The 56,855-nt window shown below is 70.0% G+C and carries 54 protein-coding genes and 1 tRNA gene (1 of these 55 running past the window's edge); 32 read left to right on the forward strand and 23 right to left on the reverse strand.

Annotated features, from left to right (window positions below):
• Positions 1-197: 197 nt before the first annotated feature.
• Entirely contained in the window at positions 198-1,997 is a 1,800-nt protein-coding gene (locus HLH28_RS15190) for a chloride channel protein (RefSeq protein WP_182960829.1), read from the reverse strand.
• Positions 1,998-2,237: 240 nt separating this feature from the next.
• On the opposite strand from HLH28_RS15190, the gene HLH28_RS15195 reads away from it, so the two are divergent.
• Both HLH28_RS15195 and HLH28_RS15200 read left to right on the forward strand, forming a co-directional pair.
• Positions 2,238-3,236: an NAD(P)H-quinone oxidoreductase gene (locus tag HLH28_RS15195; RefSeq protein WP_182960831.1), complete on the forward strand. Its 999-nt coding sequence runs from the start codon at positions 2,238-2,240 to the stop codon at positions 3,234-3,236.
• 18 nt (positions 3,237-3,254) lie between these two features.
• The gene (locus HLH28_RS15200; RefSeq protein ID WP_182960725.1) at positions 3,255-4,046 is read left to right on the forward strand and encodes an alpha/beta fold hydrolase; all 792 of its coding nucleotides are present in this window, start codon (positions 3,255-3,257) and stop codon (positions 4,044-4,046) included.
• Positions 4,047-4,133: 87 nt separating this feature from the next.
• Here the strand turns inward: HLH28_RS15200 and HLH28_RS15205 are convergent, their stop codons facing one another.
• Entirely contained in the window at positions 4,134-4,805 is a 672-nt protein-coding gene (locus HLH28_RS15205) for a DNA-3-methyladenine glycosylase family protein (protein WP_182960727.1), read from the reverse strand.
• 133 nt (positions 4,806-4,938) lie between these two features.
• Between HLH28_RS15205 and HLH28_RS15210 the strand changes: the two genes are divergently transcribed.
• The 3 genes from HLH28_RS15210 to HLH28_RS15220 all read left to right on the forward strand — a co-directional run bounded on the left by HLH28_RS15210 (position 4,939) and on the right by HLH28_RS15220 (position 8,139).
• A complete protein-coding gene (locus tag HLH28_RS15210) occupies positions 4,939-6,096 on the forward strand; it encodes an energy transducer TonB (protein ID WP_182960729.1) in 1,158 nt (385 codons plus the stop codon).
• Positions 6,097-6,127: 31 nt separating this feature from the next.
• Complete coding sequence (locus HLH28_RS15215) at positions 6,128-7,588, forward strand: AMP nucleosidase (protein ID WP_182960731.1); 1,461 nt, start codon at positions 6,128-6,130, stop codon at positions 7,586-7,588.
• A gap of 203 nt (positions 7,589-7,791) precedes the next feature.
• Entirely contained in the window at positions 7,792-8,139 is a 348-nt protein-coding gene (locus HLH28_RS15220) for an acyl-CoA thioesterase (protein ID WP_182960833.1), read from the forward strand.
• Positions 8,140-8,196: 57 nt separating this feature from the next.
• On the opposite strand, the gene HLH28_RS15225 is transcribed toward HLH28_RS15220, so the two are convergent.
• The 6 genes from HLH28_RS15225 to ileS all read right to left on the reverse strand — a co-directional run bounded on the left by HLH28_RS15225 (position 8,197) and on the right by ileS (position 17,776).
• Positions 8,197-9,708, reverse strand: coding sequence for an NADH-quinone oxidoreductase subunit M (locus tag HLH28_RS15225; protein ID WP_182960733.1), 1,512 nt, complete (start codon positions 9,706-9,708; stop codon positions 8,197-8,199).
• 194 nt (positions 9,709-9,902) lie between these two features.
• A complete protein-coding gene (locus HLH28_RS15230; protein WP_182960735.1) occupies positions 9,903-11,546 on the reverse strand; it encodes a porin in 1,644 nt (547 codons plus the stop codon).
• A gap of 213 nt (positions 11,547-11,759) precedes the next feature.
• Positions 11,760-13,676: a DNA mismatch repair endonuclease MutL gene (gene mutL / locus HLH28_RS15235; protein WP_182960737.1), complete on the reverse strand. Its 1,917-nt coding sequence runs from the start codon at positions 13,674-13,676 to the stop codon at positions 11,760-11,762.
• 134 nt (positions 13,677-13,810) lie between these two features.
• A complete protein-coding gene (locus HLH28_RS15240) occupies positions 13,811-14,332 on the reverse strand; it encodes a DUF3035 domain-containing protein (RefSeq protein ID WP_182960739.1) in 522 nt (173 codons plus the stop codon).
• A gap of 10 nt (positions 14,333-14,342) precedes the next feature.
• On the reverse strand, positions 14,343-14,879 hold the full coding sequence (gene lspA / locus HLH28_RS15245) for a signal peptidase II (protein WP_182960740.1): 537 nt from the start codon (positions 14,877-14,879) through the stop codon (positions 14,343-14,345).
• On the reverse strand, positions 14,876-17,776 hold the full coding sequence (ileS, locus tag HLH28_RS15250) for an isoleucine--tRNA ligase (protein ID WP_182960741.1): 2,901 nt from the start codon (positions 17,774-17,776) through the stop codon (positions 14,876-14,878). Before ileS ends, lspA begins: the two co-directional genes overlap by 4 nt.
• A gap of 224 nt (positions 17,777-18,000) precedes the next feature.
• On the opposite strand from ileS, the gene HLH28_RS15255 reads away from it, so the two are divergent.
• Positions 18,001-19,152, forward strand: coding sequence for an MFS transporter (locus HLH28_RS15255; RefSeq protein ID WP_182960742.1), 1,152 nt, complete (start codon positions 18,001-18,003; stop codon positions 19,150-19,152).
• 38 nt (positions 19,153-19,190) lie between these two features.
• On the opposite strand, the gene HLH28_RS15260 is transcribed toward HLH28_RS15255, so the two are convergent.
• The 7 genes from HLH28_RS15260 to HLH28_RS15290 form a co-directional block, all read right to left on the reverse strand.
• Positions 19,191-20,138 (reverse strand): bifunctional riboflavin kinase/FAD synthetase, encoded by a 948-nt coding sequence (locus HLH28_RS15260; protein ID WP_182960743.1) that lies wholly within the window; start codon positions 20,136-20,138, stop codon positions 19,191-19,193.
• Between the two features lie 7 nt (positions 20,139-20,145).
• A complete protein-coding gene (mtnC, locus tag HLH28_RS15265; protein WP_182960744.1) occupies positions 20,146-20,859 on the reverse strand; it encodes an acireductone synthase in 714 nt (237 codons plus the stop codon).
• A 13-nt stretch (positions 20,860-20,872) separates the two neighbouring features.
• Entirely contained in the window at positions 20,873-21,412 is a 540-nt protein-coding gene (locus HLH28_RS15270) for a 1,2-dihydroxy-3-keto-5-methylthiopentene dioxygenase (protein ID WP_182960746.1), read from the reverse strand.
• On the reverse strand, positions 21,409-22,035 hold the full coding sequence (locus HLH28_RS15275) for a methylthioribulose 1-phosphate dehydratase (RefSeq protein ID WP_182960748.1): 627 nt from the start codon (positions 22,033-22,035) through the stop codon (positions 21,409-21,411). The genes HLH28_RS15270 and HLH28_RS15275 overlap by 4 nt, the downstream gene beginning before the upstream one ends.
• 24 nt (positions 22,036-22,059) lie before the next feature.
• A complete protein-coding gene (locus HLH28_RS15280; RefSeq protein ID WP_182960750.1) occupies positions 22,060-22,329 on the reverse strand; it encodes a twin-arginine translocase TatA/TatE family subunit in 270 nt (89 codons plus the stop codon).
• 152 nt (positions 22,330-22,481) lie between these two features.
• Entirely contained in the window at positions 22,482-22,979 is a 498-nt protein-coding gene (locus tag HLH28_RS15285) for a CHAP domain-containing protein (RefSeq protein ID WP_182960753.1), read from the reverse strand.
• Positions 22,976-23,632 carry a regulatory protein RecX gene (locus HLH28_RS15290; RefSeq protein WP_246396259.1) on the reverse strand — a complete coding sequence of 219 codons (657 nt, stop codon included), beginning with the start codon at positions 23,630-23,632 and terminating at the stop codon, positions 22,976-22,978. Before HLH28_RS15290 ends, HLH28_RS15285 begins: the two co-directional genes overlap by 4 nt.
• A gap of 258 nt (positions 23,633-23,890) precedes the next feature.
• On the opposite strand from HLH28_RS15290, the gene HLH28_RS15295 reads away from it, so the two are divergent.
• The 5 genes from HLH28_RS15295 (at position 23,891) to HLH28_RS15315 (ending at position 28,665) form a co-directional block, all read left to right on the forward strand.
• Positions 23,891-25,114 carry an aspartate aminotransferase family protein gene (locus HLH28_RS15295; protein ID WP_182960757.1) on the forward strand — a complete coding sequence of 408 codons (1,224 nt, stop codon included), beginning with the start codon at positions 23,891-23,893 and terminating at the stop codon, positions 25,112-25,114.
• Positions 25,111-26,112 carry an ornithine carbamoyltransferase gene (gene argF / locus HLH28_RS15300; RefSeq protein WP_182960759.1) on the forward strand — a complete coding sequence of 334 codons (1,002 nt, stop codon included), beginning with the start codon at positions 25,111-25,113 and terminating at the stop codon, positions 26,110-26,112. The genes HLH28_RS15295 and argF overlap by 4 nt, the downstream gene beginning before the upstream one ends.
• The gene (locus HLH28_RS15305; protein WP_182960761.1) at positions 26,109-26,432 is read left to right on the forward strand and encodes a hypothetical protein; all 324 of its coding nucleotides are present in this window, start codon (positions 26,109-26,111) and stop codon (positions 26,430-26,432) included. The genes argF and HLH28_RS15305 overlap by 4 nt, the downstream gene beginning before the upstream one ends.
• 211 nt (positions 26,433-26,643) lie before the next feature.
• The gene (hslO, locus tag HLH28_RS15310) at positions 26,644-27,594 is read left to right on the forward strand and encodes an Hsp33 family molecular chaperone HslO (RefSeq protein WP_182960763.1); all 951 of its coding nucleotides are present in this window, start codon (positions 26,644-26,646) and stop codon (positions 27,592-27,594) included.
• Positions 27,595-27,741: 147 nt separating this feature from the next.
• The gene (locus tag HLH28_RS15315) at positions 27,742-28,665 is read left to right on the forward strand and encodes a hypothetical protein (protein ID WP_182960765.1); all 924 of its coding nucleotides are present in this window, start codon (positions 27,742-27,744) and stop codon (positions 28,663-28,665) included.
• 63 nt (positions 28,666-28,728) lie between these two features.
• Here the strand turns inward: HLH28_RS15315 and HLH28_RS15320 are convergent, their stop codons facing one another.
• The gene (locus tag HLH28_RS15320) at positions 28,729-30,849 is read right to left on the reverse strand and encodes a protein-disulfide reductase DsbD family protein (protein ID WP_408869857.1); all 2,121 of its coding nucleotides are present in this window, start codon (positions 30,847-30,849) and stop codon (positions 28,729-28,731) included.
• 74 nt (positions 30,850-30,923) lie between these two features.
• Between HLH28_RS15320 and hrpB the strand changes: the two genes are divergently transcribed.
• The 6 genes from hrpB to HLH28_RS15350 all read left to right on the forward strand — a co-directional run bounded on the left by hrpB (position 30,924) and on the right by HLH28_RS15350 (position 38,287).
• The gene (hrpB, locus tag HLH28_RS15325) at positions 30,924-33,494 is read left to right on the forward strand and encodes an ATP-dependent helicase HrpB (RefSeq protein WP_182960767.1); all 2,571 of its coding nucleotides are present in this window, start codon (positions 30,924-30,926) and stop codon (positions 33,492-33,494) included.
• Between the two features lie 77 nt (positions 33,495-33,571).
• A complete protein-coding gene (locus HLH28_RS15330; protein ID WP_182960769.1) occupies positions 33,572-34,705 on the forward strand; it encodes a S1C family serine protease in 1,134 nt (377 codons plus the stop codon).
• A gap of 105 nt (positions 34,706-34,810) precedes the next feature.
• Positions 34,811-35,491 (forward strand): winged helix-turn-helix domain-containing protein, encoded by a 681-nt coding sequence (locus HLH28_RS15335; protein WP_182960771.1) that lies wholly within the window; start codon positions 34,811-34,813, stop codon positions 35,489-35,491.
• A gap of 146 nt (positions 35,492-35,637) precedes the next feature.
• Positions 35,638-37,197 (forward strand): sensor histidine kinase, encoded by a 1,560-nt coding sequence (locus HLH28_RS15340; RefSeq protein ID WP_182960773.1) that lies wholly within the window; start codon positions 35,638-35,640, stop codon positions 37,195-37,197.
• A gap of 20 nt (positions 37,198-37,217) precedes the next feature.
• Complete coding sequence (locus HLH28_RS15345) at positions 37,218-37,565, forward strand: hypothetical protein (protein ID WP_182960775.1); 348 nt, start codon at positions 37,218-37,220, stop codon at positions 37,563-37,565.
• On the forward strand, positions 37,562-38,287 hold the full coding sequence (locus HLH28_RS15350) for an SIMPL domain-containing protein (protein WP_182960777.1): 726 nt from the start codon (positions 37,562-37,564) through the stop codon (positions 38,285-38,287). Before HLH28_RS15345 ends, HLH28_RS15350 begins: the two co-directional genes overlap by 4 nt.
• A 90-nt stretch (positions 38,288-38,377) precedes the next feature.
• On the opposite strand, the gene HLH28_RS15355 is transcribed toward HLH28_RS15350, so the two are convergent.
• From HLH28_RS15355 to HLH28_RS15375, 5 genes are all read right to left on the reverse strand, one after another.
• On the reverse strand, positions 38,378-39,805 hold the full coding sequence (locus HLH28_RS15355) for an FAD-binding domain-containing protein (RefSeq protein WP_182960779.1): 1,428 nt from the start codon (positions 39,803-39,805) through the stop codon (positions 38,378-38,380).
• 88 nt (positions 39,806-39,893) lie between these two features.
• Positions 39,894-40,415, reverse strand: a complete 522-nt coding sequence (gene infC / locus HLH28_RS15360; protein ID WP_182960781.1) for a translation initiation factor IF-3 — start codon at positions 40,413-40,415, stop codon at positions 39,894-39,896.
• Positions 40,416-40,626: 211 nt separating this feature from the next.
• The gene (thrS, locus tag HLH28_RS15365; RefSeq protein ID WP_182960783.1) at positions 40,627-42,558 is read right to left on the reverse strand and encodes a threonine--tRNA ligase; all 1,932 of its coding nucleotides are present in this window, start codon (positions 42,556-42,558) and stop codon (positions 40,627-40,629) included.
• 63 nt (positions 42,559-42,621) lie between these two features.
• Positions 42,622-43,524, reverse strand: a complete 903-nt coding sequence (locus HLH28_RS15370) for a glycosyltransferase family 9 protein (protein WP_182960785.1) — start codon at positions 43,522-43,524, stop codon at positions 42,622-42,624.
• Between the two features lie 345 nt (positions 43,525-43,869).
• Complete coding sequence (locus HLH28_RS15375; protein WP_182960787.1) at positions 43,870-44,643, reverse strand: tetratricopeptide repeat protein; 774 nt, start codon at positions 44,641-44,643, stop codon at positions 43,870-43,872.
• Between the two features lie 88 nt (positions 44,644-44,731).
• On the opposite strand from HLH28_RS15375, the gene HLH28_RS15380 reads away from it, so the two are divergent.
• The 14 genes from HLH28_RS15380 (at position 44,732) to HLH28_RS15445 (ending at position 54,519) form a co-directional block, all read left to right on the forward strand.
• A complete protein-coding gene (locus HLH28_RS15380; protein ID WP_182960789.1) occupies positions 44,732-45,961 on the forward strand; it encodes a glycosyltransferase family 4 protein in 1,230 nt (409 codons plus the stop codon).
• Positions 45,951-46,187 carry a hypothetical protein gene (locus HLH28_RS15385; RefSeq protein ID WP_182960791.1) on the forward strand — a complete coding sequence of 79 codons (237 nt, stop codon included), beginning with the start codon at positions 45,951-45,953 and terminating at the stop codon, positions 46,185-46,187. The genes HLH28_RS15380 and HLH28_RS15385 overlap by 11 nt, the downstream gene beginning before the upstream one ends.
• A gap of 54 nt (positions 46,188-46,241) precedes the next feature.
• A complete protein-coding gene (locus HLH28_RS15390; RefSeq protein ID WP_182960793.1) occupies positions 46,242-46,451 on the forward strand; it encodes a hypothetical protein in 210 nt (69 codons plus the stop codon).
• An 85-nt stretch (positions 46,452-46,536) separates the two neighbouring features.
• Positions 46,537-47,091, forward strand: coding sequence for a dCTP deaminase (dcd, locus tag HLH28_RS15395; protein WP_182960795.1), 555 nt, complete (start codon positions 46,537-46,539; stop codon positions 47,089-47,091).
• A gap of 10 nt (positions 47,092-47,101) precedes the next feature.
• A complete protein-coding gene (gene murA / locus HLH28_RS15400) occupies positions 47,102-48,364 on the forward strand; it encodes a UDP-N-acetylglucosamine 1-carboxyvinyltransferase (RefSeq protein ID WP_182960797.1) in 1,263 nt (420 codons plus the stop codon).
• 198 nt (positions 48,365-48,562) lie between these two features.
• Positions 48,563-49,258, forward strand: coding sequence for an ATP phosphoribosyltransferase (gene hisG, locus HLH28_RS15405; RefSeq protein WP_182960799.1), 696 nt, complete (start codon positions 48,563-48,565; stop codon positions 49,256-49,258).
• On the forward strand, positions 49,255-50,568 hold the full coding sequence (gene hisD / locus HLH28_RS15410; protein WP_182960801.1) for a histidinol dehydrogenase: 1,314 nt from the start codon (positions 49,255-49,257) through the stop codon (positions 50,566-50,568). Before hisG ends, hisD begins: the two co-directional genes overlap by 4 nt.
• 142 nt (positions 50,569-50,710) lie before the next feature.
• Entirely contained in the window at positions 50,711-50,929 is a 219-nt protein-coding gene (gene infA / locus HLH28_RS15415) for a translation initiation factor IF-1 (RefSeq protein WP_003622234.1), read from the forward strand.
• A 13-nt stretch (positions 50,930-50,942) separates the two neighbouring features.
• Positions 50,943-51,587 carry a Maf family protein gene (locus tag HLH28_RS15420; RefSeq protein ID WP_408869858.1) on the forward strand — a complete coding sequence of 215 codons (645 nt, stop codon included), beginning with the start codon at positions 50,943-50,945 and terminating at the stop codon, positions 51,585-51,587.
• Positions 51,584-52,741, forward strand: a complete 1,158-nt coding sequence (locus HLH28_RS15425; protein WP_182960803.1) for a ribonuclease E/G — start codon at positions 51,584-51,586, stop codon at positions 52,739-52,741. The genes HLH28_RS15420 and HLH28_RS15425 overlap by 4 nt, the downstream gene beginning before the upstream one ends.
• On the forward strand, positions 52,738-52,962 hold the full coding sequence (locus HLH28_RS15430; RefSeq protein ID WP_182960805.1) for a DNA gyrase inhibitor YacG: 225 nt from the start codon (positions 52,738-52,740) through the stop codon (positions 52,960-52,962). Before HLH28_RS15425 ends, HLH28_RS15430 begins: the two co-directional genes overlap by 4 nt.
• Positions 52,963-53,017: 55 nt before the next feature.
• Positions 53,018-53,093, forward strand: a tRNA-Phe gene (locus tag HLH28_RS15435).
• 238 nt (positions 53,094-53,331) lie between these two features.
• Positions 53,332-53,673 carry a hypothetical protein gene (locus HLH28_RS15440; RefSeq protein WP_182960807.1) on the forward strand — a complete coding sequence of 114 codons (342 nt, stop codon included), beginning with the start codon at positions 53,332-53,334 and terminating at the stop codon, positions 53,671-53,673.
• Between the two features lie 102 nt (positions 53,674-53,775).
• Complete coding sequence (locus tag HLH28_RS15445) at positions 53,776-54,519, forward strand: TerC family protein (RefSeq protein WP_182960809.1); 744 nt, start codon at positions 53,776-53,778, stop codon at positions 54,517-54,519.
• Positions 54,520-54,530: 11 nt separating this feature from the next.
• Here the strand turns inward: HLH28_RS15445 and HLH28_RS15450 are convergent, their stop codons facing one another.
• On the reverse strand, positions 54,531-55,304 hold the full coding sequence (locus tag HLH28_RS15450) for a VOC family protein (protein ID WP_182960811.1): 774 nt from the start codon (positions 55,302-55,304) through the stop codon (positions 54,531-54,533).
• Positions 55,305-55,420: 116 nt separating this feature from the next.
• Positions 55,421-56,326, reverse strand: coding sequence for a LysR family transcriptional regulator ArgP (locus HLH28_RS15455; RefSeq protein ID WP_456305446.1), 906 nt, complete (start codon positions 56,324-56,326; stop codon positions 55,421-55,423).
• 68 nt (positions 56,327-56,394) lie between these two features.
• Between HLH28_RS15455 and HLH28_RS15460 the strand changes: the two genes are divergently transcribed.
• Positions 56,395-56,855 carry the 5' portion of a LysE/ArgO family amino acid transporter gene (locus HLH28_RS15460; protein WP_182960813.1) on the forward strand. It continues 169 nt past the right edge of the window, so 461 of the gene's 630 nt are visible here — the first part of the coding sequence; the start codon lies at positions 56,395-56,397; the stop codon falls past the right edge of the window.

Below are 56,855 nucleotides of genomic sequence, written 5' to 3' on the forward strand. Positions count from 1 at the left end.
GGCCGAGTTCGAGATGTACTACTCGGTCTGATCCGCAACCCGGATCAACCGATCAGGGCGCCGGGCCGGCAAGGGCCGGCGCCCTTTTTCATGGGGCTTTGCCCCATGCCCTACCAGGGCCCGAGGCCCTGGACCCCTGACGATCGGTTTCCAAAGGCCGGTGGCCTTTGGGGCAAGGCCCCTTGGGAAAACGTCCGTCAGACGCGCGCGTGCAGGCGGCCCTCGCCGGCCAGTTCGCGACGGGTCCGGTCCAGTTCCTCGCTGTAGCGCCGCAGGGCGTGCTGTTCGGTCAGCAGGCCGAGGACGATGCGGCTTTCCACGTCCTCGACCACCACAAGCGCGTCGCTCTCGGCCTGTTCGAAGCGGGCGATGGCCTCGCGGACATTCATCTGCGGCACCAGCATCACGTCTTCGTAATGGGCGAAGCGCGCCAAATCATCGCTTTCGCGGACCGTTTCGGCATACAGGTCGGGCACCTGCACCATGCCGGCATACCGGCCGGCCTCGTCGACCAGCACGCACCGCTGCGCCGAGCCCAGGGGATAGTGATGCCGGGCGGCCTGGACCGTCGCGGTCCGGCAGATCGTCTTGACGTCGCGCCGCATCATCCGCCCGACGGTCAAGGTCCGGATCCAGCCGATATCCACCGCCGAGCGGATCGACTCGCCCCGCAGGTGGAAGCGCCACGTCGCGAACGAATAGCCGAAGGTCCGTCGTACCGTCAGCGACGAGATGACCGACGCCACCAGCACCGCGCCGGTCAGCGGCAGGCTGCCGGTCATTTCCAGCGCCAGGAAGACCATCGTCATCGGCGCGCCGACGACCGCGACGGCCATGGCGCTCATGCCCACCAGGGCGCAGATCTCGACCGACAGCGGGGTGGCCGAGACCAGCGCCAGCCCGCCGCCGAACGCCGTCCCCGTCAGCACGCCCAGATAGAGCGATGCGAAGAACAGGCCGCCGCGGAAGCCGGCGCCGATCGACACCGACGAGGCGACCGCCTTCATCAGCAGCAGCACCAGCGCCCAGCCCGCCGGCCGCCCCTGCTCCAGCGCCACGCGCATCGCCCAGTGGCCCGACGACATCACCGAGGGCGAGACCAGGGCCATCGCCCCCACCACCACGCCCCCCACGGCGGGGCGCATCCATGCCGGCATGCCCGAACGGCGGAACAGGGCCTCGGTCAGGGTGACGCTGTACATCAGCGCCACCCCCAGCAGGGCCGCAATGATGCCCAGGGTCGCGATCGGCAGGTAATCGGCCATTCTCAGGCCCGCCGGCAGGTCGACGACGATGCCCGGCGCCGCGCTGTGCAGCAGGTGCGTCACCCCGATCGCGCAGATCGACGCCAGCGCCACGGGCGCCAGGTTCGCCAGAGAATAGGTGCCGATCACCAGTTCGAACGCATAGAACGCCCCGGCCAGCGGCGCATCGAACGCCGCCCCGATCGCGCCGGCGGCCCCGCAGCCGACCAGAAGGCGCAGGTCCTCGCGCCGGACGCGGAACATGTATCCAAGGCGCGACCCCATCGCGGCGCCGACCTGCGAGAACCCGGCCTCCAGCCCCACCGAGGCGCCGACGCTGTTGGACAGAACGGTCTGGACGGCGACGATAACGCTGTCGAGCATGGACATCCGGCCGCCATGCAGGGCGTTCGCCTCGATCGGGTCGACCGGCCGCCCGGGCACGTAGCGCGCCACGCACAGGCCCAGCGCGCCGAGCACCAGCCCCCCGAGCGTGGGCACCAGGACCGCCCGCCAGGGATCGACATGCGCCAGCCCCGAAATCCGGCCGTCACCCGCGACCAGGAACAGGACCCGATGGGCCAGCAGGGTCGTATGGGTCATGGCGCTGACCAGAATGCCCGCGGCAATGCCCACGCAGGCTGCCAGCAGCACCAGCCAGATCTCGTCCGCGCGGACCAGCGCCCGCAGTACCCGGGGCGCATGGGACACACGGACGCCGCCATTCCGCCCGGCCCATCCTTCATCCCGCACAGGCGGGCCGCGATGACGACGCAGATGGTTCAGCAGGCCGGAAGCGGAGGACGGCACGACGGGTCACTTTCGCGCGGCGTCCCCGCGGCGGGACGCCCTTGCCGACTATTTGAAGTCATGCGCCGGCCCGATCAACTCAAATTACGCCATACCATCATCCCGCCAGACGGATACGTCCCCGCCCCTTTCGCGGTCCCTTTGCCGGAGAATGACCTCTTGTCCCCATCCCTGCCCCGACATATGCGCGCCGTCACGATCCGCGAGCCCGGCGGACCGGAGGCCATGGCATTGACCGACCTGCCGCTGCCCGTACCCGGCCCGGGCGAGGTCCTGGTCCGCGTCATGGCAGCCGGCCTCAACCGGCCCGACCTGATGCAGCGCCAGGGCCTCTATCCTCCGCCGCCGGGCGCCAGCCCGATCCTGGGCCTGGAAATCGCGGGCGAAATCGTGGCGGCCGGCCCCGGCACCCCCGCCGATTCCATTCCCGCCATCGGGACGCGGGTCTGTGCACTGGCGAACGGCGGCGGGTATGCCGAATATTGCGCCGTCCCGGCCGGGCAATGCCTGCCCTGGCCGGACGGGTATGACGCGATCCACGCGGCCGCCCTGCCGGAAACCTTCTTTACCGTATGGTCGAACCTGGTCATGACCGCGCATCTGGTCGCGGGCGAGCGCGTGCTGATCCATGGCGGCAGCGGCGGAATCGGCACCGCCGCCATCCAGGTCGCCCGCGCGCTGGGGGCCGTCCCCTACGCCACCGCCGGGTCGGCGGACAAATGCGCGCTGTGCGTCGAACTGGGGGCCGAGGCCGCGATCGATTATCGTCAGGAAGACTTCGTCGACCGCATCGCCGCCCTGACGGACAAGCTGGGGGTGGACGTCATCCTGGACGTGATGGGCGGCCCGTACCTGGAACGCAACCTGCGCTGCCTGGCGCCGGACGGGCGGCTGGTCGTCATCGCCCTGCAAGGCGGCGCCCGCGCGCAGGATGTCGGGCTGGCGCGGATCATGACCCGTCGCCTGACGGTGACGGGCACGACGCTGCGCCCACGCGACGCCGCCTACAAGGCGCGGATCGCCCAGGGCCTGCGCGAGACGATCTGGCCATTGCTGGCAAAAAGGACCATCGCCCCGCTGATCCATGCCACCTTCCCCTTTGCGCAGGTGGTGGAAGCCCATAAGCTTATGGAATCGGGCGTCCATTCCGGGAAAATCGTCCTGGACATGCAGCCTGGCTGAGGTGAGGACCATGCGACTGTGCTGCTGAATGTCATCGCGCGTGGGCCGGAGGCGGCGGAAAGCGCCGACTCCGCGCGGCCTCCGATCGTCCTGCTCCATGGCCTGTTCGGGCGGGCCCGCAATCTCGGCTTCTTCCAGCGCCGCCTGGCCCGGACGCGTCGGACCCTGGCCATCGACCTGCGCAACCACGGCGACAGCCCGCACGGCCCGATGGACTACAACACCATGGCGGCCGACCTGCTGGAAACCCTGGCCCACCATGCGGCGCTGCCGGCGACGCTGGTCGGGCATTCGATGGGCGGCAAGGTCGCGATGACCCTGGCGCTGACCCGTCCGGGCATGGTGCACAGCCTGCTGGTCGCGGATATCCCCCCCGCCCGGACCGGCCACGGCCAGTTCTCGCTGGGCGAGCACATGCTGCGCATCGTCTTCCCGTCCTACCTGAACCGGGCGGAGGCCGACGCCCTGCTGAAACCCGATATCCCCAACGCGGACGTACGCGCGCTGATGCTGCAGAACATCCGGCTGGGCGAGAACCCCGGCTGGATCATCGGCCTGCGCGACATCGTCGATTCGATGACCAACATCGAAAGCTGGCCCTATATCCCCGAGGGCTATTCCTATCCGGGGCCGACCCTGTTTCTGGCCGGCGCCAATTCGCCCTACATCCGGCACGAACATTACGGCGTGATGCGCCGCCTGTTTCCCAACTACCGGCTGGAACTGATCGAAAAGGCCGGGCACTGGCTGCATGTCGAAAACCCGACCCGCTTCGCCGCCCTGCTGGAAGATTTCACCGAGACGTACTGACCCCCGGGCAGGATTTTATGAAACGAACGGGATGCAAGTGCCAGGGCCCTTGCCGGGTTCGGACGGAAGCCGGCCTTGACCTGCCGCTCATGCGCCGGTCATCGGATTCGCACGGGCGGCCGGCTTCGCCTCGTCGGACGCACGCCACAGGTACCATGCCGCCGCCGAGCGATAGGGGCTCCAGGCCCGGGCAATGTCGGCCAGGACTTTCGGCCGGGGCGCCACATCCAGGCCCTTGAGCACGCGCCAGCCGTCTCGAACGCCGAAATCGTCCACCGGCATCACGTCCGGCCGGCCCAGCGCGAAGATCAGCAGCATTTCCACCGTCCAGCGCCCGATGCCGCGCAGGCTCGTCAGGCGGGCGATCAGTTCGTCGTCCGAAAGGAACATCGCCTCCTGCCGGGACGGGACGATCCCGGCCAGGCGGGCCTGGGCCACGCCCTGCATCGCCAGGATCTTGCTGCCCGAGAACCCGCAGCCGCGCAAATCGTCCACCGACATGGCCAGCAGCGCGTCGGGGGCGGGAAACACCCCGCCGGCCAGCGCCACGAAACGGCCCAGGATCGCCACCGCGGCCCGGCCGTGAAGCTGCTGGTGCGCGATGGCGTTCACCAGCGCCTCGTAAGGTTCCTGCACCGTATCGACACGCAGGTGGCATGGTCCCGTCCGCGCGACCAGCGCCGCCAGGTCGGGATCGGCGGCCGACAGATGGGCGCGGATGGCACTGTCGATATCGGGTAACAAATCGGCGATTGACATCCCACCATGCCATCAGAGTTATGCTGGCAAGACAATCCTGTCGGTGGCAACATGACCACGGGGCCTTGCAAGGATCGGCCCCGATCGCAACGGAACACGCCGCAGGCGACCACGCGGAGACTCCCGGCCTTTCATGACGGCGACACTCAGCCCTTCCTCCCGGTATCGCCATGCCGAGGAGCCCGTCCTGATCCCGCGCGTCACGGGAACGGGGCGCGGTTCCGGCCGGCCGACGCGGCCCACCCCGCCGGACCGGCCGGAGGGGCGCGAGGGCCTGCGCCCGGTCCCCGTGGCACGGCCGCAGGGCTATCGCGGCGTGCGCCGTCCCGGCGCGCCGATGATCCGGCCCGACACGATGGAGGAACCGGGGGTCACCACCGTCCTGCTGGTGTCGGTGGCGCTGCACCTGGTCCTGCTGGCGGTGATCCTGCAGAGCGCCCGGCACCATGCCGGCGCCCAGTCCTCGCCCGAGAACCCGTCGGTCGAGATGATGTTCGCCCCGCCGGCCTCCAGCGGGCTGCAGGGCCGCAATTCGCCCGACCAGGCGGGCGGGTCCAGCGCACATCCCAGCAAGCCCACGCCCGACGTGCCCCACCCCGACCAGCCCGAGCCCAGCGACTCGGCGCCCTCGCCGACGGTGCCGACGCCCCAGACGCCGGCCGCGCCGCCGCTGCCGCGCACGCCGTCGGACCAGACCCTGCCGGACCAGCCCTCCACCGCGCAGCCCAACCCGGCGCCGCAGAGCCCGGGTCAGGCAAGCCAGGCATCGCCCCGCCCGACGCCCCATCACACGCACCCCGCGCGGCCGCGCATGCCCATGCACCAGCCGTCCCCCTTCGATTCGCCGATGGACCTGTCCTTCGCCCCGTCCCCGGGCCCGCAGCGCCAGCGGCGCGGACGGGCCGGCGGCTCCGGCAGCCCGATCGACCTGTCGGTCGGTCCGATGGTCCGCAACGGGCAGCTGAACGTGCCCTATTCGACGCAGACCCAGATCAAGGGCGTCAGCGAGGATTACGGCGAGGAAATCGACCGCTGGATCCGCAGCCACATGTACTACCCCGAGGAGGCCGCCCATGCCGGCGAGGACGGGGCATCGTCCGTCCATGTCGTGCTGGACCGCAGCGGCCGGGTGAAGTCCGTGCGCCTGACCGGGCAGTCCGGATCGTATTACCTGGACGCCGCCACGACGGGCATGTTCCACGGGGCGGAGCTTCCGCCGGTACCGCCGGACATGGTCGGCAATCATTTCGATATTGACCTTACGATCAACTACATCCTGATCCGGCGTTAAAGGATCGGACCGGGACGGGGAGAAGACGGACATGGCCGAGGACATGGCGGCGATCCGCGATCGCGTCGGCACGGATTTCACGGCCTTCACCGACGCCGGGGACGCCGTGCACCGGATCGCGGAAATCTACGACTCCGGGGTGCGCGCATTGCGCACGGCCTTCGCCGACAGGCGGGATGCCGGCTCGGGTGCCGCGCCGACCTATCCCTACCTGGCCTTTCCGGTGGATCGCTGCCCCCCGCCCGAGGAGGCCCGTCCGCCGTTCGACGTGGTGCTGGAACCCGGCTTCTACGGCACCACGCTGACCCGGCCGGAGCTGTTCCACACGTATTGGCACGAACAGATCGACATCCTGCTGCGCCATTACCGCCAGCCTGTCCTGGTCGGCCGATCGCGGCGTCCGATCCCGCTGCCCTACGTGATGGAAGAGGCCGTCACCGCGATCACCGAGGACGACCTGCGGACCTTGCAGCAGCATTTCGCGCTGCCGGACCTGCGCGCCACCGACGATTCGATCGCCAATTGTGCCTTCGTGCCGCAGCCGGGCGCGCCCCGGCCCCTGGCGCTGTTCACGGCGGAACGGACGGATTATTCGCTGGCGCGGCTGCATCACTACACCGGCACGTCACCGCGCCATGTCCAGCGCTTCATCCTGCTGACCAACTACCAGCGCTATGTGGACGCCTTCCGCGACTATGGCCGCGCGCAGGTCGATCTGGGCGGCGAGTACGATCGTTTCGTCGAGCCCGGGGACCAGGTCCACCGCCGGCACGACCCGCCGGTGCCCTCTCATGCCGGCAGCCTGCCGCAGATGCCGGCCTATCATCTGTGCCGACCGGACGGGGACGGCATCACCCTGGTCAATATCGGCGTGGGTCCGGCCAACGCCAAGACGATCACCGATCACCTGGCGGTCCTGCGCCCGCATTGCTGGCTGATGGTCGGCCATTGTGCCGGGCTGCGCCGGACGCAGCGGCTGGGCGACTACGTGCTGGCCCATGGCTATGTCCGTGACGACCATGTGCTGGATGACGATCTGCCCCCCTGGGTTCCGGTCCCCCCCATCGCCGAGGTCCAGGTCGCGTTGCAGGAGGTGACGGCCCGCGTGACCGGCTTGCGCGATTCGGAACTGAAGACCCGCCTGCGCACGGGCACCGTCATGACGACGGACAACCGGAACTGGGAATTGCGGCTGAACGAGCTGTTCACCCAGATCAACATGTCGCGATCCATCGCGGTGGACATGGAGTCAGCGACGATCGCCGCCAACGGTTTCCGCTTCCGGGTTCCCTACGGCACGCTGCTGTGCGTGTCCGACAAACCCTTGCATGGCGAACTGAAACTGCGGGGCATGGCGAATGCCTTCTACCGCGAACGGATATCGCAGCATCTGACCGTCGGGATCGAGACCATGCGCCTGCTGCGCGCACAGGGGGTGGACCGGCTGCATTCGCGCAAGCTACGCGGGTTCGACGAACCGGCTTTTCGCTGACCCGCCGGGCCGGTTTCCCTGACCTGTCGCCCTGGCATGTCCTGCTGTCCCTGCAAGGAATCTTTCGCGTGACCGCCAACCGCACCGCACTGGCCACCAGTCCCGACACCTCGGGCGCCCCCGCTCCGGACACCTCGCCGGACAGCACCGCCACGCCCGCCGCGACCCGCCCGACGATCCCGCCCACGATCCGCGTGGTGGCGATGCCCGCCGACGCCAACGCGGCGGGTGACATCTTCGGCGGCTGGCTGATGTCGCAGATGGATCTGGCGGCCGGAACGACGGCCGCGCTGCGTGCGCGCGGACGCTGCGTGACGGTGGCCATCGACAAGGTCGTCCTGCATCAGCCGGTGCTGGTCGGCGACGAGGTCAGCCTCTATACCACCATCGTCCGCACCGGCCGGACATCGATGTCGATCCATGTGGAGACCTGGCGCCGCGCCCGGCATTCGCACGAAACCATCAAGGTCACCGAAGGCGTCTTCACCTTCGTCGCGATCGACGACGACCGCCGCCCCCGCCCCCTGCCGACGGAAACCGATCCCGCCTGACGGCGCGAGGCCGGAATCCCGTCGGGATCCAGGGCTCAGGCGCCCTGGTGGCTGGCGTCAGCGCGCCGCCAGCCGCACCGGGCCGGCAGCGGCCGCCTGCGCGGCCGGCGGCGCGACGGCGTTGACGACCGCCGGATCGAAGACCCGCAGGAAGCTGGCGGGATGGACGCCCATCCACAGCGTGACGATGGCACACGGCACCAGCACCGCCAGTTCCGGCCCCGTCAGGTCGCGCAGCATGGCGACGACCCCGCGCCCGGCGCCGCCGAACATCACCCGGCGATACAGCACCAGCATGTAGACTGCGCCCAGGATCATGCTGCTGCCGGCCAGGAAGGCGATCCAGAACGAGACGTGGATGGCGCCGACCATCACCAGCAATTCGCCGACGAACGCCCCGGTGCCCGGCAGGCCGATATTGGCCATGACGAACAGCATCGCCAGCGTCGCCAGGACCGGCATCTTGTGGGCCACGCCCGAGAACGCCTCGATCGACCGGGTTTCCGCCCGCCACGACACGGCGGCGACGCAGAAGAACAGGGCCGCGATCACCACCCCGTGCGACAGCATCTGGAAGATCGCGCCATCGATCCCCTCGGGCGTCAGGGTAAACAGCCCGACCGCGATCACCCCCATGTGCGAGAACGAGGAATAGGCGATCACCCGCTTCATGTCCGTCTGCGCCAGCGCGATGATCGCGGCATAGATCACCGCGATGACGCCCAGCGTCAGGACATAGGGTGCGAACAGCCGCGCCGCGTCGGGAAACATCAGGATGCCGAAGCGCAGCAGCCCGTAGGCGCCGGCCTTGGACAGCACGCCCGACAGCATGGCCGATGCCGGGGTCGGGGCCTCGGTATAGGCATCGGGCAGCCATGCATGCAGCGGGAACAGCGGCAGCTTCACCCCGAAGGCCAGCACGAAGCCCAGCAGCAGCCAGCATTGCATGGCCCGCGGGAAATTCGCATGCATCAGCGTGGGGATGTCGGTGGTGCCGGTTGCGTTCCACATCGCCAGCAGCGCAAGCAGCATGAACAGCGACCCGCCGAAGGTGAACAGGAAGAACTGGATCGACGCCCAGATCCGCTTCGGACCGCCCCATACGCCGATCATCAGGCTGCCCGGGATCAGCGTCGCCTCGTAGAAGACGTAGAACAACACAAGGTCCAGCGCCGAGAACAGGCCGACAAGGGTCGTTTCCAGCAGCAGGACCGCGACCATGTAGTCGCGCACCCGGCTCGTCACCAGCTTCCACCCGCCGATGATCGACAGCGGCGTCAGGAAGGTCGCCAGCAGCACGAACAGGATGCTGATCCCGTCGACCCCGGCATGGTACGAGATCCCGAAGGACGGCGCCCAGTCCAGCAGCTGCACGAACTGGAAGCCCGGCTGCTGCGGATCGAATTCGATCCACATCAGCACCGACAGCGCGAAGACCAACAGGCTGGTCCACAATGCCACCCAGCGCGACGCGCCCTCGACGGCCTCGGTGGTGCCCCGCATCAGCAGGATGGCAAGCGCACCGCCGAGCGGCAGATACGTGACGAGGGGAAGCAGGATGGGATGCACGTCGGTCTCATCGTCCGTGAATGATGCGCGAAGCCTATCCCCCTTCCGGTAGGGAAACCAGACGCCGGCCGCTCACGTTACGCCGAGGTGGAACGTTTCCCCTTGCTTTTCGTTTTGCACCGCCCGAATCCCGTGCCGCGATGCACAGGGCACGCGCGTCGGACCGCAGGCCGCAAGACGGTTCAACCGGATCGTCAGAACAGCAGGATCGCGCCGCCCGAGGCGGTGTCGTCGCTGGCGCTGTTCGCCCCGTGCGCGGCGGACTTCGTATGCGCATACTCTCCGACGAGGTTGAGCCAGTCCGTCAGGCTGTAATACACCGCCCCGATTTCGGATTCGTTCCGACGGACCAGCAGCGTGCTGTTTTCCCCCGGCGCCTGGTACAGATTGCTGACGCCGTAGCTGCCGACCAGCTTCAGCTTCCCGGCGACATTGTACATGCCCTGCACGTAATAGCCTTCCGAATCCCGCTTGCGGCCGTTCGCGGCGACGCCGTCGAAGAACAGCCCCGTCGTTCCCAGGCCGCTGCCCCGGTAATAATAGGCCACGGCCTGGGCCGCCCCGTAGGTCAGCTTGGCGCCGATCTCGCCGGCTTCGACCATGGCGCCCCGCGTGGCCGTGGGCGCGATGCCGGCGCCGGTCAGCGCCTGCTGGTGCTGCGTCAGGAAGCCGGCCCAGATCCGGCCCGTCAGGTCGCCGGCCGTGAAATCGTAGGTCACCTTGCCCTGCACCATCGGCGAGGAATGCTGCGTCGATTCCGCGGACAATCCGCCGCCGGCAAAATTGAATTCGTCCAGCGGCTGCAGCACGCCGATGGTGGCCTGGACGCCGGCGACGACGGGCGAGGCATAGGAAATCTGCGGGATCCAGTCCGCATAGACATAGCCGACGCCGATGCGCCCCAGCGAGGTATTGCCGGGACTGGCGTTGCTGCCGGTGGACCCGACGCTGAGAAGGGTGGCGTCGCTGAGGATCGCATCCCCGCCGAAGATCGCCAGGTCGCGGCCGATCTTGACCGTGCCGAAGGATGTCGTGCCGGCCGTGATATAGACCTGACGGAAATCGATGCCGGCCGTGCCCAGCCCGACGGGGCTGCCGCCGGTATTGGCGTTGAACGCGCCGTTCTTCGCGTTGTCGATGCCGGGATACATGCCCAGGACGGCGTTCAGGTCGATGCCCGACTGCGTCGTCTTCAGCTTCAGGATCAGCCCCGCCGGCAGCAGGCCGTTGCGCACGGCGGACGAGTCGAACCCGCTGGCGCCGGTCGACACCCCACCCGCCACGGGCATCCCCCCGGCCGGACTGTTGTAGGTATAGAATCCGTTGATGAAGCCGGACAGGGTGATGTCGATGGGACCGGCCCGGAAGGTCAGTCCCTTGCCGGCGACATATTTGTCGACCCGTACGACGCTAGCGCTGTCCAGCGCGGATCGCGTCGACAGCATCGCCGCCTGCGCCATCCGTGCGCTTTCCGCGGCGCTCGCCGCCGCCTGCCGCGCCTGGATCACGGACGGGTCCAGCGTCGGCCCGCCGATCACGACCGGCCCGGGCAGTTCCGTGTGGTGCGCCACCGCGACCGGCCCGGCCGCCTCGTCGCGCCGGGTCACGGCGACCCGCGCCGCCCGGGGGGAGGCGCCATGGGACGCGACATGGCCGCGATGCAGATGCTTGGCCAGCAGCCCGTCATGCTCGGCCTGGGTCAGGTTCCCCTTCATCAGAAGGATGTCGAGAAGGTCGGTATATTCGTCGGCCCGGGCGGCAGCCGCATCCAACATGGCACCCCCGGTCGCGCCCATGACAAGGACGGCCCCGATCCGGGCCAGGCTTCTTGCCGACATATGGCCTCCGTCTGTGGTCTTCGTTCTGGTTTGTTCTGACGTGATGACGTTCCGCCCGGCGACGGTGGCGCGTTTCACGCCCCCGCGAAAGACAGGGAGTGGCCGTCCGCCGGCACCGCACATCGCAAATGGCGGAAACCCACGATCATTTTCCCGAGACCACGCCGCATGCTCGATGGGGCCATGCGCTTCGGAGGCGTTTAAGCCGGCCGCTCAGCGGCGGCCGAACATCCGTTCCAGATCTGCCCGACTCAGCTTCAGCCAGGTCGGCCGCCCGTGGGAACAGGTGCCGGCGCGCGGGGTGCGCTCCATATCGCGGAGCAGGGCATCCATTTCCGCCCGGGTCAGGGTGCGGCCGGCGCGCACGCTGCCATGGCAGGCCATGCGGGCGATGATGGCATCCAGCCGCCCATCCAGCGCCCGGATATCGGCAGGGCCGGCCAGATCGTCCTCGGCCAGTTCCTCGGCCATGTCCCGCAGCAGGCCGGCCGGATCGTCGGTGCCCAGTAGGGCCGGCAGCGCCCGCACCAGCACGGCACCGCCGCCGAACGACTCGATTTCCACCCCCAGCGCCGCCAGGGTGCCGGCGAAGGACATCAGCAGATCCGCCTGCCCGCGCGGCAGGGTCACGACCTCGGGCAGCAGCAGGCGCTGTGCCCGGATGGTGCCGTCCAGATAGTGCGCCCGCAGCCGTTCGTGGGTCAGGCGTTCATGGGCCGCATGTTGGTCCACCAGCACCAGCCCCCCGTCGCCCGACACGGCGATGACGTAGGTGCCCATGACCTGCGCCACCGCCGCCCCCAGCGGATAATCGCCAGGATCAGGCAAGATCTGGTCGGGTCGGATCGGATCGGACGTGCCCTCCCCATCGGCGGGCGGCGCGGACCAGGAAGGGGCGGATGCCGTCGGGACCGGCATTCCGGCGTCGCCCGACGGGCCCGACACGATCCGTGCGGCGGGGCGGTCGCCCAGGTCCAGCCGCGTCGCGGCCAGGCCCTCAGGCCGCGCAAGGGGGGCCGCGAACGGGTCGGCGGACGGCCGGTCGGGCGGGGGATACCAGATCCGGGCCGGCGCGGACGGTCGCGATTGCAGCAGACCTGGCCGTACGCCCGCCGCCCCGGCCCCGCCCCCCAGTGCCCGGCCCAGCGCGCCGATCACCAGCGCCCGCACAGCCGCCGCATCGGCAAAGCGCAGTTCGGTCTTGGCCGGATGGACATTGACGTCCACCTGGTCGGGCGGAATCGTCAGCGACAGCGCGACCACCGCATGCCGTCCATGTTCGATCACATGCCGGTAGGCCACCCGCACCGCCGTCCGCAACACCGGATCGACAACCGGCCTGCCATTGACCAGCAGGATCTGCCCGGCCGCCGTGGCCCGGTGGACCGACGGGCCGCAGGCGAATCCGGCCAGGACCAGGTCGCCCCGCCGTCCCTCGACCGCCAGCATGCCGTCGGCGCCCTCGGCCTCCAGAATGGCGGCAACGCGTGATTCCATGTCCTGCGCCGGCAGGTCGAACAGCACCCGGTCGTCCAGTTGCAGGCGGAACGCCACCCCGGGCACAGACAGGGCCAGGCGGCGCACCGTGATGTCGGCATGTCCGGATTCGACACGGGGGCTCTTGAGGAATTTGCGCCGCGCCGGCGTGGCGAAGAACAGATCTTCGACCACCACGCGGGTGCCGGGCGGCCCGGCGCAGGGCTCCGGCACGCCCACCATGCCGCCCTCCACCGCGATCCGCCATGCGCTGTCGGCCCCATGCGGGCGCGAGACGACGCTCAGCCGCGCGGCGGCACCGATGGACGGCAGGGCCTCGCCCCGGAATCCCAGCGTTTCGATCCGCACCAGCGTCTCGTCCCGCAGTTTGGAGGTGCAATGGCGTTCGACCGCCAGCAGCAGATCGTCCGGCGCCATGCCGCACCCGTCATCGACGACCTCGATCCGCTCGATTCCGCCGCGTTCAAGCAGGACGGCAATGCGCCGCGCGCCGGAATCGATCGCGTTCTCGACCAGTTCCTTCAGTGCTGCGGCCGGGCGTTCGATCACCTCGCCGGCGGCGATCCGGTTGACCACCTGTTCCGACAGGCGCCGGATGACCGGACGGACGGGCAGGTGCGGCGAATCGGGCATGGTCTCAGGATAAAGCAGATCGCCGCCCCGGTGCAGGCCCAAAGCGTCAGCCGGCTGGCGGATCGGGCAGCAGCGGCCGCCGAAGAATAAAAAGCCGTTTCAAAAGCGGCCGTTATTATTGGCCGCTCTAAATATTACTGGCCGCCGCCCTTGACCGTCGGGGTCGCACCCTGGACGGGGCTGTTGCCCAGGGCCGCGTTCTGGCGCAGGCGACGGTTTTCCGCCTCGCCATCGACCACGCCGCCGGCGCCGCCGCCGTTCCAGAACATCAGGCGATCGACGAAGCCCTGCCCCGCCTTGCCCAGTTCACCCTTGTCCGGCGAGGTGGCGGCATTGTCGGCCTCGTCCACCAGGGCGGACTGGCCGGCGCTGGGCGGACCGCCCGCGCCCTGCAGCGCGACGTTGGGCGACAGGGTCTCCAGCGCCTGCAGGCGCGGGCTTTCGTCCTGCGGGCGCGAGGCATCGCTGTGCGGTGCCGCCAGTTCGTCGGTCGGCGGCATCGACAGCGGCGCGCGCGTCGTCACCGTGTATTCGTCCGGCGTTTCGCGTTCCAGCCCGAAGGCCCGCGTAACATCCGATCCGGTGCAACCGGCAAGGAGGATTCCGCCCGACATCAGGAGGGCGAACGACAGGAGACGGGTTACTGAGGGCGCCATGCTTCGCCTATTACCGTTCCTTTTCGGTTCCGGCAAGCGTCCCGCTCAACGCTGCCGCGCGCGGGCCGCGCCGGTCGGTCAGGCCGTCGATCAGCAGGACGGCCACGCCGCAATCGATCGCCGCGTCGGCAAGGTTGAACACCGGCCAGGACCAGCCATAGGCATGGGCGTGGATGAAATCGACGACCGCGCCATAATGCAGCCGGTCGATGACGTTCCCCACCGCGCCGCCCATGATCGCGCCCAGCGCACCCGCGACCCAGGGGCGGGTGGTGCGCGCGATCCACACCGCCAGCAACAGGACGATCAGCAGCGACACGGCCGGGAACACGATCCGGCCCGCCGCCCCCAGCCCGCCCAGCATGCCGAAGGTGATGGCGCGGTTCCAGACCATGGTGAAGTTCAGGAACGGCAGCAGCGCCACCGTCTCGCGGTCCGGCAGGTCGAAGCCGTACAGGATCCAGTATTTGCTGCCCTGGTCGATCAGCAGGACCAGAACGAACAGCGCCGCTCCTACCAGGCGGCACAGCCGGGCCGGGCCGGTCATGTCCCGGCCCGGGCGTCGACGACCTCGATACAGCGCAGGCACAGTTCCGGATGCGCGGCGACGGTCCCGACCTCCTCCAGCACCTTCCAGCAGCGGGCGCATTTATGCCCGCCGGCGGCACGGATGACCGGCGCGCCGTGCGCCCCGCCCGCGGGTACGGCGCCGCCCCCTTCGGCCGCCTCGCCGCCCGCAAGGTAGATCGAGGCCGCACCGACCTCCACGCTCACGCTGGCCTGCGACACGATCGCCAGTTCGCACCAGTCGATGTCGGCGAAACGCGCGGCCTCCTCCTCGGACAGCGGCAGATCCAGCGCCGCCTGCAGCGACGACCCCACCACACCGTCGCGCCGCGCGGCCTCGATTCCGGTGGTGACGACGCGGCGCACGGCGCGCAGGGTCGCCCAGCGATCGGCCAGGTCGGGGCGGATCCATTCCTCCGGCAGGATCGGGAAGGCATGCAGATGCACGCTCTCCTCCTCGCCGAACCGGGCGGTCCAGGCTTCCTCGGCGGTGAAGACCAGCACGGGGGCCAGCCAGGTGCACAGGCAGCGATGCAGATGATCCAGCACCGTCCGCGCCGCCCGGCGGCGCAGGCTGTCCGTCCCGTCGCAATAGAGCGCATCCTTGCGGACGTCGAAATAGAACGCCGACAGGTCCGTGGCGCAGAACCCGTGCAGCGCCCCGTAGACGCCGACCCATTCGTGGCTTTCCACCGCGCCGGCGATCAGGCCGCCCACCTCGGTCAGCCGGTGCAGCACCCATTGCTCCAGCTCGGGCATCTGCTCGTAGGGCACGCGCTCGGCCTCGGCGAAGCCGTCCAGCGCGCCCAGCAGCCAGCGCAGCGTGTTGCGCAGGCGGCGATACAGTTCGCCCTGCTGCTTCAGGATCTCGCCGCCGATGCGCAGATCCTCGTTGGTGTCGGAATTCATTACCCACAGGCGAAGGATATCGGCGCCCAGCGAGTCGTTGACATCCTGCGGGGCCACCACGTTGCCCAGCGACTTGGACATCTTGCGGCCCTGCTCGTCCAGCACGAAGCCGTTGGTGACCAGCGCGCGATAGGGCGCGACGCCCCGCGTGCCCACGCTTTCCAGCAGCGAGGACTGGAACCAGCCGCGATGCTGGTCCGACCCTTCCAGATACAGATCGGCCGGGAACGGCATCCCGTCGCGGCCCAGCACGAAGGCGTGGCTGGAGCCGCTTTCGAACCAGACATCGACGATGTCGAACACCTGTTCGTAATCTTCCGGGTCGCGCCCCTCGCCCAGGAAGCGCGCGGCCGGGGCGCTGTACCAGACATCCGCGCCCTCGGCGCGGAAGGCCTCGACGATCCGCGCCATCACCGCCGGGTCGCGCAGGACCTCGCCTGTGCGCTTCTCCACGAACACCGCGATCGGCACGCCCCAGGCCCGCTGGCGGCTGATGCACCAGTCGGGACGCCCCGCGACCATCGAGGTCAGGCGGTTGCGCGCCTGCGCCGGCACGAAGGTCACGTCGTCCAGCGCGCGCAGGGCGCGGGCGCGCAGATGGCCCTCGCCATCCATGCGGATGAACCATTGCGGGGTGGCGCGATAGATCACCGGCGCGCGCGACCGCCAGGAATGCGGATAGGAATGGACCAGGGTCGACCGGGCGACCAGGCCGGCCGGGGCCTGGCCGGCGGCGATCGCGCGTTCCATCGCCGCCGTCAGCGCGGCGCAGACCGGATCGGCGGCCTTGAAGACATGCGTGCCGGCGAACAGCGGCACCCAGTCGGCGTACCGTCCGTCATCCAGCACCATTTCCGGGACCTCGACCCCGTTCGCGACGGACAGGGCGAAATCGTCCTCGCCATGGGCGGGGGCCATGTGGACCAGGCCGGTGCCCGCGTCGGTGGTGACGAAATCGCCCGCCAGCAGCGGGACCTCGAAATCGTAGTTCTCGCCCCGCAGCGGATGCGCGCACACCGCATCGGTCAGCGCCTCGCCCGGCAGGGTATAGAGCACGTAATGATCGGTGATGCCGGCGGCGGCGCAGAAGGCCGGGATCAGGGCCTCGGCCACCAGCAGGCGCGCGCCGGGTTCCAGCATCGCCGCGTCGGTCACGCCGTCGACGCGCAGCACGGCATAGGTGATCTCGGACCCGAACGCGATGGCCCGGTTGCCCGGAATGGTCCAGGGCGTCGTCGTCCAGATGACCGCCGACACGTCCTCCAGGGCACGCCCGGGGGTCGGGTCGTGCAGGAAGGGAAAGGCGACGTGGATCGTCGTCGATTCATGGTCGCGATATTCGATCTCGGCCTCGGCCAGGGCGGTCTTCTCGACCGGGCTCCACATCACCGGGCGCAGCCCGCGATAGAGCAGACCGTTCAGCAGGAAGCGGCCGATTTCCTCGGCGATCGTGGCCTCGGAGGAAAAATCCATCGTGGCGTAGCGCCGGTCCCATTCCCCCTGCACGCCCAGGCGGCGGAATTCGGCGGCCTGCACGTCCAGCCATTTCTGGGCATAGGCGCGGCATTCGGCACGGAATTGCAGGATCGGCACCGAATCCTTGTCGCGTCCGCTCTTGCGGTATTCTTCCTCGATCTTCCACTCGATCGGCAAACCGTGGCAGTCCCAGCCCGGGACGTAATGCACCGCGAAGCCCGACATGCGGTGCGCGCGGTTGATGACGTCCTTCAGGATCTTGTTCAGCGCGTGGCCGATATGCAGGTTGCCGTTCGCATAGGGCGGCCCGTCATGCAGCATGAAGGACGGCCGGCCCCGGGCCTGCGCGCGCAGGCGCCCGTCCAGGTCGCACTGCGCCCACCGCGCCAGAATCTCCGGCTCCCGCTTCGGCAGGCTGCCGCGCATGGGGAAGCTGGTGGTCGGCAGGAACACCGTTTCCCGATAGAGATCCTGTGGTTTTGACTCGGTCATGACCCTGAATTTCTGACTTCTGGCGACAAGAATGACGGACAAGGCCCGATCGGGCCAGACAAAGGCAACCTTATGCGGAGCGGCGACCCCCGCGGTCAAGCACCGCACCGGACGGGCGCCGGTCACGACGGGCCGACCGCAGGAACCCGCCCCGGTTTGTGTTTCCCCACCGCCGTGGACTATTCTGTTCACAGAACAAGTCGCAACGGAACGAAGAGACACGGATGAACCTGGCACTGATAGCTCTCGCGGTCGGCGCATTCGCAATCGGTGTCACCGAATTCACCCCCATGGGCCTGCTGCCCGTCCTGGCGCGGGGCGTTCATGTCAGCGTGCCCCAGGCCGGGGGCCTCATCAGCGCCTATGCCTTCGGCGTCATGGGGGGCGCGCCGGTCATGACGCTGCTGCTGGCCCGCTACCCGCGCAAATACGCGCTCATCGGCCTGATGATCCTCTACACGATCGGAAACCTCGCGGCGGCCGCAGCCGATTCCTATACCCAGCTTCTGCTCGCGCGGGTCCTGACCAGCCTCTCCCACGGCGCCTTCTTCGGCCTTGGCGCGGTCGAAGCGGCCAGCCTGGTGGATCGCTCCCGCCGCGCCCGCGCCGTGGCCAGCATGTTCATGGGCCTGACCGTCGCCAATATCTTCGGCGTCCCCACCGCAACATGGCTGGGCGATGTCCTGGGGTGGCGCCAGGCCTTCGTGGCCATCTCGTTCCTCGGACTCATCTCCGCCGCCGCCCTCATCGCCGCGCTGCCGCTGGCCGAAGCCGGCACAAGGCCCGACGCCGCCGCCGAACTGAAGGTCATCCTGCGCCCCAACGTCCTGATGGCGCTCGGCGTCACCGTCATCGGCGCAGGCGCCATGTTCGAGCTGTACACCTACATCGCCCCCATGCTGGAAACCATCACCCACGCCAGCCCCAGCCTGGTGACCGCCGCCCTCATGCTGATCGGCATCGGCTTCAGCATCGGCAACGCGATCGGGGGCCGCACGGCGGACCGATCCCTCACCGGCACGCTCCTCACCTTCTTCCCGATCCTCGGCTTCATCATGCTGGCCTTCCCCTTCGCGGCACAGACACCGGCCGGCGCCCTGATCGGCGTCCTGCTCTGGGGCATCGCCAGCTTCTCCATCATGCCCGCCCTGCAGATGCGCACCATGCAGGCCGCGCACGAAGCCCCCGGTCTCGCCTCGTCGGTCAATATCGGGGCCTTCAACCTCGGAAACGCCCTGGGCGCCGCTCTGGGCGGCGGCGTCCTGTCATTCGGTTTCGGCTACGCGACAGTCTCCGCCCTCGGCCTGGCCCTCGCCGCCTTCGGCGTCCTGCTCGTCCTGGCATCCCGCCACGGGCGGCTCGCCCCCGAAGCCTGACCCCTCAGACGGAACCCTTCAGCCCCGTACCGCGCCGCTCAGACCCTGCCGCGCAGCATTTCGGCCAGATAAGCCCGAGCGGCGGTGGCGTCCAGGGCGATCTGGGTCTTCAGGGCGTCCAAGCCGGTGAATCGGCGTTCCTCGCGCAACAGGTCGTGCAGCGCGACCGACAGGGTCTGGTCGTACAGACCGCCCTCGAAATCCAGCAGATGGACCTCCAGCCGGCTTTCCTGGCCGTCATCGATGGTCGGGCGGCGGCCGATATTGGCGACGCCGGGCAGGGACCGGCCGTCCGTCAGGCGCACGGTCACGGCATAGACCCCGCGCGCGGGTTCCAGATGCCGGCCCAGCGGGATGTTCGCGGTCGGGAAGCCCAGCAGGCGGCCGCGCTTGTCGCCGTGCTGCACGACGCCGCGGATGGACCACGGGCGCCCCAGTTCCTCGGCCGCGCGTTCGGGGTATCCGTCCTGCAGCAGGCGGCGGATGCGTGTCGAGGAATAGGGACCGCCGGCATCCGCCAGCGCCGGCACCACCGTCAAGCCCAGCCCCAGTTCCTCGGCCCTTTCGGACAGGAAGGTGACGTTGCCGCCGCGCCGGTGGCCGAAGGCGAAATCGGCCCCGCAGGCCAGATGGCGCAGGCCCAGCCCCTCATGCAGCACATCGGTCACGAAGCGTTCGGCCGACATCGCGCTGAACGCGGCGTCGAACGGGATCTGAAAGACGTGCCGCACCCCCAGCGCCGACAGGGCCGACAGCCGTTCATCCGGCAGAGTCAGGCGGAAGGGCGGGTCCTGCGGACGGAACAGTTCGCGCGGGTGGGGTTCGAACGTCACGACCGCCAGTCCCAGGTCGGGCCGCGCCGCGTGCAGGGTGTGCAGCAGATGCGCATGACCCAGATGCACGCCGTCGAAATTGCCCAGCGCCGCCGCCATGCCGCGGGCCTCGGCCGGGATGTGGCGCCAGCCGGTGTGCAGGTGCGTCTTCATGCCGTCCTCATGCCGCCGGCAGCGCGAACAGCCGCGACACGTCGTCCAGCGTGGCGGCGACCGGATGGGCCGTGCCGGCAACCGTCCCGTCCTCGGCCCGGACCAGCTGGCAGGTGCGCAGACCGGCCTGCGCCGCGGCGTCCAGTTCGGCGACGATGTCCGACAGGAACAGGGTGCGGCCGGGTGTCCAGCCGGTCTCGGCCAGGATGGCGCGATAGCTTTCGGCCGCCCGCTTGCCGCCGATCCGCAGATCGTAGAATCCGTCGAACAGCGGGATGAAATCGCCCTCGGTCGTATGGCCGTAGATCAGGCGCTGCGCCGCCTCGGACCCCGAGGAATAGACCGCCAGCCGCAGCCCCGCCGCATGCCAGCGCCGCAAGGCGGGGGCCACGTCCGCGAACAGGGTGGCCCGCAGGGCGCCGGTGCGATAGCCATCGGCCCAGGCCAGACCCTGCAGGGCCTTCAGCGGGCCGATCTTCTCGTCCGCGTCCATCCAGGCATTCAACTGCGCCAGCGGCGGCACGCCGGGGGCGAGGTCCGCGATCTCGGCCACCGCCGCACGGACGGCGGGGTCGTCGGCCCGCTGCGCCAGCAGGACGGGCATCGCCGCCCGCGCGTAGGGAAACAGGACGCTATGAACGAAAGAAACCGGAATGGTGGTCCCCTCGATATCCAGCAGGACCGTATCGATCCCGGCCGACACGCATGCCGTCGCCGTCATGTCTTCAACGCCTTCAGGTGACGGGAAACTGCCGGGCGATGTCATCGCCCGTGTAGCGGGCGACCCAGCCCGTGGTGTCGGTAAAGACCCGCAGCGCCACGACATCGGGTTCCGGCCCCGCGTCGAACCAGTGCGGAATCCCCTCGGGGACCGAGATCAGGTCGCCCTCGGTGCAGCGCACGTCATAGACATGGCCCCCGACATGCAGCACGAAATTGCCCCAGCCATGGACGAAGAAACGGACCTCGTCCTCGCTATGCGTGTGTTCGGACAGGAATTTGTCGCGCAGCGCGGCCAGGTTCGGGGTGGCGGCGCTGATCCGAACCACGTCCGCCGATCCGGCCCCGGTCTCGCCCATCAATTCGTCCAGATAGGGACGATAGACCGTCAGGACCTCGTCCGGCGTGGCGTCGCGGGGCGGCACCACCGGGCTGTCCCAGCGTTCGAAACGGACGCCTATGCCGCGCAGCACCGCCGAGATCTCCGCCGGCTCCTCGGTTCGCTGCATGATCGTGTCGGGACTGTCGTCGCGATAGACGGTCAGGCGGCTCATCGACCGATCTTCCTTCGTTCCAGTTCGCAGGCCAGCAGGAATTCCAGCCCCTCCAGCCGCGCCAGGGCGATGTCCATGCTTCCGCCCCAGACATAGACGCCATGGCCACGGATCACATAGCCCGCCGGCATCCGGCCCAGATGCGGCGCGACCGCCCGCGACAGCCGGGCGATGTCCTGGTCGTTGTCGAAGACCGGCAGGCGCACGGTCGCATCATGGGTGTCCTGTCCCTCGAACACCTTCAGCACCTCGTAGCCCGACAGGACGATGGCATCCCCGTCCGCCGCCATCGACAGCACGGTCGAGGCCACGGAATGGCCGTGCAGCACCGCGCCGACATCGGGGGCGAAGGCATAGACCTGGCAATGCAGCAGCGTCTCCGCGCTGGGCCGGTCGCCCGCATGCACCGCACGGCCGTCCGGCGCGACCTCGATCACGCCGTCCGGGGTCAGATGGCCCTTGTGGCCCCCCGACCGGGTGATGGCGATCCGTCCATCGGCCAGCCGGCGGCTGATATTGCCGGCCGTCGCGGGCACCCAGCCGAAGCGGTCCATCCGCCGTCCCGCCGCGACGATGTCCTGCACCGCCCCGGCCCACGGGTCGGCAAAACCCATATTGTCCATGTCAGCCCGTCCCGCGCCGGCCTGTCAGGAGTGGGAGGAGCCGGACGGACGCCCCGCGCCGGTGAAGCTGGCGTCCTTCTGCGCGTCGACCACGGGACCGGGCGGCGCGATATGCCCGCCGGGCTGGCCCGGGGCGCCGGCCTCCATCGATTCGTCGTCGGCCATGTTCTTCTTGAACGATTTGACGCCCCGCGCGACGTCGCCCATCAGCGTACTGATCTTGCCGCCGCCGCCAAACAGGACCAGCACGACCGCAAGCACGATCAGCCAGTGCCAGATGCTCAAGCTACCCATAGCACACCCTCGATTCCGCGCCGTGACGCGAAGCTGCGTTCATCCATTGCCGGCATTCCGTCGCCGGCGCCGGCCGGCCCCGTACCGTGAAACCGCTCCATGACATGGAACCGCATCGTCCGTCATGCAAGCGCCGTCTTCCCTGTCCCCCGTCAGGCGTCCGGGGACGGACGCCGCGGCAGGTCGCGGGAAATGAAGCCGTACGTCGGATAGACGCTTTTTCCCATGCTGTGAACCGGCTGCCACCAGACCCGCACCGCCGACCAGTCGTTGTCGGGCGACACGTCGACCACCGGCACGCCATGGTCGACGCGCCCTGGTTCCCAATTCGCCTGGTCGACCAGGATCGCCCGCGTGCCCCGTACCTGGCGGACGACCGACACATGCCCGTCGGGCAGGCGACGGGTCGAGCGGAACACCAGGACGGCGCCGGGGGCGGGCATGCGGGAATGGGCATAGACCCCGGCGGATTGGCGCCACCACCCCGCCGCCGCCCCGCTGAGCCGCAGCCCGGTCTCGGACCGGGCATAGGGCGCGCACTGCACCGATCCGTTCCACCCGCCGCCGCATGCCGCCAGCGGCAGTACGCCCGCAACCGCCAGCACCCCAGCAAGGCGTCCGGCCCCGCGACCCGTCGGGCCACCCCTCATATCGACTTCATCCGGAAGATCCGTTCCTCGGCTTCATCGGGGTCCATGTCCAGGGCGGCCTCGGCGACGGCGCGGCCGAACCCGGCCCGGGCCATCGCCTCCAGCGCCCGCAGGCGGCGCGCGAACGCCCCGTCGTCGTCGTGATCCCCGGCCGGACCGAACGGCCCCACCCGCCGCTTGCGCGCGAAGACCAGCGCCGCCGCGAGTTCGGTCTCGTACCCCGCGCCGTCGCGCGTGCCCAGCGCGTCGTCCAGCACGGCGTCGGCCACGTCCTCCCCTACCCCGCGCGCGGCAAGATGCGCCTGCACCGCGCGGCGCGACCGGCCGACACGCGTCAGCGACCGGGCCCGCGACCCGGCGAAGGCCGCGTCGTCCACCGCCCCCAGGTCGGCCATGTCACGCACCACGTCGGCGACCAATGCGCGCGCCGTGGCGGCCTGGGATTCGATCTCGTCCGAGGGATGTCCGGCCTCTGCCGCACCGCGGGCCCAGCGCTGCACCATCCGCGCCAGCACCTGCTCCAGCCCGGCCCGCGTGGTGCCGAAGCGCGCCAGATGCGCCAGCGCGGTCGCGCGCAGGGCGGCGCGATCGGGCGCCGGGCCGTCAGCCCGCCGCCCGCGCCGCTTCGTTGCCGGTGCCGTACGATCCGTCATGCGGGCCAGCATGGCACAAACCTGCCGGAACGGGGAACAGCCCCCGCCCGAACGACCGATCCCGGACGAATATCGTGGGCGAATACGCGGCATGCGCGCGACGGGATGCGACAGAATTTGACTTGTGGCCTCACCCGCCCGCATCATGCCCGCGAGACGAATGCCTGCCCGCCCCCGGCGTGTGGGCCGTTTCGCGTTTCAGATCTTCCCGCAACCCGGACAGCAAACGACCCCGGACAGAGAACGACAAGGTCCATCATGATTCCCGCCCTGATGCCCACCTACAACCGTGCCGACCTCGCCTTCGAGCGGGGAGAAGGCTGCTGGCTGTACACGGCGGACGGACGACGATTCCTGGACCTGGGCGCGGGCATCGCGACCTCGTCGCTGGGACACAACAACCCCCACCTGGTCGCGGCCATCGCCGGACAGGCGGCGCGGGTGATGCATGTGTCGAACCTGTATCGCGTCCCTCAGGCCGAACGGCTGGCGGAACGGCTGGTCGCCGCCAGCTTCGCCGACAGCGTCTTCTTCTGCAATTCGGGCGCCGAGGCGAACGAAGGCATGGTGAAGATGATCCGCCGCGCCCAGGCCCGCGACGGCCATCCGGAACGCAACCGCATCATCTGCTTCAACGGCGCGTTCCACGGGCGCACGCTGGCGATGCTGGCGGCCACCGGCAACCCGAAATATCTCGACGGGTTCGGCCCGGCGGTCGAAGGCTTCGACCATGTACCGATGAACAACATGAACGCCGTGCGCGCCGCGATCACGGCCGAGACCGCCGGCATCATGATCGAACCCGTGCAGGGCGAAAGCGGCGTCAACGTCGCCGATCCGCGCTTCCTGCAGGAACTGCGCGCCGCGTGCGACGAGTTCGGCCTGTACCTGGGCATGGACGAGGTCCAGAGCGGCATGGGCCGCACCGGCCGGCTGTTCGCCCATGAATGGTCGGGCGTGACCCCGGACGTGATGTCCACCGCCAAGGGCATCGCCGGCGGCTTCCCCATGGGTGCCATCCTGGCGACCGAGGCGGTGGCCCGCCACCTGACGCCGGGGTCGCACGGGACCACGTTCGGCGGCAATCCGCTGGCCTGCACGGCGGCGAACGCGGTGCTGGACGTCCTGCTGGCCCCGGGCTTCCTCGACCAGGTGCAGGCGCGCGGCGCCCTGCTGGCGGGGTACCTGGACGATCTGGTCGCGGCCTTCCCCGACGTCTTCGACGCGCGGCGCGGCATCGGCCTGATGCTGGGCCTGCGCTGCGTGGCGCCGGTCGGCCTGGTGCAGGACGCCGCGATGCATGAAGGCGTGCTGGGCGTGACCGCCGGGGACAACGTCCTGCGCCTGGTGCCGCCGCTGGTGATCACCGAGGACGATTGCGCCGAGGCCGCCCGCCGCCTGCGCCACGCCGCTCTGCGGGTGCGCGCCCACCTGGCCGCCCAGCTGGCAATGACGTCGGCCGGACAGGAGAGCGCGGCATGAACGTGATTCCGACCGGTCCCGTCCGGACCGCCGCCATGCCCCCGCGCCATTTCCTGGACCTGCGCGATTTCGACGGCGCGACGCTGCGCGCGATCCTCGATCTCGGCAGCCGTATCAAGCGCATGCAGCACGGCCGCGCCCGCCCGCTGCATCCGCGCCAGCCGCTGCTGGGCCGCGCGCTGGGCCTCATGCTATCCAAGCCTTCGACACGCACCCGCGTGTCGTTCGAGGTCGGCATGCGCCAGCTGGGCGGCGACGTCATCCTGCTGTCGCCCAACGACATGCAGCTCGGCCGGGGCGAGACGATCGCCGACACGGCGCGCGTGCTGTCGCGTTTCGTCGACGCCATCGTCCTGCGCACCGGCGACACGGCGGTGCTGCACGAACTGGCGCGCTGGGCCAGCGTGCCCGTCATCAACGGCCTGACGCCGGATTCCCATCCGGCGCAGATCCTGGCCGACATCATGACGTTCGAGGAACATCGCGGCCCGATCGCCGGACGGACCCTGGCCTGGGTGGGCGACGGCAACAATGTGGCCACGTCCCTGATCGAAGCCGCCGCCCTGTTCGGCTTCCGCCTCCGGCTGGGCACGCCGACCACGCACGCGCCATCGGACGACGCCCTGGCGTGGGCACGGCAGGCGGGCGCCGACATCACGGTGACGACGGACCCGCGCGACGCGGTGGCCGGCGCGGACTGCGTCATTACCGACACCTGGGTCAGCATGTCCGACACCGACGCGGCGCAGCGCCTGGTGGCCTTCACACCCTATCGCGTCGATTCGGCCCTGATGGGACATGCCGCCCCCGGCGCCCTTTTCATGCATTGCCTGCCCGCCCATATCGGCGAGGAAGTGACCGAGGACGTCTTCGAGGGCCCCCGTTCGGTGGTGTTCGACGAGGCCGAAAATCGCCTGCACGCCCAGAAGGGCCTGCTGGTGTGGGCCATGGGCGGCGAACGCTGGCAGGATTACGGACAGGAGGACGCGACCCCATGACCACCGGCCCCGCCGAAGTACCCGCCCACCCCACCACCACCGAGGACGTGCCGGCGACCCCGGGCTGGGTGGAAGGCAGCGTGGAGGCCGCCTTCGCCACCCTGCCCTGCACCGGCCCCGGCGTGACGGTCCTGCGCAACGCCTACCTGGATTGCCTGGCCGGGGCCAGCCGGACCGAGGATCTGGACGCCGCCCATGACCGGTGCCGACAGGCCCTGCTGAAGGCGCTGGCCGCCAAGGAAAGGGTCCAGCCCGAGGTTCTGCGCATCTTCGAGACTAAACTGGAAGCGCTGGAGGCCGAAATCAGCGCCCGCATCTGAAAGAGGCAAGTTTTAAACCGGTTTGAAATCGCCCTGTCGGCGATCCGGCACGCGTTTTCTGGCACTTCGCTGCGCATGACCATCAAGGCCGCCCCGCCCCGAGGCCCGGCATATGTTTGCCCCCATCGGGGTGGGGCGCAGGAAACGTGCGCCTGATCGCAGGCCCACCCCCTGAATAAAACAGCCTGCCCCCGTCCGCACAGGATACCCCATGATCCACACCCCTGCCTTCCTCGACACCCATCGGCCCGATGTGCCGGACCTGGTCGTGCCCCAGGGGGTGACGCCGTTCTACCTGGCCGGACGGCCGGTGCGCGGGCGGCTGGTGCGGGTCGGCGCGCTGGCGGACGCGCTGCTGACCCGGCACGATCACCCGGACATCGTCCTGCGACTGGCAGGCGAGGCGCTGGCATTGGTCGGCGGTCTGGCGTCGGCCTTGAAATTCCAGGGCTCGTTCTCGGTGCAAGCGCGCGGCGACGGGCCGGTGTCCTCCCTGGTCGCCGACTGCACGCATGCGGGCGCGCTGCGCTTCCACGCGCGTTCGGACGCCGCACGGATCGCGGAACTGGCGGCCACCGACCCGGATGTGGATGCGGGGCGGCTGCTGGGGGCGGGCTATCTGGCCTTCACCGTCGACCAGGGACCCGACACCGACATCCACCAGGGCATCGTCGAGATCCAGGGCGCGTCGCTTTCGGACATGGCCGCGCATTATTTCCAGACCAGCGAACAGCATGCCTGCTGGATCCGCCTGGCCTGCGTGCACACCGATGCCGGCTGGCGGGCCAGCGCCCTGCTGCTGGAACGTATCGCGACCGAGGGCGGCATCGCGGCCGAACATGCGCCCGCGGGTGACGAGGACGACAGCTGGACCACCGCGGTCACCCTGGCCGAGACCGTCACGGACGCCGAACTGACGGACGAAACCCTGCCGCCGGAAGATCTGCTCTACCGCCTGTTCCACGCCGAGGACGTCTGCGCCGACCGCCCGCGCGCCCTGGCCTTCGGCTGCCGATGCAGCCGCGCCCGCCTGTCGGGCATCCTGGAGACGTTCTCCACCGACGACCTGGACCACATGACCGAGGGCGGAACGATCAGCATGAGCTGCGAATTCTGCAATATCTGCTTCCGCTTCCCGCGCGCGGAGATCGGCGGCGCCTGATATGCGGCGCCGTGGCGCACGGATATGTGGCCGGATCATGGCGGCCGATTGACCGGCGCGACGCGGAACGGCAGGCTTGCGACAGTTTTCTGTTTTGCCTGTGCTTTCTGCCGTCCTCTGTCGATCCACCCGTTGGAGATGCCATCCATGCGCCTGTCACGCCGGACTGCCCGGCTGTCCCTGCTGCTCCTGCTTGCCTGCCCGCTGCTGCCGCTGGCGGCGTGCGACGAGACGCCGCCGCAGACCAGCTTCGCCCCCCTGCATTACGATTACCTGCCCGTGCTGCACCTGAACGTGGGCACGGTGACGACCGTCGATAACGGGCAGCCGGGATCGGTTCCAGGGGACATTTCCGGCCGCGCGCCCACCCCGCCCGACCAGGCGCTGCTGCGCATGGCGGCGGACCGGCTGATGGCGGTGGGCAATGCGGGCAGCGCGATCTTCACCATCGACGGGGCGTCGATCCTGCATCTGCCCGGCGGCGTGCTGGACGGACGGATGGACGTGCATCTGGACATCGTGACGGCGAACGGCCAGCACGCCGGCTATGCCGAGGCTCATGTCCGCCGCACCTTCCGCCCCAGTTCGTCCGACGGGGACGGCAATGCCGACACCCAGGCGCATCTCTACACCCTGACGTCGCAGATGATGCAGGACATGAACGTCGAGCTGGAATTCCAGGTCCGTCACCATCTGGCGGACTGGCTGGTGGAAACCAGCGGAGCGGCATCGACCAGCGCGATCCAGCAGCAGGCGCTAGGCCTGCCGGGCGCACAGCCGCCAGCGACGCCCGACCTGGTAGCCCCCGCGGCGGCCGCCCCACCCGTACCGCCCGCCGCCGTTCCGGCAACGCCCGCCGCTCCGGCCGTGCCCGCCAGTCCGCCGGCAGGTGACGTGCCCGACGCGGTGTTTCCGACCGGCGCGCCGTCCGACGCCGTTCCCGCGACGCCGGCCGCCCCACGTACGATGTCCCCGCAGCCCGGTTACCTGACCCTGCCGCCCGGCACGCCGTCCACGTCCTCGACGACACCGAACGCAACGACCGGCACGACGGCAAACGGCGGCTATTGACCGCCGCGCGCAAGGCGACCGGACGTTCCCATCCGGTCGCCAGCAGCCGCCAGGAACCGGCGGTCAGCCCTTCAGGGCGTCCAGCACCAGTCCCGTCGTCAGGATCTGCGGCAGGGGCCGGCCTTCGCCGCCGCCGGCCGGATAATAGAGGTAGAACGGCACCCCCGCGCGGCCGTGGGCCTCGAGGAAGGCGCTGATTTCCGCGTTGCGGTTGGTCCAGTCACCCTTCATGTAGACGATCCCGCGGTCATGGAACGCGGCCTGCACCGGGGCGGAGGACAGGGCGACCCGCTCGTTCACCAGGCAGGAAATGCACCACGCCGCCGTCATGTCCACGAAGACGGGACGACCCTGCGCCCGCAGCGCCGCCAGGCGGGTCGTGGAAAACGGTTCCGCCCCGTCGGCACGCACTGCCGGTCCGCCCTCGTCGCCCCCGGCCATCGGCTGGCCCAGTCCCGGCAGCAACGCCAGCACGATGCCCAGCGCCGCCAGCGCCATCGCGCGGCACAGGCGAATCCGGCGCGCGGGCGCGTCGCGCATCGCCATGCCCTGCGCCAGGCCGGTCAGCCACGCGGCCAGCCCGACCAGCACCAGGCCGGTGCCCAGCACCGCCACCGCGCCCGCCCCGGCCTGCAACGCCAGCACCCACAGCAGCCATACGCAGGTCCCCAGGACCGGAAAGGCCAGCCCCTGCCGCAGGATGTCCATCCACGGGCCCGGACGCGGCAGGTACCGCGCCAACCCCGGCACGCCCGCCAGCATCAGGTAGGGCGCGGCCAGCCCCGCACCCATCGCGATGAAGACCAGCATCGCCACCGGCGCCGGGGCCGACAGAGCCCCGGCGATGGCCGCCCCCATGAAGGGGGCGGTACAGGGCGTTGCGACCAGTACCGCCAGAACCCCGGTCATCGCGTCGCCCAGATACCCCGAACGCACCGTGCCGGCGCCCCCCAGAGCCGCGATCCCGTTACCCATGCCGAACACGCCCAGCAGGTTCAGCGCGACCGCGAACAGCAGCCAGCAGATCGCCGCGACGAAGGCGGCCGACTGGAACTGGAACCCCCAGCCCGCGACGGCGCCCGCCGCCCTTACGGCCAGGATGATGCCGCCCAGCGCCGCGAAGGCGCCCACGACGCCGGCGGTGTACGCCCCCGCTCCGGCCAGACGGGCCGACGCCCGGCCGCCGGCCAAGCGGGTCAGGGCCATGGCCTTCATCACCAGCACCGGAAACACGCAGGGCATCAGGTTCAGGACCAGCCCGCCCCCGAACGCCAGCAGCAGGATGTGTCCGATGCCGGCCATCCCCGCCGGCGCGTCGGCCGGCGCCGTCGCCTGCGGCCCCGCAACGGCGCCGGGACGCGCCGAGATCGATAATCCCCGCTCCTGCCCCGCCGCGTCCTTCAGTACCACCACGCCGTCCAGGGTCGCTGCGGAATGGAAGGCATCGCCGGGCTTCAACGCCAGGGTCAGTCCGCCCGCGTGCACCGACAGCTTCTGCACGGCGTCCTGGTCGATCGCCCCGGCCACCAGGGGCATGAACCAGGCATCGCGCACCGTGTCGGACGACAGCCCGTCGCCCGACAGGCCCAGCGTCCCGTCCGGTGCGATCGTCGCCGCGAACGGCGAGGCCGCAGGCAGCGCCGCGGCGGCCTGCGCGAACAGCGGGGCCTCGGCCGACGGGGCGGGATCGCCGTCGGGCAGCGTCAGCGTGAAGACGCCATGTTCGGGCACGCACACGGCGGCACAGACCAGCCAGTCGGCGGTGGCCTTCAGCACCATGGCGCCGTCGGCCGCCTCCGCCGCCGCGACCGGGCGCAGTTCGGCAGGCAGCACCACGTCGCCGGTATAGGCGTAGGACATCAGCGGTCCGTCGCGCAGGCGTTCGGGCACCGGCCAGGCGATGACGCCCGCCTGGCCGGTGGCCCCGCCCGTGCCGCGCACATCCAGGGTCGGCGCCTCGCCCGCGTCGCCGGGATTGATCCAGTAGGTGTGCCATCCCGGCTGCAGCCGCAGGCGCAGGCCGACATGCAGCGGCACCCCGGGACGGTAGCGATCCGTGTCGGTCACCAGCGTCGCCGTGTCGCGCGCGCTGACGACCGGCGTACTTTCCGCCGCCCCGGCAAGGCCGGGCGACAGCGCCACGAGGGCGAGCAGGAAGACTGGCAGAAGCCGGGACAGGATCACGAACGCATTCTCCGGTAGGCAGGCGGCGTGCGCCGGTGATTGCCGGCGCCGGGCCGCGGACGCATAAGCAGGATATGGACTACCGCCCCGCCCTGCAAAACCCCGCTTGTTTCATCCCGGCCGACCTGCCGGTGGCCGAGGTTCTGCCGGCCCTGCGCGACAGCCTGGTCCGGGTGCCGGGCGCGGTGCTGGTCGCACCGCCCGGCGCGGGCAAGACCACGACAGTGCCGCTGGCGCTGCTGGACGCCCCATGGCGCGGTGACGGACGGATCGTCATGCTGGAACCCCGCCGGCTGGCCGCCCGCGCCGCCGCGCAGCGGATGGCCGGCCTGCTGGGCGAGGATGCCGGCGGGCTGGTCGGCTACCGCACGCGCCTGGAGTCCGCCGTGTCGGAGCGCACGCGCATCGAGGTGGTGACCGAGGGGCTGATGGTCCGCCGCCTGCTGTCCGACCCGACGCTGGACGGCGTGGCGTGCGTCATCCTGGACGAAATTCACGAACGGTCGCTGGACGCCGACGTCGCGCTGGCGTTCTGCCTGGATCTGCAACGCAGCCTGCGGCCGGACCTGCGGCTGGTGGCGATGTCGGCGACCATGGACGGCGCCGCGCTGGCGACCCTGATGGATGCCCCCCTGATCGAAAGCGCGGGCCGGATGTTCCCGGTGGAGATCCGGCATGCCCCCCGCGACATTCCCCATCTGCGCGACCTGCCCGACGCCATGGCCCGGACGATCCGCGCCGCGCTGGCCGAGCATGCGGGCGACATCCTGGCCTTCCTGCCCGGCGTGGGCGAGATCCGGCGCACCCAGGCGGCGCTGGCGGGCGTGCCGGCCGACGTGCTGTCCCTGTATGGCGAAATGCCCCCGGCCGAGCAGGACCGGGTGCTGCGGCCCGCCCCGGACGCCGGGCGGCGCGTCATCCTGGCGACGTCGATCGCCGAGACGTCGCTGACGGTGCCCGGCGTGCGGATCGTCGTCGATGGCGGCTTCCGGCGCAGCCCGCGCCTGGATCCGGGAACCGGACTGTCCCGGCTGGAAACGGTGCGGATTTCCCGTGCGGCGGCGGCGCAGCGCGCCGGCCGCGCGGGGCGCGAAGCCCCCGGCACCGCCCTGCGCCTGTGGAGCGAGGCAACGGGGCGCGGCATGGCCCTGCATGACCGGGCCGAGATCCTGGATGGCGAACTGACCGGCCTGCGTCTGGACACCGCCGCATGGCAGGCGGCGATGGGCACCCCGCCCGACGCCCTGCCCCTGCCCGATGCCCCGCCCAACGGCGCGTTCGAGGCCGCGCGGACCTTGCTGGCGGACCTGGGCGCACTGGATGACGCCGGCCGGATCACGCCGGCCGGCCAGCGCATGGCGGCGCTGGGCGCGCATCCGCGTCTGGCGGCCATGATGCTGGCCGCCCGTGATCCGGCCGAAGCCGCCCTGGCGGCCGACATCGCCGCCCTGCTGGAAGAACGCGATCCCCTGCGCGCCCGACCCGCGCCGGCCGGTCGGGGGACTGGACGCGGGGCGCCCGCCATTCCGCCCGCCGACATCGCCCTGCGGCTGGACCTGCTGGCCGGCGCCGACCATCCGGACGCCGATCGCGGCGCGCTGGCGCGGATCCGCCAGGCAGCGGGGCAATATCGCCGGCGCATGGGCCTGCCCGGGGGCCCGCGCGGAGGCACCGCCGCGGCGGGCGACCCCGGGGCCCTGCTGGCAGCGGCCTTTCCCGACCGCATCGCCCAGCGGCGCGGCGAGCCCGGCAGCTTCCGCCTGTCGGGCGGCGGCGGCGCGCGCCTGGGCAAGACCGACCGCCTCGCCGATGCCGGCCTGCTGGCGGTCGCGACCCTGCAGGTGCGCGTGGCGGCCGATATCCGGCTGGCCGCGCCACTGGATCCCGACCGCCTGCCCGACAGCCTGCGCGCCCGCGCGCACGAACAGGTGGAAACGACGCTGGACCCGGTGACCGGCGCGGTCATGGCGCGTCGCCGACTGCGGCTGGGGGCACTGGTCCTGCGCGACCGCACCGTGGCCGCCGCGCCCGACGAGGTCGCGGGCCTGCTGCTGCGCCAGGTGGCCGACCGGCTGGACAGCACCCTGGGCTGGACGCCGGCGGCGCGGCAGTTCCAGGCCCGGCTGGCGCTGGCGCGCACCCTGCCGGGGCGCGAGGACCTGCCGGACCTGTCGGATGCGGCGCTGGCCGCCGGGGCGGCGGACTGGCTGCCGCCGTGGCTGCCCGGCCTGACCCGCCTGTCCGAGGTCACGGCACTGGACGTGCTGGCGATCCTGCGCGGGCACCTGGACCATGCGACGCTGGCCTGGCTCGACCGGACGCTGCCCACCGCCCTGGACCTGCCGGGGGGACGCGTGCCCGTCGATTATACCCAGCCGGTGCCCACCGCCTCGGCACGTGCGCAGGCCTTCTACGGCGTGCGCGAGACCCCTCGCCTGGCCGACGGACGCATTCCACTGCAGATCGCCCTTCTGTCGCCCGCCGGACGGCCGCAGGCGATCACCGCCGACCTGGCTGGATTCTGGGCCGGATCCTGGGCCGACATGCGTCGGGACATGCGCGGGCGCTATCCGCGCCACGACTGGCCTGAACACCCCGCGACCGCCACGCCGCCCGCTTGGCGGGACCGGCCGGGACGGCCATGACGCCGCCGCAATTATCGGCTATCGTCCGCTCCGTTTGCCCGCGCAGACCATTACGACATGAACAGGATCCCGTACCCATGCGGCGGATGGTCGCCCAATCCCTACGCCGCCGCGCGATGCCTGCGGCCCTGTTGCCTGCATTTCTGCTGCCCGCCCTGGCCGCCCTTCCTGCGAGGGGACACGCGGCCGACGCCCCCCTGTTCGCCCCGCCCGCGCCGCCGCTGGTGACCTCGGGACCGCTGACCTTCGCGCCGCTGGTGCGGCTGGTCGTCCCGGCCGTCGTCAATATCGCCGTGACGCAGGATGCCGACGACCCGCACAAGCGCCAGCCCGTCCCCCCCGGCGTCAAGGGCACCCCGTTCGAACGCCGGTTCCGCGACCGCATGCGCTCGCGCGGCGAGGAAATGCTGGGGGCCGGGTCCGGTTTCATCGTCGACCCCAGCGGCGTGATCGTGACCAACAACCATGTGGTGGGCGAGGCCGACCGCATCACCGTGTCGCTGTCCGACGGGACGGAATTTCCCGCCAAACTGCTGGGCAGCGACGACCTGACCGACATCGCGGTCATCCGGATCCAGGCCCCGCACCCGCTGCCGTTCGTGACCTGGGGAGACAGCCGGCAGATCAATGTCGGCGACTGGATCATGGCGGCGGGCAACCCGTTCGGACTGGGCTCGTCGGTGACGGCCGGGATCGTGTCGGCGCGCGGACGCGACATCGGCGCCAGCCCGTTCGACGATTTCCTGCAACTGGACGCCCCGATCAATCCGGGCAATTCCGGCGGCCCGTCCTTCAATCTCAGCGGCCAGGTGGTGGCGCTGAATACCGCCATCGTCTCGCCCACCGGAGGGTCGGTGGGCATCGGCTTCGGCATTCCTTCGGAAATCGTCGCCCCCATCGTCGCCGAACTGCGCCGGACCGGGCATATCGACCGCGGATGGCTGGGCGTGACCCTGGCGGACGGCGATACTCATGACGGCGTGCGCATCACCGACATCGACCGCGGCGGCCCGGCCCAGCAGGCCCACCTGCACACCGGGGACATCGTCCTGACGGTGGGGGACGAACCGATGGACAGTTCCCGTACCCTGATCCGCACCATTGCGGCGGAACATCCCGGATCGACCGTCCAGGTGAAGATCCGCCGCCACGGGGCGGTGCTGACGGTGGCGGTGGTCGTCGCCCACCGCCCCGAAGGCATGGACGACTGAGGTTTGTCCGGACGCGCGGGAGGTTCATTGGGACCGTCGCACTGGTCAGGCGGGCGCCTGCGGGGGTAGGATGCGGCCATCACAGGAACCGGGAGCCGGACCGACATGCATATCCTGGTCGTCGAGGATGATCCGACCGTCCGCAATTTCGTCGCCAAGGGCCTGCGCGAGGCCGGGCATCTGGTCGAACCCGTGGATAACGGCAAGGACGGCCTGTTCCTGGCGGTCAGCGAGAATTTCGACCTGATCATCCTGGACCGCATGCTGCCGGGCGGGATCGACGGCCTGCGGCTGCTGGAGACGATCAGGGCCCAGAACAACAGCACCCCGGTCCTGCTGCTGTCCGCACTGGCGGACGTCGACGACCGCGTGCAGGGGCTGAAGGCCGGCGGCGACGATTACGTGACCAAGCCCTTCGCGTTCAGCGAACTGCTGGCCCGTGTCGAGGCCCTGTCGCGCCGGGGCCGCGCCGACAACGCGCCGCAGACGCGCCTGGTCGTCGCGGATCTGGAGGTCGACCTGCTGTCGCGCTCGGTCCGGCGCGGGGGGCAGAAGATCGACCTGCAACCCCGTGAATTCCGCCTTCTGGAATATCTGATGCGCCATGCCGGGCAGGTCGTGACGCGGACCATGCTGCTGGAAGGCGTGTGGGATTATCATTTCGACCCGCAGACCAACGTCATCGACGTCCATGTCTCGCGCCTGCGGCAGAAGGTGGACAAGCCGTTCGAAATGCCCCTGATCCATACGATCCGCAACGCCGGGTACATGCTGCGGGCCGACTAGGGCGCACGCGCGGCCGGATCACGCCGGTCGCGCACCGCGTTTCTCTGTTTTTCACTGTTTTCAGGATTTTTATTCCGAAACGGCGCATGGCGCCCCTCGGATAAGGATGCTTCGGGACCCGACCGACGGATGGAAATCGTCTGATCATGCGCAGCGGACACGATGGCGCGACCGACAGGCGCAGGCGGCGGTTCCGCATTCCGCGTTCGGCCAGCCTGCGCTTCTCACTGGGCTACGGGGTACTGTTCGCGCTGTCCTCCATCCTGTTCATGTCCTTCATCTGGTGGGGGACGATCGGCTTCCTGGAACGGCAGGTGGAAACCGCGATCAATGCCGACGCCCGGGCCCTGAGCCAGCGCTGGGCCGAGGGCGGTCTGCCGACGCTTGCGCTGACCATCGACGACCGGCTGGAACAGAACCTGGACGACGACGCGATCTACATGATGATCGACCCGTCGGGGCGCCGCCTGGCCGGCAATCTGTCCGAATGGCCGGCCTCGGTGGTGCGCACCGACGTCTGGTACTCGCTGGAGGTCACGCGGGCAGGGATGCAGGACACGGCGCAGGTCCATGCCTTCGACCTGCCGGGCGGCTTCCGGCTGCTGGTCGGCCGGGACGTGCGCGGGCGCACCGTCCTGCGCCGGCTGCTGACCGATTCCCTGCTGTGGGCATGGATGATGGTGACGCTGCTGGCCATCAGCGGCGCCGTGCTGGTCCACGGCATGTTCCGCCGCATGATCAAGTCCGTCGCCCAGACGACGTCGGCCATCGCCCGGGGCGATCTGTCGCGCCGCATGCCGCTGGTCGGCAACGGGGACGAGCTGGACCAGGTCGCCGAGGCGATCAACGAGATGCTGGACCGCATCGTCCGGCTGATGGACGGCGTGCGGCAGGTCTCCAACGCCATCGCCCACGACCTGCGCACCCCGATCACCCGCGCCCGCACCCAGCTGGAGGATGCCGCCCTGCACGCTCATGGCGAGGAGGAGCTGCGCATGGCGGTGGAACGCGCGGTCGGACATCTGGACAACGTCACGGCGGTGTTCGAGGCCCTGTTGCGCATCGCCCAGATCGAGGCCGGGTCGCGGCGGGCGGCCTTCGCGCCGTTCGACCTGGCGCCCGTGCTGGTGGACGTGGGCGACCTGTACGAAGCCGTGGCCGAGGAACGGCATATTCACCTGGCGCTGCGCCTGCCATCGAGCCTGCCGTTCCATGGCGACCGGTCGCTGATGCAGCAGGCGGTCGCCAATCTGCTGGACAACGCCATCAAGTTCTCGCCCGCAGGCGGGACGGTGACGCTGGCCGCCAGCGTGGGGCCAAGCCTGCCCGGCCACGGCATCCCCCGGCCCGGCAAGAGCGTCGTCACCATCGCCGTCACCGACGAGGGCATCGGCATGAACGAGGCCGACCTGGCCCGTGCGTCCGAACGCTTCTTCCGTGCCGAGACGGCGCGCAACACGCCCGGCGCGGGGCTGGGCCTGTCCCTGGTGCAGGCGATCGTCCAGCTGCATGGCGGGGTGCTGCGCCTGCGCTCCCAGACGCCCGGCCTGTCGGTACGAATGATCCTTCCGGCGTCGCATAGTCCCGCGCGTCCCGCCCGCACGGCCCGCCCCATCCCGACCCTACCGACCTCGCCAGACGCACCGGCATCCGGCCGGCCTGTCATGAAGGAGGCTTCACTTGCACCCCATGAGCGCGACACATGACTTGCCCTAGGGTTCCCCTCATGAACATGCAGCCCCTTGCGGTCCCAGCCCTGATGGCCCCCGCCCTCGTGGCCATGAGCCTTTGCCTGTGCGGGTTCGCCCGCACCCCCGACGAGATCCAGCCCGTCGAGTCCGGGGAACATGCCGAAGGGGTCGAAGAGCCCGGGCAGCCGGTCATCATCACCAGCGACAGCCGTGCCTTCTGCGACCGGCTGATCACCGTCATCGACGCCTATGGCCCCCCGCCGCGCGAGGTCCGCGACCTGCGCGTCCAGGGCGCCCATCTGTGTGCAGAAGGCAAGATCCGATCCGGCATCGTCCATCTGCGCCGCGCCCTGGTGGTTCTGAAGGAGGATACCCATTCATGACGCGACGCGTCCCCGTGATCGCCCGCCCTGCCGTCCCCGCACTGGCCGTCCTGGCGGTCCCGGCCCTGATCTCTCCCGCCCTCGCGCAGGGCGGCGCCCCCGTGCCCGCGCCGCCGCCGACGACGACGGAGCTGACGCTGTCGGCGACCGGCACCGTCCACGCCCCCCCCGACCGGCTGACCGCCACCCTGTTCGCCGAAGCCACCGCGCCGGCCGTCTCGACCGCGCAGGAACGGGTCAACGCGCTGATCCGCCAGGCCACCGACGCCGCCGGGGCCGCCGGGGGGTTGGTCATCGTCACCGATAGCTATTCGGTGCAACACGACGACGCGCCCCGGTCGCAGCAATGGACGGCGCGGCAATCCATCCGCCTGACCGGGGGCGACGGGGCGAAGCTGCTGGACCTGGTCGGACGGTTGCAGGCGCGCGGCCTGGCCCTGTCGGGGCTGGACTGGTCCCTGTCGCCCGACCGGCGCACCGCCCTGATCCAGCAGGCCGAAGCCGAGGCTCTGAAGGCCGTGCGCCAGCGCGCCGCCTCCGCCGCCGCCACCTTGGGGCTGACGGTCGGCACGATCCGGTCCGTGACCCTGGAAGACCGGGGCATGCCACGTCCGATGCCCATGATGATGATGGCCGCCCGCGCCGCCCTGCCGCCCACCGCCCCGCCCGAGGAACAGGACGTGACGGCAGCAGCCACCGCGACGGTCCTGCTGCGGCCCTAGAACCTGTCATGCACTTCGAGGGCTGTGGATGCGGCCCGGGGGAGAGAGGACTTCCTCTTTTCTGAAGAAGAAGCAGGCATCCCGCCCGCTTCATTCCTTCCGAAGGGCCGTCCACGCGGCAAGCGCGCGGGCCCGCGCCTGTCGGTGGTCCACGATCGGCGCCGGGTAATCCCGCCCTAGCACCACGCCGCATGCCCCCAGGGCCCCGGCATCGGCCGCCCAGGGGGCATGGATCATCCCCGCTGGCACATCCGCCAGTTCCGGAACCCAGCGACGGATATAATCGCCCTCCGGATCGAATTTCTCCGATTGCAGGAGCGGATTCATGATCCGGAAGAATGGGGCGGCATCCACGCCCGTGCCCGCATTCCATTGCCAGTTCATCGGATTGCTCGCCGGATCATGATCCACGAGCGTGTCGGCAAACCATGCCTCGCCCTGTCGCCAGTCGATCAGCAGATGCTTTACCAGGAACGACGCCACGACCATCCTGACCCGGTTGTGCATCCATCCCGTCCGCCACAACTGCCGCATGCCGGCATCCACCAGCGGATACCCCGTCCGTCCCGCCTGCCATGCCCGCAGACCTGCCGGATCCGTTCGCCAGGGCAATGCATCGAACGCGCTGCGCAGATTCCGCCTCGTCAGGTCCTCGTGCTCGAACAGCAGGGACCAGGCAAATTCGCGCCATCCGATTTCCGCCAGAAATTTCGTACCCTCCTGCCCCGACTCCAGGACGGCCTGCCTTACCTGGGCCGGCGTGATGTGGCCGAAGCGCAGATACGGCGACAATCTGGAGGTTCCCTCCGCGGCCGGAATGTCCCGCGCACGTCCGTACGCCGCCAGGTCTTCCGTCACGAATCGCGTCAGGCCATCCTGCGCCGCAGTCTCGCCCGGCGTCCATTCCTCACGCAGGCCGGCAGCCCAGTCCGGCGCCACGGGCAACAGTCCGAAGCCCGCCGCCACGACGCGGTTTTCCCCGAACGACTCTGGCCATTCCGCGAACGAGAAGCCCGATGGTGCCGGCAAGGGTGGTCGCGGCCCCCCGACTGCGCAGGCCGCACGCCAGAAGGGCGTGAACATCTGAAACGGCGTACCGGTACGCGTACGAACCGTCCAGGGTTCGTGCAGCAACGCGCCCGCAAAACTGTGTCCGGCAACGCCCATCTGCCGAAGCGTCCCCTTGAGCGAGGCATCCACGGCCCGCCCGCCGGGATCGTACCGACGGTTCCAATGGACGGCGGCGGCCCCGCTGCACTGCGCCAGTTCCGGGATCAGGCGGGCGGCCGACCCGCGCAGCACATGCAACGCGCCGCCATGCGTGCGCAAGGCGGCATCCAGCGCACGCAACGCCCCGTCCAGCCACCAGCGTGCCGCCCCTCCCGGAAAAGCGGCCGCATCCAGCACGAACACGCACAGGACCGGATGCCCCTTTTCGACGGCCGCCGAGAGGGCCGCATTGTCGGACAGCCGGAAATCCTCGCGAAACCAGACGATTATGGGATAAGATCGCGTCACGGTGGAAACCCTGCCCTGGTTGCCCGAACGAAAAAAGGCCCGGACGGGCTGTCCGGGCCTTTTCGTCTTCGGTTCGTCGTTGCCCGGTTCAGCGGGGCGACAGGACCATGATCATCTGGCGGTTTTCCAGCTTGGGCATCTGCTCGACCTTCGCCTGTTCGTCCATTTCCGAACGAATCCGCTCCAGCACCTTGATGCCCAGGTCCTGATGCGCCATCTCGCGTCCGCGGAAGCGCAGGGTCACCTTGACCTTGTCGCCTTCCCCGATGAACGACTTCATGGCGCGCATCTTCACCTGATAGTCGTTTTCATCGATGTTGGGGCGGACCTTGACCTCCTTGATCTCGATGACCTTCTGCTTCTTGCGGGCCTCGTTCCGCTTCTTCTGCTGTTCGTACTTGAACTTGCCGTAATCGAGGATCTTGGCGACCGGCGGTTCGGCGTTCGGACTGATTTCCAGCAGATCGAGACCCACCGCGTAGGCACGCATCAGCGCGTCGCGCGTGGGCATGACACCCAGCATCTCGCCTTCCGCGTCGATCAGACGCACCTGCGGGACGCGGATTTCCTCGTTGACGCGTGGGCCCTCGCGGTTAGGCGGAGTGGGCATCGGAGGTCTGGCTATGGTCGGCTCCTGTCTTCATTTCGGCACGGAGGACACGCCGCCCAGTGCCTCCGCCCGAGGGCCAAGGGGTCGGGGTAGCGTGAGAAACCTCCGGATAGGTCGTTATGTGGCGCAAACTGGCCACCCAGATCAAGCATTCTCGGCGCATGGAGGACGAAGCCAGCCATGCGCCGTCAGCAGACGACCGCCCGGAAGGTCAGCGGGTACGGCGCAGGTCGGGCGGCAGGGCCTCCTCCGCCAGCGCCCGCGCCGCGTCGTCCAGCGATGCGACCTCCTGCGCCGCGCCGCCCAGGCGGCGGATGGCGACGGTGCCCTCCTCGGCCTCCTTGCGGCCGACGACCAGGATCACCGGCACGCGCGCCAGACTGTGCTCGCGGATCTTGGCATTGATCTTCTCGTTGCGGATGTCGGTCTCGACCACCAGCCCGGCGGCCTTCAGCGTGTCCGCGACCTGCTGGGCATAGGGGGCCGCGTCGGTGACGATCGACGCCACCACCACCTGCACCGGGGCCAGCCACAGCGGGAAACGGCCGGCATGCTGTTCGATCAGGATGCCTAGGAACCGCTCGAACGATCCCAGGATCGCACGATGCAGCATCACCGGACGGTGCCGGGCGCTGTCCTCGCCGATATAGGACGCGTCCAGCCGTTCCGGCAGCACGTAATCGACCTGCAGGGTGCCGCATTGCCAGTCGCGGCCGATGGCGTCGCGCAGCACGAACTCCAGCTTCGGCCCGTAGAACGCGCCCTCGCCGGGGTTATGCTCGTACGAAACCCCCGCCAGGCGGCAGGCCTCGATCAGCGCGCCCTCGGCCCGGTCCCAGGTCTCATCGGTGCCCGCGCGCTGGTCGGGCCGGTCGGCGAACTTCACCCGGAAGCTCTCGAATCCCAGGTCGGCATAGACGTCCGCCAGCATGCGTACGAAGCGCGCGGTCTCGGCCGCGATCTGGTCCTCGGTGCAGAAGATATGCGCGTCGTCCTGGGTGAACGAACGTACGCGCATGATCCCGTGCAGCGCGCCGGACGGCTCATAGCGATGGCAGGCGCCGAATTCCGCCATCCGCAGCGGCAGTTCGCGGTACGAGCGCAGGCCATGTCGGAAGATCTGCACATGGCACGGGCAGTTCATCGGCTTGAGCGCGAGGGTCTTGTCCTCGTCCTCGACGGTCGCGACGAACATGTGCTCGCGATATTTGTCCCAGTGGCCCGAGGCCTCCCACAGCGCGCGATCGACCAGCTGGGGGGTGCGGACCTCTTCGTACCCGCCGCGCGTCTGCGCCCGGCGCATGTAATCCTGCAGCACCGTATACAGGCGCCAGCCCTTGGGGTGCCAGAAGATCGACCCCACGGCCTCTTCCTGGATATGGAACAGGTCCATCTCCCGCCCGATGCGGCGATGGTCGCGGCGTTCCGCCTCCTCCAGCTGGTGCAGGTGGGCGTCCAGTTCCTTCTGGTCGCGCCAGGCGGTGCCGTAGATGCGGGTCAGCATCGGATTGCGGTGGTCGCCGCGCCAGTACGCCCCGGCCACCTTCATCAGCTTGAAGGCATTGCCCACGTCGGCCGTTCCGCGCAGATGCGGCCCCCGGCACAGGTCCAGCCATTCGCCCTGGCGGTAGATCGAGATCTGCTCATCCACCGGCAGGTCGCGGATCAGCTCGGCCTTGAAGCGTTCGCCCCGGTCCTCGAAGAAACGGATCGCCTCGTCCCGCGGCCAGACTTCGCGCACGAAGGACGCGTTCGCGGCCACGATCTCGCGCATGCGGGCCTCGATCACCGGGAAATCCTCGGGCGTGAAAGGTTCGTTGCGATAGAAATCGTAATAGAATCCGTTTTCGATCGACGGGCCGATCGTGACCTGCGTGCCGGGCCACAGCGACTGCACCGCCTCGGCCAGCACATGGGCGGCGTCATGGCGGATCATCTCCAGCGCGGCCTCGTCCTTGCGGGTGACGAAGCGCACCGACGCATCGTCCTCGATCTCGCGCGACAGATCGACCAGCTTGCCGTCGATTTCCATCGCCAGGGCGGCTCGGGCCAGTCCGGGGCCGATGGCCCCCGCCACCGTAGTGCCCGTCACCGGACCGTCAAAGCGGCGAACGGATCCGTCAGGCAGGGTGATGGCAGGCATGGATGGATGCTCCGGACAGGAAAACGGGCAGGAAAGAAACAGGGAAACGTCGCTGTAATGGCCTCAGCCGAGCGACGCCGCAACCCTCTCCACGCTCAGGGCGGCCAGATCGTCCACGCGAATGACCCGCACCTGCCCCGGCGCGCGGCCCAATGGGGCGGTCAGGGACGGATCGCTGTCGCGCGAAAACAGGACCGTCGCGGGGCAGCCCATCGCGGCGGCCAGGTGCATCGGCCCGGTATCGTTGCCCACCGCCAGCCGCGCCCGCGCGGCCAGACCGGCCAGGTCGGCCAGGCCGGTCTGGCCGGTCAGGTCCCGGGCCTGGGGACAGGCCGCCAGGATCGAGGATGCCAGCGGGGCCTCGGCGGCCGTGCCGATGACCACAGGCGTCACGCCCGCGTTCCGCAGGCGGCAGGCCAGCGCTCCGAACCGCTCGGCAGGCCAGCGCTTCGCCGGGCGATGGGGGGCCGCACCCGGCACCAGCAGCGCATAGGGATCGGGCAGCACCGGACCGCCCACCGCCAGCCATGACAGGTCCGGGTCCGGGACGTCGGCAATGCCGGCGCGGAGCAGCTGGTCGCGCTGGCGCGCGCGGGTGTGCATATGATCGCGTTGCGGATTGTCGTGCCGCCGGGACGCGCCCGCCGCGATGCCCGACCAGGGGGGACGGCCCGCCAGGCGGAAATAGCGCGACGACCGGCCCGAGGTCTGCAGGTCATAGACCATGTCGTAGCCCGAGAGGTCCCGGCGCAGCGTCGCCAGCCCGCGCAGGTTCCACCAGGACGGTCGCGCGTCCACGATCACGCGATCGAACCACGGTGCGACCCGCATCAGCCCGGCGAAGGGGGGGGTCGTCAGCAGCGTCAGGTCGGCGTCGGGATGATGGCCACGAATGGCGGCAAAAGGGGCGAAAGCCTGGACCAGATCGCCCAGCGCACCCAGCTTGATCACGAGAATGCGCGTCATGCGTCCTCGTTAATCCAGAACGTCCCGCAAGAAAACAGCGGGGTGGCGAAGGAACGGAAACCAGGACAAGCCGGCGTCGTCCCCGGGGCGGGACGCTGACGCGCCGTAATCAGGGACGACGCCGGAGAAAAGGGGAGACAGCAGACGCGCCGCCCTTCTTCATGGAGGTTTCCGTTTCTTCTTGGTTCTTCTTGTTCTTCTATCTTCTTGGAGGTGGTGTTCCACCCCATGACCAGACCTGTAGCACACGCCGGGACCATGTCCATGTTACACGGTCACATATGACGCGAACGTGACGCCTGCCCGCGCCGGGAACATCTCGGGAATCTGTCCCCCGGGGACGCGTCACGGTGCGTCGGGATCGGCCTCCAGCACCGCCAGGTCCTGCCGGGCCATGTCGGCCTGCCGGGAATCCGGGGCTAGATCCATCACCTGTTCCCAGTCGCTCCGCGCGCCGGGCATGTCGCCCTGCCGCTGCCGCACGATGCCCCGTTCCAGCAGGGCCGCGACGTCCTGCGGCGCACGGCGCATGGCCGCGTCGATATCCGCGCGGGCCAGGTCGATCCGTCCCAGCCGCCGGTAGGCCGACGCGCGGACCACCAGGGCCTCGGTCAGGATGTCGGGGGTATCAGGCAGCGGCGACAGGTCGGCGATCGCCTGCGGGGCGTGGCCGCTTTCCACCGCCGCCCGTGCCCGGACGATCCGCAGGCCGGGGTCGCCGGGACGCAGGCCCAGGCCATAGCCGGCGCTGTCGAATGCCCGCGCGGGGTCACCATCGGCCTGCCAGGCCCGCGCCGCCTCGTCCGCGATGTCGGCGCGGGCCGCCGGGTCGCCGGGGGCATGCGCCAGGCCGTCCAGCACGATCGCCGCGTCGCCCGGATCGCCCAGCGCGACCAGCGCCAGCGCCCCGCAGCGTGCGGCCTCCGCCCCGCCGCCCCGCCCTGCCCAGGCGGCGGCGTAATCGCGCGCGCCGTCGGGATCATCCGGCAGCCGCGCCAGGCATGCGGTCAGTTCCGGCGCGCGGGCATGAACGCCCCCCGGCGCCGCCGCCACAAGCCATCCGGTCAGCAGGGCGGGGGCCGGCGCGTGCCGCACGGCCCGCAGGAAGGTCGATGTCATGCGGCCATTGGGTCCCGTACCGCGAAGGCGGTCAAGCCCGCCCGGCAGGCCGATGCGTTTCCGGTCCGTTCATGCTAAGGCAGCCGGCATGGAGTCGCCGCCGTATCGTCCCGTTATCCTACAGGTCCTGCCCGCGCTGGATGCCGGCGGAATCGAACAGGGCACCATCGAAATGGCGGACGCCATCATCCGGGCGGGCGGCACCGCCCTGGTGGCCAGCGCCGGCGGCCGGCTGGTGCCGCGCCTGCGCCATGTCGGCGCCCTGCACCTGCAAATCGACCTGCGCTCCAAGAACCCGCTGACGATCCTGGCCAACGCCCGGCGGCTGGCGCGTCTGATCGCCGATCACGACGTGGCGCTGGTCCACGCCCGATCGCGCGCGCCCGGCTGGTCGGCCGCGCTGGCCTGCCGGCGCACCGGCATCCCGCTGGTGACGACCTGGCACGGCGTGTACCGCGAGAACGTGCCGGGCAAGCGCCGGTACAACGCCGTCATGGCGTCGGGACGCCGGGTCATCGCCATCAGCGCCTTCATCGCCGGGCGGCTGGCACGCGACTACGGAGTAGGTCCGGACCGCCTGCGGCTGATCCCGCGCGGCGCGGACACCGCGTGGTTCGATCCCGATTCGGTCCGTGGCCCGCGCATGCAGGCCCTGGCGGAGCAATGGGGCCTGCCGGACGACGCGGCGATCGTCATGCTGCCCGGGCGGATCACCCCGTGGAAAGGCCAGGCCCTGCTGCTGGACGCCCTGGCGCGCATGGAGACCGCCGGCGGATGCGGGCGGAACTGGGCCTGCGTCTTCGTCGGCCCGGCCCGCACGCGCGACCGCCACGGCCAGGCCCTGCTGCGCGCGGTCGAAGCACACCCGGCCCTGCGCGGGCGGGTGCATTTCGCCGGTCATTGCGCGGACATGCCGGCGGCCTTCGCGCTGGCCGACGTCGTCGTCGTGCCCTCCCTGCACCCCGAGCCGTTCGGCCGCGTGGTGGTCGAGGCCCAGGCCATGGCCCGCCCGGTGATCGTCGCCGCCCACGGCGCCGCGATGGAAACCGTGACGGACGGCGAAACCGGCCTGACCGTCCCGCCGGGCGACGCCGACGCGCTGGCCCTGGCGATCCGCCACGTCCTGGCCATGCCGCCGCAGGACAGCGCGGCCCTGGGCCAGGCAGCGCGCGCCAGCGTCCTGGCGCAGTACACCACCGCCGCCATGCAGTACGCGACGCTGGTGGTCTATGATGAACTGCTGGGCTCCACCCTGGCCTGGCAGTTCGCCGCCACGGCCGATCTTACCGACACGACAGGTTCCGACGATGCAGAATGATCCCTTCCGGCCCCCCGGTCCCCGTCCCGCCCCCCGGGCAGTGTCATGGACCCAGAGCATCGCGCTGTTCTGCTTCGGCGGCAGCATCCTGCTGGAAATCGGCCAGGCCCAGTGGCACTGGCCGGTCATCGGGCGGGGCTGGCCGATCCTGGCGCTGGACATCGTGGGCGCCATGCTGATGGCGACCTCGCTGGGCCTGCTCTGGACCGCCCGCCGTCAAAGATAAGATCGGCCTGGCCTCTCTCCCCCCGCCGCCACCTGTCGCTGGATCGCGCCGATCATGACCCGTCCCCCCACGTCCCCCTCGCCGACCGCCGCCGAACGCGCCGAAGCCGCGCGGCAGGAACGCCACGCCCGAGAGGCGGCGGCCCTGCGCGAGAACCTGCGCCGGCGCAAGCAGCAATCGCGCGCCCGCGCCGACACGGCCCCCGCCGAACCAACCGGGAAAGACGACGCGAACGGCGACGGAAGCGACGACGCAAACGCGTGATTGCGGTTCGCCTCGCCCTTCGCTAGTGGTCGGGCAGGCACAGGGGGACGATCGTTTCCCTCCACGCGACGGAGGCCGAAGATACATGCCCATTATGCCCGACACCTGGATTCGCAGCATGGCCCGCGAGGCGGGGATGATCGAACCCTTCGTGGAGCATCAGACACGTGAGGGCGTGATTTCCTACGGCCTGTCCTCCTACGGCTACGACGCGCGCGTGGCGTCGGAATTCAAGATCTTCACCGACGTCGACAACGCCATCGTCGATCCCAAGAATTTCGCGGCCAACAGCTTCGTCACGCGTGACGTGCCGGTCTGCACCATCCCGCCCAACAGCTTCGCCCTGGCGCACACGGTGGAATATTTCCGCATCCCGCGCGACACGCTGGTCGTCTGCCTGGGCAAGTCGACCTATGCCCGCTGCGGCATCATCGTGAACGTCACCCCACTGGAGCCGGAATGGGAAGGCCAGGTGACGATCGAGATCAGCAACACCACCCCCCTGCCGGCGCGGATCTATGCCAACGAGGGCATCTGCCAGTTCCTGTTCCTCCAGGGCGCCTCGCCCTGCGAGGTCAGCTACGCCGACCGGGCGGGAAAATACATGGGGCAGCGCGGCGTCGCCACGCCCCGGATGTAGGAGTCCGCGCATGGACCGTTTCATCATTCGCGGCGGACAGCGGCTGCGGGGCGACATCGTCGTCGGCGGCGCGAAGAACGCGGCGCTCAAGCTTCTGGTCGCGGGCCTGCTGACGTCGGAACGGCTGGTGCTGCACAACGTCCCGCGAATCGCCGACATCGCCACGATGCGCCGGCTGCTGGAGCAGCACGGCCTGACGGTCGAGGATCTGGACGGTACCGGCGGGACGCTCGCGGTCGGCGGCGCCATCACCAATACCGAGGCCCCGTACGACATCGTATCGCGGATGCGCGCATCGATCCTGGTGCTGGGCCCGCTGCTGGCCCGCTGCGGCGAGGCCCGCGTGTCGCTGCCCGGCGGCTGTGCCATCGGCACCCGCCCGGTGGACATGCACCTCAAGGGGCTGGAGGCGCTGGGCGCCGAGATCACGCTGGAAAACGGCTATATCAACGCCCGCGCCTCGCGCGGCCTGGTGGGCGAGCGCATCGTCCTGCCGTTCGCGTCGGTGGGGGCCACGGAAAACCTGCTGATGGCCGCTTGCCTGGCGCGCGGCCGGACCGAGATCATCAACGCGGCGCGCGAGCCCGAGATCGGCGACCTGGTCGCCTGCCTGAACAGCATGGGCGCACGCATCACGGGAACGGGCGGCGGCACGCTGACGATCGACGGCGTCGAGGCCCTGCACGGCGCGACGCACCACGTCATGCCCGACCGCATCGAATGCGGCACCTATGCCTGCGCGGCCGGCATCACCGGCGGTGACCTGCGCCTGGTCGGCGGCCGGCTGGAGCATCTGGGCGCCGTCGTGCGCACGCTGGAGGAATCGGGCGTCGAGGTCCTGCAGGAAGACGATGCCCTGCGCGTCCGCCGCACCGGGGCGCTGCGTGGCGTGGACATCATGACCGAACCCTATCCGGGCTTTCCCACCGACATGCAGGCGCAGTTCATGGCCCTGCTGTCGGTCGCCGAGGGGGCTTCGATGGTCACCGAGACGATCTTCGAAAACCGCTTCATGCATGTCCCGGAACTGAACCGGATGGGCGCGCGCATCAACGTCCACGGCTCCTCGGCGATCATCCGGGGCGTCCACTCCCTGTCGGGCGCGCCGGTCATGGCGACCGACCTGCGGGCTTCCTTCTCTCTGATTCTCGCGGGACTGGCGGCGCATGGCGAAACCATCCTCAGCCGCGTCTACCATCTGGACCGCGGGTACGAGGCGGTGGAACAGAAGCTGGCCCGCTGCGGGGCGCAGATCGAACGCGTGCAGGACTGATTACAAGGCAACAGGGCGTTGCCCTTTCGCGGGTCAGGGGCTGAGGCCCTGACGGGTACCACCTGCCCTACCGCACGCGGGCGGCGCCGGCCCCGCGTGCCCTTCCTGCGACCGGGCAAAATGTGATAAGGCGCAGCGCACATGGCGCCTGACGGCGGCCGCCCCGTACCCGGGGCACGCTTTGTACCTGGAGAACGCATGACCGCCCCGACCCCGGACACGCCGCTGGTCCTCGCCCTGCCCAAGGGGCGTATCCTGAAGGCCGCGGCCCCCCTGCTGGCCGGGGCCGGCATCACCCCTGCCTCCGACTGCCTGGACGAGGGCAGCCGTCGCCTGCGCTTTCCGACCGACGACCCGATGCTGGACGTCGTGCGCGTCCGATCGTTCGATGTCGCGACCTTTGTCGCATTCGGCGGCGCGCAGCTGGGCATCTGCGGCGCGGACGTGCTGATGGAATTCGATTATCCCGAGATCTACGCGCCGCTGGACCTGCGGATCGGCGCCTGCCGGGTCTCGGTCGCCCGCCCGGTCGGGCATGGGGCGACCGATATCCCGGCCCACTGGTCGCGGGTACGGGTCGCCACGAAATACCCCGCGCTGACGCGCCGGCATTTCGCCGCGCGCGGCATCAACGCCGACATCGTGCACCTGCATGGCGCGATGGAGCTGGCCCCGGTCCTGGACCTGTCGCAACTGATCGTCGATCTGGTGGATACCGGATCGACCCTGCGCGCCAACGGGCTGGAGGAGACCGAGACGATCGCCAGCGTCACCAGCCGGCTGATTGTCAACCGCACGGCGCTGAAGACCCAGCCGGAACGGATCGGCGCGCTGATCGCCCGTTTCCGCCACGCCCTGTCCGCCACCACCGGCCGGGAGACCGCCACCGCATGAAGCGCCTGGATACCACCCAGCCCGATTTCCGGGCGGCGTTCGCCCGCCTGCTGGCCGACCGCGAAGGCGACACCGCCCGCGTCGACGCCCCGGTGGCCGAGATCCTGGCCGCCGTGCGCACTCGGGGCGACGAGGCCCTGTGCACCTATACCGCGCGATTCGACCGGATGACGGTGACCCCCGCCGGCCTGCGCATCACCGAGGCCGAGATCGAGGCCGCCTGCGCCGCAGTCCCCGCCCCCCTGCTGGCGGCGCTGGACCTGGCCGCCGGACGGATCGAGGCCTTCCACCGCGCCCAGATGCCATCCGACCTGCGCTATGTCGACGCGGACGGCGTCAGCCTGGGCATGCGCTGGACGGCGCTGGACGCCGTGGGGCTGTACGTGCCGGGCGGCACGGCGGCCTATCCGTCATCGGTGCTGATGAACGCGCTGCCCGCCCGGGTCGCCGGCGTCGGGCGGCTGGCGATGTGCGTGCCCACGCCCGACGGCGTGCTGAACCCGCTGGTCCTGGCGGCGGCCCGCCGTGCCGGCGTCAGCGAGATCTATCGCGTCGGCGGCGCGCAGGCCGTCGGCGCCATGGCCTACGGCACCGCGACCATCCGCCCGGTCGACCGCGTGGTCGGTCCCGGCAACGCCTATGTCGCCGAGGCCAAGCGGCAGGTGTTCGGCCGGGTGGGCATCGACAGCATCGCCGGCCCGTCCGAGGTCGTGGTCGTGGCCGATGGCGGCAACGATCCGCGTATCGTCGCGCTGGACCTGCTGGCGCAGGCCGAACATGACGCCATGGCGCAATCCATCCTGATCACGACCGACCCGGACCTGGCCGATCGCGTGGCGACGGCCGTCGAGGCCGAGCTGCGTACCCTTCCCCGCGCCGCCATCGCCGGGGCCAGCTGGTCGGGCCACGGCGCCATCGTCACCGTCCGCGACGAGGACGAGGCCGCCACTCTGATCGACGAGATCGCGCCGGAACATCTGGAACTGCTGCTGGCCGACCCAGAACCGCTCTTCGCCAAGGTCCGGCATGCCGGGGCGGTGTTCCTGGGCCGCTATTGCGCCGAGGCCATCGGCGATTATGTCGGCGGCCCGAACCACGTCCTGCCGACCAGCCGCACGGCGCGATTCGCCTCCGGCCTGTCGGTATTCGACTTCCTCAAGCGCACGACCTTCGTCGGCGCGGGACCGGACGCGCTACGCCGGATCGGCCCCGCCGCCGTCGCCCTGGCGCACGCCGAAGGGCTGGACGCGCATGCGCTCAGCGTGTCGGCACGGCTGGACGCGCTGGGCCCGGATACGGACAGAACTTGACCGCGACGCTCACAATCCGCACATATCCGCCTGCAATCCATTTCCAGGCCACCGGGCATCTCCCGAAAGGGAACGCTCCGGCGGCTTCGCCCGCCCATGACGGCCGAACGGACGACGGCCAACCAGATGATCGAAGGACACGATGTCTAAGGAAGACATGATCGAATTCAGCGGCACGGTGACCGAGCTGCTGCCCAACGCCATGTTCCGCGTCAAGCTGGACAACGAACACATGATCCTGGCGCATACCAGCGGCAAGATGCGCAAGAACCGTATCCGCGTGCTGGCCGGCGACCGGGTGAATGTCGAAATGACCCCCTATGACCTGAGCAAGGGTCGCATCACCTTCCGCTTCAAGTAAGGCCACGCGCCCCGTGACCGGACAGTCTCCCCTGTCGGCCGACATCCCCGGTGCCGACGGTCCGGGGCCGGGACTTGTCCTTGCCTCCGCCTCGCCCCGCCGGCGCGACCTGCTGGCGCAGATCGGGCTCGTGCCCCGGCATGTGATCGCCGCCGACATCGACGAATGCCCCGGCCCGGCCGAATTGCCGCGCCCGTACGCTTTGCGGCTGGCGCGCGACAAGGCGGCTGCCGTCGCCGCCGGCCTGGCGGAACCCGCCCTGGTGCTGGGCGCCGACACCGTGGTCGCGGTCGGCCGGCGCATCCTGCCCAAGGCCTGCGACCGCGACACCGCGCGGCGCTGCCTGGCCCTGCTGTCGGGGCGGCGCCATACGGTGCTGACCGCCATCGCCCTGCGCCCCACCGCTGCCTGGACCGACGGCCGCGCGGCCGAACGCCTGGTCGAGAGCACGGTGACCTTCTCGCGCCTGACGGCACGGCAGATCGACGCGCTGCTGGATGCCGGCGACTGGGACGGCAAGGCCGGGGGCTATGCCATCCAGGGCCACGCCGCCGCCTTCATCCGCTTCCTGTCCGGCAGCCATTCCAACGTGGTCGGCCTGCCGTTGTTCGAGGTCGCGCAGATGCTGCGCGGCCAGAAAGGGGACTGGATCCGGTGACCATCCGGATCCGGGCCGCCAGCGCACCGGGCGAAATCCGCATCGCCGTCACCGACGACGCCCGCACGGACGAAGACGGTGCCGCAGGCGCGGGCCTGATCGAGTACGCGCTGTGGCGGCCCGGGGCGCCGGACGGCATCGGCGACCTCCATCGCGGTCGCATCGTCGCCCGCATGCCCGCCATGGGCGGCGCGTTCGTCGACCTGACCGACGGCGCCAGCGGCTTCCTGCCCGATTCCGCCGGGGCCGCCGGCCTGACCGAGGGCGATGCCGTCCTGGTCCGTATCATGCGCAGCGCGCAGGGCGGCAAGGGCGCGCGTCTGGCCGCCTGCCCACCCGACGCCGTGCCCGAATCCGATCGCACCGGTCCCCCGGCCCTGCTGGCGCGTGGCCCGACACCACTGGAGGCGCTGGCCGCCGCGTGGCCCGACGCGTCGATCCTGATCGACGACGCATCGGTCGGCGCGCGTATTCCGTCCGCGCTGCGCAACCGCATGCTGCGGACCACCAACGCCTTCGACGCCGAGACCGAAGCCGCGTCCGACGCCCTGGACGACCCGACCGTCGACCTGCCGGGCGGCATGCGGGCCACCATCACGCCGACCCCGGCGCTGGTGGCGATCGACATGGATGGCGGCGCGGCCAGCGCGGACCGCCGGGCCAAGCAGACCGCGCAATTTGCCGCCAACCGCGACGCGCTGCCGGCGTTGCTGCATCAGATCCGCCTGCGCAACCTGTCGGGCGCCATCATTCTGGACGTGGCGGGCCTGGCCATCCGCAAGCGCCAGGCGCTGCGCCCGATTTTCGAGGAGTCGCTGGCGTGCGACCCGTTACGCCCGCGCTTCCTCGGCTTCACGGCGCTGGGCCTGGCCGAGATCCTGCGGTCACGCGTCCGGCCGCCGCTGCACGAACTGGTGTCGGGCGCGCATGGACAGGCCCTGCGCGCCCTGCGCCATTGGGTCCGCGCCACGCGCGGCACGCCGGGCCCGGCCGCCACCCTGCGGGTCGGGACCGACATCGCCCGGGCGCTGGATCGCGATCCGGATGCCGTCGCAGACGCGACGCGCCTGGCGGGCCACTTGCCGGCCCGGCAGCTCGACCCGTCCTTGCCGCCCCTGGGCTGGACCCTGTCGGGGCCGGAGAATCGACCATGACCGACCCCACTTCCCCGCCGTCCGCTCCCCGCCCCCCGTGCCCGACCTGCGGCCGCCCGGCCGAGACGGCGTTTCGACCATTCTGCTCGAAACGCTGCGCCGACATCGATCTGGGCCGCTGGTTTTCGGAACAGTACCGCGTGCCGGACCGAAGCGAGGACGCACAAATCTTCGACGAAAACGATCCGAGACGGGTTGATCCCGACGATGAGGTGGGATAGATCACCCCCCACGGCGCCCGCCCAGGCGGATCGCCGCGCCGGACAACGGCCCGGTGCCCAAGTAGCTCAGTTGGTAGAGCATGCGACTGAAAATCGCAGTGTCGGTGGTTCGAATCCGCCCTTGGGCACCACGCATTTTCCCAATGCTTTGATTTCCGCAGCTTGCACGCTGGTTTTGTCCTGCTCCCGGGTGTTCTCGCCAGGGCGGCACGTTCGTCCAGGTTATCTGCCTAATGAAGCCGGCCTGCGCATTTTGCGGCAGCGGCGCGCAGATCCCTCCGCCAGCGGCCTTGCAGGCTCCACGCCGCGGACTCATGTCCTTGTCGTCCGGAAGGGACTTCCGAACGGGTCGGGCAAGGAGCCGGGATCATGGAAGACCAGGCTTTCGATGACGGTCAGAAAGACCGCGATAATCGGGAAAGACGGATCGAGCTTCTGATCGGGCGTCTACCGTCGCAATTGCAACCGCCTGTGCGCTGGCTGCGGCGACCGGCGGCACGCTGGGTGCGCGTCCCCGCTGGTATCCTGCTGGTCGTGGCCAGCCTGTTCGCCCTGCTGCCGGTCTTCGGGCTCTGGATGCTGCCCCTGGGGTTGTTGCTGCTGGCCGAGGACGTGCCGGCGATCCGACGGGGGAGCGATCGCATTCTCTGCTGGATCGAAGCCCGTCATCCGCACTGGATGGGACTGTCCCCGACATCGTCACACGACTGAACTGCCGGAAGCGAGAAACGGCATGCCCCTCCCTGCCGATCCAGGCCCGACGGGCATCACGAGCGGTAACGTGGATCGCCATTCGCCCGGCGCCCCCTGACCATGGCGTGGCTCCTCGATCCGGATGTCTGGGCCAGCTTCGCGACGCTGGCGGCACTGGAAATCGTGCTCGGCGTCGACAATCTGGTCTTCATTGCCCTGCAGGCCGGCCGTCTGCCCGCCGCCAGGCAGGCGTCCGCGCGCAGGCTGGGGCTGGGGCTGGCACTGGGGACGCGGCTTCTGCTGCTGTGGTCCATCGTCTGGATGGTGCATCTGACAACGCCCGTCCTGTCGGTGCTTGGGCATGGGTTCTCATGGCGCGACCTGATCCTGATCGCCGGCGGCGGTTTCCTGCTGTTCAAGGGCACGCGCGAGATTCACCTGCGCGTCGAAGGGCGGGACGATCATGCGGCGGCCACCCGCGTGCATCCCGGCTTCGCGTCGACCGTCCTGCAGATCACCCTGTTCGACGTGGTGTTTTCGATCGACAGCGTGATCACGGCGGTGGGCATCGCCGAGGATATCCGGATCATGGTGGCGGCCATCATCGTGGCCATCGCCGTGATGCTGGTGGCCTCCGGACCGTTGACCGCCTTCATCGAACGGAATGCATCCGTGAAGATGCTGGCCCTGTCCTTCCTGCTGCTGATCGGCATGGTCCTGGTCGCGGACGGGTTCGGGTTCCATATGCCGCGCGGCTACATCTACACGGCGATGGGATTTTCGATCCTGGTCGAAGGTCTCAACCTGCTGGCCTCTCGCCGGCGTGGCGCGGCAAGGGCCCGCCGGCGAAAGGACAGGATGTAATCAGGAAAGGGTCACCGCATGGGCGCAACCAGGGCGAACGTGCAGTCCTGCGGATCGACGCATTGCACGATCCAGCTTCCGCCCGGCACCTGGTGGGGGCCGCTGGTGATATGGCCGCCCGCCTTCCGCACCCGGCCGATGGCCGCATCGATGTGGTCCACGTTGAAATAGTACAACCAGAACGGCGCGGGCATGGTCGCCGTACGGGTCATGATGCCGCCGGCCGGCACGCCGCCGATCGTGAAGATCTGGTACATGCCCATTTCACCCATATCCACCGCCTCGCCCGGGGCCCAGCCGAACAGGTCGGCATAGAAGGCGAAGGCGGATTTCCGTTCCTGGGCCAGAAGCTCGTGCCAGCCGACCGACCCGGGCGTGCCGGGCACCGCAGGGCCCATCGCTCCCTCGCCCCCGGCCTGGAACACGGCAAAGACCGCGCCCTGGGGATCGCTGGCGATCGCGAAGCGCCCGATGCCCGGGATGTCGCTGGCCGGATGCAGGATCGCGCCTCCGGCGTCGGTGATGCGCGCATCAATGGCATCGATGTCGTCAACCGCGATATAGCCGATCCACCCCGGCTGCGCGCCGGACTTGCAATCGGCCTGGGACATCGCCACCAGCCCCCCGATGGGCGTCTGGCCGGCGCTGAGGACCGTATAGTCCCGGTCGGGCAGGCCGGCGTCCCCCATGTTCCAGCCGACGACGGCACGGTAGAAGGCGGACGCCGCGGGGGCGTCCAGGGTCGCGAGTTCACACCAGACGAACTGGCCACGGGACGTGGACATGACGTTGCTTCCATTTCTGCTTGCGAGGCCCGGCCGAACGGGCGGCGACGGTTTGAACGCCTCCGCTGATCGTGGGATTGCACCCCCCGCGCATCAAGGCCCGACCGCGGACATGGTCAGGTCACAAGACTGCGCCGCGCGGCCCCGACGACCTCCCCGGTCAGCTTGTCGAGCAGATGCGCGCCAATCCGGGCGTGCTGCCAGTACAGCGGCACATCCAGCGCATGCCCCGGCGCAAGATCCATCAGACGGCCGGCCGCGAGATGCTCCGTCACCATCGGCAGCGGATGCACGCTCCAGCCCAGTCCGGCCAGCGAGGCGTCCAGGAAACCATGGGTAGACGGCAGCCAGTGGGTCGGCGCGGCCAGTTCGATGCCGACCACCGCGCGGGCCCACCGCGCCTGGAGCGTGTCCCGTCGGTCGAACCGCAGCATCGGCGCCTTCGCCAGGGTCTGCGCGTCGACACCGGAGGCGAACCAGCGCCGCATGAAAGCCGGCGAGACCGCCGCGACATAGCGCAGGGCACCCAACGCGATCGTCCTGCACCCCTGGACCGACGCCGCATCCGTGGTCACGGCGGCCAGAACCTCGCCCGAGCGCAGGCGTTCGGCCGTATGGCCCTCGTCATCGATCACAAGGTCGAGCAGCACGTCGCCCGCCTGTGCGAAGGCCGCGATCGCCGGCAGGAACCAGGCGCCCAGGCTGTCGGCATTGACCGCGACGCGCACCGTCGGCGCCCCCTTGCCGGTCGCCTGTCCCGCAAGCGCCGGCAACGCCGCGACCATTTCCCCTTCCAGCAGATGCACGCGCGCGAAATGGGCGCACAGCCGCGCGCCGACCGGCGTCGCCGTGCAAGGCTGGCCGCGTACGATCAGGATGGCACCGAGACGCTCTTCAAATGTCCGCACCCGCTGCGAAATCGCGGACGGCGTGACGCCGAGCATGATGGCGGCACGCTCGAAACTGCCTTCGCGCACAACGGAGGCGACGGCGGCCAGGGATGTGTAATCGAGCATCTGCATTAGATATACTTAACCACGCGTAGGAACTTAAGCTGGATTACACACGGCCCGCCGGGCATGAAAGCGCCATGTCCCTTTCCTCCAGCTTCGCCAGCGGCTTCGGCCTCTCGGCCGCCCTGATCGTCGCTATCGGCGCCCAGAACATGTTCGTCCTGCGCCAGGGCCTGCGTCGCGAGCATATCGTGCCCATCGTCATGTTCTGTGCGTTGGCCGATCTGGCGCTGGTGGCGGCAGGCGTGGCCGGAATCGGCCAGGTCCTCGCGATCCTGCCCGGGCTGGCGCAGGTCCTGACGCTTGGGGGAACCGCGTTTCTGCTCTGGTATGGGCTGGACGCCCTGCGGCGGGCGATCGCGCCGGGAACGCTGGTTGCGGACGCGGGGGGCGGGAACGCGACGCTTGCCGCCGTCCTCGGTCGCGCGGTGGCGTTCACCTTCCTGAATCCGCACGTCTATCTCGATACCGTCATGCTGATGGGGGCGGCGGGCGGCGCCCTGCCGGGCGCGATGCGGCCGGTATTCGTGGCGGGCGC

This window comes from Gluconacetobacter tumulisoli, assembly GCF_014174155.1.
Classification (GTDB): domain Bacteria; phylum Pseudomonadota; class Alphaproteobacteria; order Acetobacterales; family Acetobacteraceae; genus Gluconacetobacter; species Gluconacetobacter tumulisoli.

Excerpts from the sequence above, each read along its gene's own strand:
- HLH28_RS15195 (WP_182960831.1), top strand. The coding sequence starts at position 2,238 with ATGCGCGCCGTCACGATCCGCGAGCCCGGCGGACCGGAGGCCATGGCA.
- HLH28_RS15205 (WP_182960727.1), bottom strand. The coding sequence starts at position 4,805 with ATGTCAATCGCCGATTTGTTACCCGATATCGACAGTGCCATCCGCGCC.
- HLH28_RS15210 (WP_182960729.1), top strand. The coding sequence starts at position 4,939 with ATGACGGCGACACTCAGCCCTTCCTCCCGGTATCGCCATGCCGAGGAG.
- HLH28_RS15215 (WP_182960731.1), top strand. The coding sequence starts at position 6,128 with ATGGCCGAGGACATGGCGGCGATCCGCGATCGCGTCGGCACGGATTTC.
- HLH28_RS15220 (WP_182960833.1), top strand. The coding sequence starts at position 7,792 with ATGCCCGCCGACGCCAACGCGGCGGGTGACATCTTCGGCGGCTGGCTG.
- HLH28_RS15230 (WP_182960735.1), bottom strand. The coding sequence starts at position 11,546 with ATGTCGGCAAGAAGCCTGGCCCGGATCGGGGCCGTCCTTGTCATGGGC.
- mutL (WP_182960737.1), bottom strand. The coding sequence starts at position 13,676 with ATGCCCGATTCGCCGCACCTGCCCGTCCGTCCGGTCATCCGGCGCCTG.
- HLH28_RS15240 (WP_182960739.1), bottom strand. The coding sequence starts at position 14,332 with ATGGCGCCCTCAGTAACCCGTCTCCTGTCGTTCGCCCTCCTGATGTCG.
- lspA (WP_182960740.1), bottom strand. The coding sequence starts at position 14,879 with ATGACCGGCCCGGCCCGGCTGTGCCGCCTGGTAGGAGCGGCGCTGTTC.
- ileS (WP_182960741.1), bottom strand. The coding sequence starts at position 17,776 with ATGACCGAGTCAAAACCACAGGATCTCTATCGGGAAACGGTGTTCCTG.
- HLH28_RS15255 (WP_182960742.1), top strand. The coding sequence starts at position 18,001 with ATGAACCTGGCACTGATAGCTCTCGCGGTCGGCGCATTCGCAATCGGT.
- HLH28_RS15260 (WP_182960743.1), bottom strand. The coding sequence starts at position 20,138 with ATGAAGACGCACCTGCACACCGGCTGGCGCCACATCCCGGCCGAGGCC.
- mtnC (WP_182960744.1), bottom strand. The coding sequence starts at position 20,859 with ATGACGGCGACGGCATGCGTGTCGGCCGGGATCGATACGGTCCTGCTG.
- HLH28_RS15270 (WP_182960746.1), bottom strand. The coding sequence starts at position 21,412 with ATGAGCCGCCTGACCGTCTATCGCGACGACAGTCCCGACACGATCATG.
- HLH28_RS15275 (WP_182960748.1), bottom strand. The coding sequence starts at position 22,035 with ATGGACAATATGGGTTTTGCCGACCCGTGGGCCGGGGCGGTGCAGGAC.
- HLH28_RS15280 (WP_182960750.1), bottom strand. The coding sequence starts at position 22,329 with ATGGGTAGCTTGAGCATCTGGCACTGGCTGATCGTGCTTGCGGTCGTG.
- HLH28_RS15285 (WP_182960753.1), bottom strand. The coding sequence starts at position 22,979 with ATGAGGGGTGGCCCGACGGGTCGCGGGGCCGGACGCCTTGCTGGGGTG.
- HLH28_RS15290 (WP_246396259.1), bottom strand. The coding sequence starts at position 23,632 with ATGACGGATCGTACGGCACCGGCAACGAAGCGGCGCGGGCGGCGGGCT.
- HLH28_RS15295 (WP_182960757.1), top strand. The coding sequence starts at position 23,891 with ATGATTCCCGCCCTGATGCCCACCTACAACCGTGCCGACCTCGCCTTC.
- argF (WP_182960759.1), top strand. The coding sequence starts at position 25,111 with ATGAACGTGATTCCGACCGGTCCCGTCCGGACCGCCGCCATGCCCCCG.
- HLH28_RS15305 (WP_182960761.1), top strand. The coding sequence starts at position 26,109 with ATGACCACCGGCCCCGCCGAAGTACCCGCCCACCCCACCACCACCGAG.
- hslO (WP_182960763.1), top strand. The coding sequence starts at position 26,644 with ATGATCCACACCCCTGCCTTCCTCGACACCCATCGGCCCGATGTGCCG.
- HLH28_RS15315 (WP_182960765.1), top strand. The coding sequence starts at position 27,742 with ATGCGCCTGTCACGCCGGACTGCCCGGCTGTCCCTGCTGCTCCTGCTT.
- hrpB (WP_182960767.1), top strand. The coding sequence starts at position 30,924 with ATGGACTACCGCCCCGCCCTGCAAAACCCCGCTTGTTTCATCCCGGCC.
- HLH28_RS15330 (WP_182960769.1), top strand. The coding sequence starts at position 33,572 with ATGCGGCGGATGGTCGCCCAATCCCTACGCCGCCGCGCGATGCCTGCG.
- HLH28_RS15335 (WP_182960771.1), top strand. The coding sequence starts at position 34,811 with ATGCATATCCTGGTCGTCGAGGATGATCCGACCGTCCGCAATTTCGTC.
- HLH28_RS15340 (WP_182960773.1), top strand. The coding sequence starts at position 35,638 with ATGCGCAGCGGACACGATGGCGCGACCGACAGGCGCAGGCGGCGGTTC.
- HLH28_RS15345 (WP_182960775.1), top strand. The coding sequence starts at position 37,218 with ATGAACATGCAGCCCCTTGCGGTCCCAGCCCTGATGGCCCCCGCCCTC.
- HLH28_RS15350 (WP_182960777.1), top strand. The coding sequence starts at position 37,562 with ATGACGCGACGCGTCCCCGTGATCGCCCGCCCTGCCGTCCCCGCACTG.
- infC (WP_182960781.1), bottom strand. The coding sequence starts at position 40,415 with ATGCCCACTCCGCCTAACCGCGAGGGCCCACGCGTCAACGAGGAAATC.
- thrS (WP_182960783.1), bottom strand. The coding sequence starts at position 42,558 with ATGCCTGCCATCACCCTGCCTGACGGATCCGTTCGCCGCTTTGACGGT.
- HLH28_RS15370 (WP_182960785.1), bottom strand. The coding sequence starts at position 43,524 with ATGACGCGCATTCTCGTGATCAAGCTGGGTGCGCTGGGCGATCTGGTC.
- HLH28_RS15375 (WP_182960787.1), bottom strand. The coding sequence starts at position 44,643 with ATGACATCGACCTTCCTGCGGGCCGTGCGGCACGCGCCGGCCCCCGCC.
- HLH28_RS15380 (WP_182960789.1), top strand. The coding sequence starts at position 44,732 with ATGGAGTCGCCGCCGTATCGTCCCGTTATCCTACAGGTCCTGCCCGCG.
- HLH28_RS15385 (WP_182960791.1), top strand. The coding sequence starts at position 45,951 with ATGCAGAATGATCCCTTCCGGCCCCCCGGTCCCCGTCCCGCCCCCCGG.
- HLH28_RS15390 (WP_182960793.1), top strand. The coding sequence starts at position 46,242 with ATGACCCGTCCCCCCACGTCCCCCTCGCCGACCGCCGCCGAACGCGCC.
- dcd (WP_182960795.1), top strand. The coding sequence starts at position 46,537 with ATGCCCATTATGCCCGACACCTGGATTCGCAGCATGGCCCGCGAGGCG.
- murA (WP_182960797.1), top strand. The coding sequence starts at position 47,102 with ATGGACCGTTTCATCATTCGCGGCGGACAGCGGCTGCGGGGCGACATC.
- hisG (WP_182960799.1), top strand. The coding sequence starts at position 48,563 with ATGACCGCCCCGACCCCGGACACGCCGCTGGTCCTCGCCCTGCCCAAG.
- hisD (WP_182960801.1), top strand. The coding sequence starts at position 49,255 with ATGAAGCGCCTGGATACCACCCAGCCCGATTTCCGGGCGGCGTTCGCC.
- infA (WP_003622234.1), top strand. The coding sequence starts at position 50,711 with ATGTCTAAGGAAGACATGATCGAATTCAGCGGCACGGTGACCGAGCTG.
- HLH28_RS15430 (WP_182960805.1), top strand. The coding sequence starts at position 52,738 with ATGACCGACCCCACTTCCCCGCCGTCCGCTCCCCGCCCCCCGTGCCCG.
- HLH28_RS15440 (WP_182960807.1), top strand. The coding sequence starts at position 53,332 with ATGGAAGACCAGGCTTTCGATGACGGTCAGAAAGACCGCGATAATCGG.
- HLH28_RS15445 (WP_182960809.1), top strand. The coding sequence starts at position 53,776 with ATGGCGTGGCTCCTCGATCCGGATGTCTGGGCCAGCTTCGCGACGCTG.
- HLH28_RS15450 (WP_182960811.1), bottom strand. The coding sequence starts at position 55,304 with ATGTCCACGTCCCGTGGCCAGTTCGTCTGGTGTGAACTCGCGACCCTG.
- HLH28_RS15455 (WP_456305446.1), bottom strand. The coding sequence starts at position 56,326 with ATGCAGATGCTCGATTACACATCCCTGGCCGCCGTCGCCTCCGTTGTG.